Raw genomic sequence first — 57,420 nt, 5'->3', positions numbered from 1 at the left:
CATCAGTGCCCGGGGACTTCGCAAGGCGTATCGCGTCTATGAGCATGCGATCGACCCGCTCGTCGAAATCATCCGTCGCGCTCCGCGCCACACCGAGCGCGTCGCGCTTCAGTCCATCGATCTCGACCTGAAGCGCGGCGAGATTGTTGGAGTTCTCGGGCGCAACGGAGCCGGAAAATCGACGTTGCTCAAGATCATCGCCGGAACGCTGGAGCGCTCGTCGGGTGATCTGAAAGTCAACGGTCGGATCACCGCCATCCTCGAACTGGGAACTGGGTTTCACCCGGACTACACCGGCCGAGAGAACATTTTCATGGGCGGCCTGTGCCTCGGAATGTCCAAGGCGGAAATCGAGAGCAAGCTCGATTCGATCATCGACTTCAGCGAACTGCGCGACGTTATCGATCAGCCGTTCAAGACCTATTCCACCGGGATGCAGGCGCGTCTCACGTTCGCTACCGCGATCAGCGTCGAGCCGGATATCCTGATCGTCGACGAAGCTCTCTCAGTCGGCGATGCGCGTTTCCAAATGAAATGCTTCGGCTGGATCCAGCGGCTGAAGCAGAAGAATGCGACGATCTTGCTTGTTTCGCATGACACCAACACCATTACGACCTTCTGCGATCGCGCCCTGATTCTAGAAGGCGGGAGAGTCTTCGCGGAAGGCGAGGCGGGGCCGATATCGGTGGTCTATCACAATCTGCTGTTTGGCAAGACGGAGGCGAGCACGGCGACCAAGGCCGAAGAGGCATCGTCCCCCGGGCTGGAGAACGCAATCAGTCAAATAACTGTCGAGAATGCCGACGATTCCGAGCTGCCGGCGGAGGAGATCGCGCCGAAGGTTCGATATGGATCGGGTGAGGGGCGTCTGCTCGATTGGGGGGTGTTCGATGAGCACGGACGACGCTCAACCCTCCTCCAGAGTGGGAGTAATTATCGCTTTTCGATGCGGTTTCGATGCGATGCGGACATTCCGGCATTGTCCTGTGGTTTTGCAATCAAGGACCGCAGGGGCACCGTCGTTTGGGGGGCGACCAACCTGACGAGCCATGGCGTGGCGTGGCAAGCCCGGGCCGGCGACGTTCTGACGATAGCGTGCGATTGCACCATGTGGTTGGCTGCGGGCGACTTCTTTCTAACGCTCGGCGCCGCGCATCTCCATGATGGTGCAAAGATCGATTTCGTCGAAGATGCCATACAATTCCGGGTTGTTGGTACGAAAGGGGCTTTCACGACGGCCTTGGTCAACCTGGAGAGTGAAATCGTGATCTCCTCTGAACAAGAGAATGTCGCCCAGGTAAGCGGAGCTGTCGGAGGATGTTGAAGCGAATAATGGCCCCGTTGCTGGGAACGCGCGCGAAGACCGAGACCGAAGTTGCGGTGCAGCCCGCTCCGGTGCCGGTCTATAGCTCTGATGCTGCTCGGCTGGCGGCGGAGATCGAGAGCCTTGCGCCGGACAAGGCCGTTCAACTTCTCACCGTCTTGAAGCGTGGGCTGGAGTTAGAATCCTCGGAGTTCGAGCGCTATCTCTCCGCTGAGGCGCTGACGACAGCGATCTATCCGAAGTTCAAATTCTCCGAGTTCGCTCGGATATTCCTCGAGGATGAAGCATTCCTGGCCTACTACATGAGGTTCATGGATGTAGGGAATTGGCATTCGCTTGATCGCAAATACGCGATGAATGAGTTGCTGAAACTCGTCGTTAACCTGGACGGCGATGCAGCCGAATGCGGCACGTACAGGGGCGCCACCGCCTACCTGCTGTGCCAGGCCTTCAGGAAAATGCCGATGTCCATTCATCTCTTCGACAGTTTCGAGGGGTTGTCCGAGCCGGCTTCCGTCGATGGCACATACTGGCGGAAGGGCTCGCTGACCGCGGCCGAAGACGAGTTGACCCAGAGCTTGCGCGGGTTCGACAACTATCGGATCTACAAGGGCTGGATCCCCACGCGATTTGCCGAGGCGGCCGACTGCAGGTTTCGCTTTGTTCACATCGATGTCGATCTCTATCAGCCCACGCTCGACTCGCTGCAGTTCTTTTATCCCCGCATGGTTGCGGGGGGCATCATCCTGCTTGATGATCACGGGTTCAAATCATGCCCGGGTGCGAAACAAGCAGCTGACGAATTCTTCGAATCGAAGGCCGAGAACCTCGCGCTCCTGCCAACGGGGCAGGCCTTCACGATTAAGCAGTAGAATGGGGCTGAGCTGCTTCGTACAATGGTGAAAAGGCTCTGAGATGGCTGCGGAACGGTTGAAGTGGACTCCCGAACTGGTTAATCGGTTCTGGGACAATGTGGGGCAAACCCGGCTGACCGAACTCAGTTTCGCGAAGCTTGGGGGCCGTAGCGTCATTACGGCTATCGACCACATACTTCCGAAGTACGGGCGCATTCTCGATTTCGGTGCAGGCGACGGTCACTTGCTTCGCTTCATGGCGCAGCGTGGCCTCACGGTGGCGGGGTACGAGCCGTCGAAGGGGCGCGCGGCAAATCTGCAGCGTGCGCTGGAGAATTTCGACGGATTCCTGGGCGTCGTGGGCGATGATTCGACCGAGACTTTCGACGTCGTGATCATGTCCGAGGTCATCGAGCATGTCTTGGACGAAGTCCTGGACGTCACGCTCGATCGCTTGGCGCGTTTTGTGCGCCCGGGGGGCATCCTGGTCATCACCACGCCCAACAACGAAGACCTCGATCTGGACATGGCGTACTGTCCGGTCAGCAATTTGCTGTTTCACCGTTGGCAGCACGTCCGTTCGCTCGATCAGTCGTCACTGAAAGCGCTTCTCTCGCGATTCGGTGTCGATGAAGTGGTCACGCACCGAGTGGGATTCGACGACAATATCTTCGTCCCGCACGATGCCTTCTGGAGCGGAAAGCCTATCGTCGATCCTCTACCGGATTGGCTCGAGAACATACGCCAGAACAAGCCGGCTCAGGCCGGGGCGGGGAATCGACTTCTGTACATCGGACAGAAAGGGCGCGCGACCGACTACCAGAAGCAATTGTCGACGTTTCAGGCTCTTGCTGCTCAAGCAAGCGTATCGGCAGCGAAGGCGTCGCCGCATCGCAGTGGGATCTTGATGATCATTGGTTCGTTGGGCCCCGGGGGCGCCGAACGGCAAATGGTCGCCTTGGTCGAGCAGATCGTATCGAGAGGGGTGGATTCAGTTGCTGTGGCGCTCGTCCATCCGCCGGCGACGGAGCGCGAGAATTTCTTCAGAGCCAGGCTGGAAAAGGCGGGCGTCAGGATCATCGATGGCTTCTCTACCGCGAAATCTCCGCCCGCAACGGGGAAGGTCGCAAATCCTGATCCGTTTGAAGTGTTGTCGCCCGAACTCGCTGACGTGAGGGCGTATTACGATCTTCTCGCCGACGTAAATCCTGAGACGGTGTATCTCTGGATGGACGAAGTCTGCATCAAAGGCGGCATTGCGGCGACCGTACTGCAGATCCCTCGAACGTTGCTCTGCTTTCGGAATATGCCTTCCTACAATTTCCCTTACTATCACGGATATCATCGTGATTGTTATCGGTTCCTGGCACAGCAGCCGAACCTGCAGATGCTAAATAACAGCCGCGCTGGTGCGCGCGCGTATGCCGAGTGGCTGGAGCTCCCGGAGGGGGCGATCAAGGTCGTGCACAACGGACTTGACCTAGACAATGATGCTGAACCGGCGGTCCTGAGAAAGCAGTATCGAGCCGCGCTGGGGATCGACAAGAAGACGTTGATTGTTGGTGGCGTCTTCAGAATGATGACGGAGAAACGTCCATTCCTTTGGCTCGATGTCGCGGCGATGATCCGTGAGAAGATGCCGAATGTGCGCTTCTTGCTGGTGGGCAACGGTGCGCGGTTCGATGATGTTCGCGCTCACGCCGAACAGCTTGGGTTGACCGGCGCGCTGATATTTGCCGATCTGGAACTGCGCCCAGCCGCCGCAATTGCCGCGATGGACCTGTTCTTCCTGGCGTCGCGTATCGAGGGTCTTCCAAACGTCATTCTCGAAGCGCAGGCGCTTGGGGTTCCCGTAGCTACGACCTCCGCCGGAGGTGCTCCCGAGGCCGTGCTGGATGGTGCGACGGGGCAGATATTCAAGCCCGACGCAACGGCGCGAATCATGGCTGATACCATCGTTGACTTGCTGGGCAACTTGCGCTGGAGAAAAAAAGCTGCGCAACTGGCGCCGCAACACGTCAAGACTTCCTTTAGTGTGGAGCTCATGGCTGACGGGATGCTTGCCGCTCGCCATGGAATTGCCGTCCGTTCGGCAGTTGAGAGCAAGGTTGTCGAAGCTGTTCCGTCGGCTGAGCCGGTTCCGGAGAAGGTAGACCGACCGCAACGATCCTGGGCGCTGCAGTGGTTTACGGCCAAACTCCCGTCCTGGATCTATCGATCGTGAGCGAGCGAATGGGTCGACGGTCGTGCGGAACCCATCGTGCCTTTCAAGCGGGGCGGGCGAGTCCTGATCGCACAATTTGAACGGAGGCCAGCCGGGCCATTTGTCTAGGGGACGAAGAACGTGAACGAGGAGGAACAAACAACGTCATCGAAGGGCAATGCTGCGTGGCGGCCGCCGGAGCGGGCCGTCGCCATGTTTGCAGACGGTCCGAAGTTCGTGGCGAAGGCATTCGCGAAGGGGATCCGTCGCAATTTGCCACACCGCGCGATTGCATTTGTCCGGCGGTATTTGTTGCGTCAGCCTCCATCCGTCACGTTCAGGGATGCGTACTTATTCGGTTGGTCGAAGATGGCTCGCTGTCGTCCCCTGCTGGCGCGTAATCCAGCGGAACTCAGCATGGCGGAGCGTGTCGAACTTCGAATTCTCAAGCTCGTCCTGGCGATGCCTGATGGGCATCATTGTCGCGCCCTTCGGAAGTTCGACCTCCAGTTGAAGCGGCAAGATGTTTCGGGCGCAAGGAGCTCGATTGTGCGACGGCGCGGCGTGACGATGATGATTGGAACGCTTGGACCAGGCGGTGCAGAGCGCCAGTTGGTGGTCACCGCGCGGGGGCTTCGTGAGGGCAGGAAGCTGAACATCCGCGTTGCCTGCGTTTATCTATCCTCTCCTGTCAGCAGGTTCTTTCTGCCGGAGCTGGAGTCCAAGGATATTGCAGCCAGTGTCATCGGCGCTGAAGCCGACAGCGACCTCGATCCGGCGCTGCGGAGCGTCGTTGATACCTTGCCGTTGGAACTGCGCGGCGACGTGGCTCTTTATGCCAAGACATTGGCGGCGCAACACCCCGAGATTGCCCACCTCTGGCTCGACGAAGTCAACATCAAAGGGGGCATCGCAGCGGTGCTGACGGGCGTTCCCAAAATAATCATCTCGCAACGTAGTCTGCCGCCGATCAATTTCGTTTTTCATCAGCCCTACATGCGTGAAAGCTACCGGTGGCTGGCGCGCCAGCCAGGCGTCAAGATGATCAACAACAGTGCGGCTGGTGCCAGGGCCTACGAGTCGTGGCTTGGATTGGCCAAGAACTCGATCGGCGTCGTTCGCAACGGTTATGCCTTTGATGAGTCCGAGTTGGCGGAGTACAAGGCGGATTGTATCAAGCTCCGACAGCGTGTCGGGATTGAACCCGGTGCGTTGGTTGTGGGGACCGTGATGCGCTTTACCGAGGAAAAGTGCCCCATGCTGTGGCTGGAGATAGCGGCGCTCATCCGCCGAGATCTGCCCGAAGTGCGCTTTCTGATCGTTGGAGATGGACCTCTGCGTGCAGCCATGGAGGCTCGCTCGGCCGCCGAAGATTTGGCGGGGGCCGTGTTCTTCGCGGGACATCTGAAGGAGTCAATGGCCGCTATGGCCAGCATGGACCTGATGCTTCTGACGTCCCGTGCGGAGGGGCTTCCGAACGTTCTGGTCGAAGCGCAGTTCCTGGGCGTACCTGCGGTGACGACGCCGGCGGGTGGCGCCCCGGAGGCTGTTAATCACGGCAAGTCAGGCTGGGTTCTTCAGGACTGGGACGCTGCATCGGGTGCTTGCCAAATCGTGCGCCTTTTGCGAGACGGCCAGTGGCGAGAAGCTGCGGCGAAAGATGGTCCTGAGTTCGCGTTTAAGCGCTTCGGGGGTCAGCGTGCGATCGATGAAACGCTCGCGGTGTATGGTTAAACGGATTCCAGAGGACAATTTGATGGACCAGGTAGAAGAGAAGCGCTTCGAGTTCGGAAAGAATTGGCACGACTTTATTCAGAAGAATTTTGACTCGGAGAAGGTTCAGACCTCGAAGCGTCATATTCTTCAGTTCATGGGACGTCCCGATCTCAATGGCCTGACGGTTCTCGATATTGGTTGTGGCAGCGGGCTCCATTCGATTGCCATGTTGGACGCAGGCGCCGCTCGGGTGGATGGTTTTGACTATGATCCGGATTCGGTCCGGGCCAGCAAGTTTGTCCAGTCGCAAGCGGGTAATCCCGCCAATTGGACCGCGGAGCAGGGGTCGGTTCTCGACGATGCTTACGTCAGCAAATTGCCGCTCTACGATCTGGTCTATTCGTGGGGCGTGCTGCATCACACCGGTGAAGTCTGGCATGCGATCCAGAACGCGGCTAGCCGCGTGAAACCGGGGGGACTGTTCTACATCGCACTCTACTCGGCTGACGTGCAGAAGGACCCGACTCCGGAATTCTGGCTGGATGTGAAGCGTCGATACGTTGCTTCCGGTTGGTTGCAGCGCAGGCTTATGGACGGTTGGTACGTCTGGCGTTTCGAAATGTACAAGGATCCACGGAATCTGCCCGCGTTCATCCGGCGGGTGCGCGAATACAAGAAAATGCGCGGCATGAACAAATTCACCGACATCCGTGATTGGCTCGGCGGCTGGCCCATGGAGTTCGTCTACGACAAGGACGCCATCGATTTCGTCGAGAAGATGGGCTTCAAACTCGACAAGATCGCAACCGGCGAAGCAAATTCCGAATTCCTGTTTGTGCGGAATTCATAGCGAAACGGTGCGGCGTCCTCTGCCACCATGTGACCGTGACGGAACGATCGCGGTTGCGGCGAGGACGTCATTGATTTCCAGGCAATGAGCCCACTCCCCATCATATACGTGATCGGCTCCCTCGATGTCGGGGGAGCCGAGCGGCATCTGACACAGATCATCCCAAGGCTTGATCGCGCCCGATGGAAGCCGGTGGTTTGCTGCCTGACTGAAAGAGGTAAGCTCGCGGACGGTTTGGAGGCGGCTGGCTTCGAGGTGATCGTTCGTCCGGCCGTGCCACGGTCCGGCGGCAGATCGCGGATCCGGACCCTCGCGCGTCTCGCCGAGACGGTGCTTTGGCTTTGTCGCGTCATGCGCCGATTTCGCCCGGCGATCGCTCATTTCTTCTTGCCGGGTGCCTACATCCTGGGGGCGCCGGCGTCGATCCTGGCCCGCGTTCCGGTTCGCGTCATGAGCCGGCGAAGCCTCAATTACTATCAGCGGAACATGCGCTTCAGTGGCGCGATCGAAGCCAGGCTGCATCACCATATGACGGCGATTCTCGGAAACTCGAACAGCGTCGTGCGTCAACTGCATGATGACGAGAACGTCCCGGAAGATCGGCTCGGGCTGATCTATAACGGCATTGATCTCGCAGGGTATCGACAGCCTCCGATGGTACGGCAGAGCGTGCGTGCGTCGCTCGAGATCGATCAAGAGGCCCTCGTTTTCATCATCGTGGCAAACCTCATCCCTTACAAAGGACACCAGGATTTGCTCGCGGCCTTTTCGATCGCGAACGCCGACTTGCCGGTCGGCTGGAGATTGCTGGTGGTGGGGCGGGACGACGGCATCGGCACGACGCTGCGCGAGCAAGCGTCGAATTCCGGGATCGCGGATCACGTGCTGTTTCTCGGTTCAAGAAGTGAGGTGCCTGATCTCCTGTGCGCGGCGGACGTCAGCGTCCTGTCCTCGCATGAGGAGGGCTTTTCGAACGCCGTTCTCGAGAGCATGGCGGCCGGGCTTCCGGTGATCGCAACCGACGTCGGCGGAAATCCCGAAGCGAACATCAACGGGGAAACCGGGTTCATCGTGCCGCCGCGCGACCCCAAGGCGATGAGCGAGGCGATCCTTCGTCTCGCGGCGGACGGGGCATTGCGCACCCGAATGGGCGTGAAGGCGGCGGACCGCACCGAAAGGAATTTCAGCCTGGATGCGTGTGTGTCGCGCTACGAGGATCTTTACGCCGGCTTATCGCAAGGCAAGAGGCCCGGCGAGATCGCGAGCATCCGGCTGTCGAAGTGACTTATCCCCAGCGTTCGCGCCAGGCCTCGAACATCAACACGTCCCACAGCGCGTACTGCCAATTGCGCTTGCGCGACAGATGCTCGGCCCAGCGCCGGCGAATGAGGGCGACGTCGAAGAAATCGGTCTCCCGCAATCGCCTCTCGGACAGTAGATTTTCTGCCCATTGCCGCAACGGCCCGCGCAGCCATTCGTCAAGCGGCACGGCGAAGCCCATCTTCGGACGCTCGATCAGGCCTTTCGGAACATGGCGGTAAAGAACCTGACGTAACAGCCATTTGCTGACGCCGCGCCGGATCTTGACGGAATGCGGCAGCCGCCATGCCATCTCGACAACGCGGTGGTCGAGAAGCGGCACTCTGGCCTCAAGCGCGACCGCCATGCTCGCACGATCGACCTTCGTCAGGATATCGTCGGGAAGATACGTCACCGCGTCGAGGAATTGCATTCGATCGAGCAAATTCGGAAAGTCGGTTCGCACCGAGCTGTCCCACAAGACCCCACGCGTTTCTGCTACGCCCGGCGTGATGCTGCCCGGATCCCAATGGCTGATTAGCCTTCGATACAGTTCATCGGCATCGTTCAGCCCGAGCACGCTCGCGAATTTATGAATCTTGTCGCCGGGCAGTCGTGGATAGCTATGCTCCGGAAGGTAGTCGAAGATTGCGTTCCATCGTTCCGAACTGACCGAGGTCAGGCCCGCAGCCAGTGCCTTTCGCAATGGGGCCGGCACCAGCGACAGCATCCTCCAGGAGCGCCGGGTCAGCTGATATCGATTGTAGCCGGAGAAGAGTTCGTCGCCACCATCGCCCGAAAGCGCGACCGTGACGTGTTTGCGTGTCATCGCTGAAACCAGATAGGTCGGAATCTGCGACGAGTCGGCGAACGGCTCGTCGAAGATCTCGGAAAGCTTCGGTACGACATCGAGCGCTTGTTGCGACGTCACGATGAGTTCTGTGTGGTCCGTCCCGAGATGCCTGGCGATCGCGGCGGCGTGAGGTGCCTCGTTAAAGGCCTTTTGTTCGAAGCCAATCGAGAACGTCTTTACCGGTCCGACATTTGCGGCCTTCATCAACGCGACGACGGTCGATGAATCGATTCCGCCGGAAAGGAATGCCCCGAGCGGCACGTCCGCCATCGTGCGTTTGCGGACGGCATCGACAAGAAGCGTCTCGAGTTGATCGACCAGCGACAGATCGTCTCCGGTGAGCGGGTTGCTGAGCCCGTCGAGAGCGACCCGCCGGGCATCCCAGAATTTCTCGGTCTGTGGTTCGCGACCGAATTCGAGGGTCAGAATGGTTCCCGGCTCGAGCTTGTGGACATCCCGATAGATGGTGTGTGGAGCGGGGATGTAGTTGTGCCGCATGAACGAGGCGACCGCCGCCGGTTCGATCCGGGGCGTCCAGCCCGGATGCTGGCGAAGCGCCTTGAGCTCCGAGCCGAACATGAACAACCCGCCGATCCTGGCCCAATAGATAGGCTTGATACCGAGACGGTCGCGAATGAGCTTCAGGGTTCGCTGTTGCCTGTCCCAGATCGCGATCGCAAACATGCCGATCAGCCGGTCGGCGGTGGCGCGGACTCCATACCGCGCAATTGATTCGAGCAGGACCTCGGTGTCCGAATGTCCGCGAAAACGATGACCAGTCGCTTCGATCTCGGTCCGGATTGGAAGGTGGCTGTAGACTTCGCCATTATAGACGATCACGAAGCGGCCGTCGGCCGAGTGCATGGGCTGGTGTCCGGCTGGCGAAAGATCCACGATCGACAAGCGGCGGTGAACGAGGGCAACACCGGCTTCGGCGTCGACCCAGATCCCGTGATCGTCGGGTCCACGATGTTCCAGGCTGACGTCCATGGCGTCAGCAATGGATTTCAGCTGATCAACTGATGTCCGGCGGCTGGGGTCCGCGAGAAATCCGGCAATTCCGCACATTGTGCCTTACCGGAAGGCTGGCAAATCGGTCAGCGGACAGGCGCCGAACCCGGGAATTTGCCGTTCCAGCGGAGTCAGTTCATTTCGCATCTGAACCACGACAAGACAACAATCCACGGTTGATGCCCTAGCTCAGGCGCGGACCAATGGCCATGCAGGTTTTCCCAGCGCGCCGGATAGAGCGATGCCGGTATTGGGTCGACAGAGGAGCCGACGCATTCGGACCTGTCGCGGGTGCGTCAAAGAGGGGCCGGAACGGGTATTCGGCCTTGGTATTCTCTTTGGGGCACCCTGGCAATAGCGCTCGCTTTTTGCGGCAGAATCCTTGGTATCTTAAGGACTTTGGCTCTTGCGACGTCAGCTGTATGGCGGCTAAACAACCGGCGTCGATGGTACGTTTGAGCCCGGAACTTCCTTGATGTCACATTTCCGAAAGATTGCAGTTATTGGGTTGGGCTATGTCGGCCTTCCCGTTGCGGTTGCCTTCGCACGCAAGGGGATGCCCGTCGTTGGTTTTGACGTGGACGCGGGCCGTGTTGCCGAGCTCAGCGAGGGGTATGATCGGACACGCGAGGTCGACGCCGACGATCTTCGTCATGCGTCGCTGACGTTCTCGGTGGACCCGGCAGCGATCCAGGATTCGGATTTCTTCATCGTCACCGTGCCGACGCCAATCGACGATGCGAACCGACCGGATCTGGGTGCGATGATCGCCGCATCGCGCACGGTCGGAGGTGCGCTCAAGAAGGGCGACATCATCGTCTACGAATCGACGGTCTACCCCGGCGCGATCGAAGAGGAATGTATCCCCATCCTGGCGGGGGTCTCCCATTTGAAGCCGGGAGTGGACTTCGCCGTTGGGTATTCCCCCGAGCGAATTAATCCCGGTGACAAGCTGCACCGTTTCGAGACCATCATGAAGGTCGTCTCCGCTCAGGATCCCAAAACGCTCGACATTGTCGCTGACGTTTATGGGTCCGTCGTGACGGCCGGCGTCCATCGCGCACCGTCCATCAAGGTCGCCGAGGCCGCAAAGGTTATCGAGAACACGCAGCGCGATCTGAACATCGCGTTCATGAACGAGCTATCGCTGATCTTCCAGGTGCTGAATATCGACACGGGCGACGTTTTGGCGGCCGCGGGCACGAAATGGAATTTTCTGCCGTTTCAGCCCGGCCTCGTTGGTGGCCACTGCATCGGCGTCGATCCCTACTATCTGACTTTTCGTGCAGAGCGAGCGGGCTACCATCCGGAGGTCATCCTGGCCGGTCGCCGCATCAACGATGGCATGGGGCAGCGCATTGCCCGCGAATGTGTTCGAATGCTGCTTCGTGGGAAGGGAAGGGGAGGCAAAGGCACTGTCACGGTGCTTGGCCTGACCTTCAAGGAAAATGTGCCTGATACGCGCAACTCCCGCGTGGTCGACATCATCCGCGAGCTCGAGACATTCGGGATTCACGTTCAGGTGCATGATCCGCTCGCGAACGCGGAAGATGCAAAACACGAATACGGGCTGACGCTGACTGATCTGGATGCCTTGCAGCCGGCGGATGCGGTTATCCTGGCCGTGGCGCACGACAGCTATCTGGCAGGTGGATGGCCGCTGTTTCAGCGACTTTTGGATGGCGGTACGGGCCTCATTCTCGACGTCAAGGCGAAGCTCGATCGAGGCGTGACGCCGGCTGGTATCGAACTCTGGCGGCTATAGAACGATGGCTGAGAACGCGATGACATACGATACACCACTGGTCACCGGAGCCGCCGGGTTCATCGGTTTTCATGTTGCCCGGCGCCTGCTGGCGGCAGGCCGCAAGGTCGTCGGCCTGGACATCGTCAATGACTACTACGATCCTCGCCTGAAAGAAGCGCGTCTCGAAATCCTGAAGCGCGACCCGAACTTCACTTTCGTAAAGCTCGATCTGACCGATCGCGCGGGCATCAAGTCGCTCTTTGCCGAGTATCGTTTTCCTGTGGTTGTCCATCTCGCCGCCCAGGCTGGCGTGCGCTATTCGCTGGAGCATCCACACGCCTATGTGGATGCAAACCTGGAAGGCTTTATCAATATTCTTGAAGGCTGCCGCCACAACGGATGCGAACACCTGCTGTTTGCGTCGTCGTCGTCAGTTTATGGCAGCAATACAAAGCTGCCCTTCTCGGTGCATGACAATGTTGATCATCCGATCAGCCTGTATGCCGCGTCGAAGAAGGCCAACGAGCTGATGGCGCACTCCTACAGCCATCTGTACGGCATCCCCGCCACCGGACTGCGGTTCTTCACCGTCTACGGTCCATGGGGGCGTCCGGACATGGCGATGTTCATCTTCGCAAAGGCGATCTTGAGCGGCCAGCCGATCAAGCTGTTCAACAATGGCGACATGCGGCGTGACTTCACCTTTGTCGACGATATCGCCGAAGCAATTATCCGTCTCATGGGACGTCCGCCTCAGCGCAAATCAATCCCGGCCACCGCCGTGCCCGATCCTTCCAGCAGCAGGGCGCCCTGGAAGATCTACAATATCGGCAACAATAACCCCGAGGAGCTCCTGCACGTCGTTTCGGTGCTGGAGAAGGAGCTCGGCCGGACAGCAATCAAGGAACTGCTGCCGATGCAGCCCGGCGACGTGCCGGCGACGTATGCTGATATCGAAGATCTGGCGCGGGACATCGGATTTCGGCCTGCGACCAGCATCGAGGATGGGATCGCGCGATTCATCAAGTGGTACCGCGAGTACCACAAGATTTGACGGGCGGCCGACACCTTGGGATCGAGCTTGCTCCCTGCCGGCCTGTGACAAACATGGTGGGATCGGCGCGCAGTCCGCGGCCTGATCGGCGCATGGCCTTGCTTTATCCCGGGTTTTCTGGGTAATGGAACGGCATGGCGCGGCCCGCAAGGCCGCTTGTTCCCTCGGCTCTTCGGCCGGCTGCAATGGCCGGCCACGAGACAAGACAGGGCCTGTTGCATGATCAGATTTGGCCTGCTCGGATGCGGGCGCATCGCAAAGCGTCACTCCGATCTCCTGGGTGGCAATCACATCGCGGGGGCGAGCCTGGTCGCGGTCTGCGATCCGATTCGCGCGCGCGCTGATGCGGTTGCCGGAAAGTTCGGCGTCCCGGCCCATTACGACATGGACGAGTTCCTGGCCCGCAAGGATATCGACGCGGTTGCCGTACTGACGCCGAGCGGGCTGCATCCCGCGCATGTCATCGCCTGCGCCAAAGCCGGCAAGCACGTCGTGGTCGAGAAGCCGATGGCGCTGCGGCTGCAGGATGCCGACGACATGATCCGGGCCTGCGACGAGGCCGGCGTCAAGATGTTCATCGTCAAGCAGAACCGCTTCAACGTGCCGGTGGTCAAGGCGCGCGAGGCGCTCGATGCCGGCCGTTTCGGCAAGCTCATCCTGGGCACGGTCAGGGTGCGCTGGTGCCGCGACCAAGGCTATTACGACCAGGACGACTGGCGCGGGACCTGGGCCTATGATGGCGGCGTGCTGACCAATCAGGCTAGCCACCATGTCGACATGCTGGAGTGGTTCTTCGGCGATGTCGTCAGCGTGCACGCGCGCGCGGCGACGGCGCTCGCCAACATCGAAACCGAGGACACGGCGGTCGCAACGCTCAAGTTCCGCAACGGCGCGCTCGGCATCATCGAGGCAACCACCGCGGCGCGCCCGACCGATCTCGAGGGCTCGCTGTCGATCCTCGGCGAAAAGGGCACCGTCGAGATTTCCGGTTTCGCGGTCAACCAGATCCGGCACTGGCGCTTCGTCAGCGAGCTGCCGTCGGACAAGGACGTGGTGGAGAAGTTCTCGGTCAACCCGCCCAACGTCTACGGCTTCGGCCACCAAGCCTACTATCATCACGTGGTCGATTGCCTGGAGAACCAGCGCGCGGCGCTGGTCGACGGGCTCGAGGGCCGCAAGAGCCTGGAGCTGATCTCGGCGCTCTATGAATCGATCGAGACCGGCGAGGAGGTCGCGCTGCGCTTCACGCCGCGGATGAGCCGATTGGGTGTCGTTTCGTGAACCGGCCCGAGGTGCATCAGGCCGGCGTGCGCGATGTCGCATACGGCGAACGCGTCAAGATCGTCGAACCCTGCAATCTCTATGGCTGCACGCTCGGCGACGATTGCTTCGTCGGGCCGTTCACCGAAATCCAGAAGGGCGTGGTCGTGGGGGCGCGCACCCGCGTGCAGTCGCATGCCTTCGTCTGCGAACTCGTCACCATCGGCGAGGACTGCTTCGTCGGGCACGGCGTGATGTTCGTCAACGACACGTTCTCCACCGGCGGCCCGGCGCGCGGACGCAAGGAACTGTGGCGCGAGACCGTGATCGGCAACCGCGTGTCGATCGGCTCCAACGCCACGATCATGCCGGTCAGGATCGCCGACGATGTCGTCATCGGCGCCGGATCGGTCGTGACCAAGGATATCACGACGCCAGGCACATATGCCGGCAATCCGGCGCGCCGGCTGCTGGCGGGCCAATAGGGCAACAGGGGAATATCGATGGCTGTGCCGTATGCCGACCTGCAACTGCAATACCAGTCCATCAAGGCTGAGATCGATGCGGCAATCGCCGGCGTGATCCGCGACAACGCCTTCATCCGCGGCAGCTATGTCGACGCCTTCGAGCGCGAATTCGCCGCGGCTGCGGAAGTCGCGCATTGCGTCTCCTGCGCCAACGGCACCGACGCGCTTTACCTCGCAATGCGGGCGCTGAAGGTGAAGCCGGGCGACGAGGTGATTACGACGGCGCATTCCTGGATCTCGACCGCGGCGATGATCACCCATTCCGGTGCCACGGTCGTGTTCTGCGACACCGATGACGCGAAGTTCACGATCGATCCGGCCGCGATCGAGGCCGCGATCACGCCACGCACGGTCGGCATCATCCCGGTGCATCTGTACGGCCAGCCCGCGGACATGGACGCGATCATGGCGATCGCGCAGAAGCACAAGCTGTGGGTGATCGAGGATTGCGCCCAGGCCCATCTCGCGCGCTACAAGGGCCGCATGGTCGGCACGTTCGGCGAAGCCGCGACCTATTCATTCTATCCCGGCAAGAATCTCGGTGCGATGGGCGATGCCGGCGCGGTCGTCACCAACGATGCAGCGCTCGCCGAGCAGATGGCGATGCTGGCGCGCCATGGCGGGCTGGTGAAGCACCAGCACCATATCGAGGGCATCAACAGCCGGCTCGACGGCATGCAGGCCGCGATCCTCTCGGCCAAGCTGCCGCATCTCGCCAGCTGGACCGAGGCCCGGCAGGCCGCCGCCGAGGTCTATGATGCCGGCCTCAACCAGATCGAGGATGTCGTGGTGCCTGAGGTCGCGCCGGCGCGCAGCCACGTCTATCACCTCTACACGATCAGGCATCCGCGCCGTGACGCGCTCGCCGCCCACCTCAACGCCAATGGCGTGCAGACCGCGATCAACTATCCCACCGCGTTGCCGTTCCTGCCGGCCTATGCCCGGTTCGGCCACCGGCCGGAGCAATTCCCGAACGCCCATCGCGATCAGGGCCGGATTCTCTCGCTGCCGATGTTCGCCGAGATCACGCGCGAGCAGCAGGACGAGGTGATCGAGCTGGTTCGGAAGTTCTGATCGCGATCGCAGCCCCGCGCCGAGCGCGGGCTCAGCTTCGCAGCAGTGGCTTCAGGAACAGTTCCAGGTTGGGGCCTGAGAACAGGTGACCTTTCAGCCCCGCCGCGCGCGCGGCCTCGAGATCGGTCGGCTGGTCGCCGACCAGGAAGCTTCGTTCGACGTCGACCGGAAAGCGTGCCAGCAGGTCGTTGATCATGCCTGGCGCGGGCTTGCGGCGAGGGCTGACCTGCCGATACCGCTCCACGGTTCCTTCCGGATGGAACGGGCAATATTCGAAGGCGTCGATATGCGCGCCGATCTTGCCGAGCTCGGCCGCCATCCAGTCGTGAAGCTGCTGGATGTGCGCCTCCTCATAGAGGCCTCTCGCAACGCCGGACTGGTTGGTCACGACAAAGGCGTAGTAGCCCAGGTCGTTGACGGCCTTCACCGCCTCGCGCGCGCCGTCGATCCAGATCAGCCTGTGGCTCTCGAACAGATAGCCGATGTCGTGATTCAGGACGCCATCCCGGTCGAAGAAAACCGCCGGTCGTCTCGGCTGATCTCCTGAAGCGCTGCTCATGAGCTGATGATCCGTTCGTCTTCACGCGGCATGAGCCAGCTCATAGTTCACATTGCCGCGCGCGACAAATGTGAACTGGCCACGTTCCGGGGTGGTTTCGACGGTTATCGCTCGTCCGCAATCACCTTGCCGTCGTTCGGCAGTGAGCCGGTGCCGACCAGCTCGACGGCTCCGCCAAGTTTTGTCACGGCGCGCAGCGTTGCCGCAACTTCGTTCAGCAGGGCATCCGGCGCTGAAGCGCATTCGGCCCGCAGCGTCATCGCGTCGGCCTCGCCGGCGCGCGTGACCACGAGGCGCAGCCGTCCGAGTTCGGGATGGCGCTTGCCGATCTCCGCGACCTGCTCGGGGCGCACGAACATGCCCTTCACCTTGGTGGTCTGGTCGGCGCGGCCCATCCAGCCCTGGATCCGCATGTTGGTGCGGCCGCACGGGCTCGCACCGGGCAGGGCAGCGGTCAGGTCGCCGAGCGCCAAACGAATCCAGGGATGATGCGGATCGAGCGAGGTCACGACGATTTCGCCGACATCACCCGGTGCGACGGGATCACCGGTGCCTGGCTTGACGATCTCCAGGATCAAATCCTCATTGACCGTCATTCCCTCGCGCGCCGGCGTCTCGAATGCGATCAGGCCGAGGTCGGCCGTGCCGAACGCCTGATAGGCCTCGACGCCGCGCGCCTTCATCTCCTCCTGCAGTGATTTCGGAAACGCGGCGCCCGAGACCAGCGCACGCTTGATCGAGGACACGTCGCGGCCACCGGTGGCCGCGGCGTCGAGCAGGATCTTCAGGAAATCCGGTGTGCCGCTGTAGCCGACCGGGCGATAGGCCTCGATCAGCTCGAATTGCTGCTCGGTATTGCCCGGGCCCGCCGGGATCACCGCGCAGCCGAGCGCCCGCGCCGAGGCGTCGAAGATGAAGCCGCCGGGCGTGAGGTGATAGCTGAAGGTGTTCAGCACCACGTCGCCCTCGCGGAAGCCCGCCGCAAACAGCGCCCGCGCGCCGCGCCAGGGGTCGGCCTGACGGCCTTCGGGCTCGAAGATCGGTCCGGGCGAGGTGAACAGCCGGGCGAACGAGCCGGGCTTCTCGGCCACGAAGCCGCCGAATGGCGGCGCCGCCTTGTGCAGGGCCGGCAGTTCCGATTTGCGCAGTACCGGCAGCCCCGCCAGCGCCTCCCGGCTGGTGATGGAGGCGGGATCGATGCCCCTCAGCAGATTTGCGTAGGCAGGCGCCGCCATCGCCTTGCGCAGCACGTCTGGCAGGCGGGCGAACAGCGCGGCCTCGCGCGCGGCCGGATCGCGCGTTTCAAGGGCGTCGTAATGGTCGGTCATGTCAGGTCCTTTGGCAGGTCCTTGGCAGGATGTGCGCAGGTTGCGTGCCGGTCCGCCCGTGCTATCAGACGGTGACCGCTGACATTGGGACGGTTCCAGGAAGCACGATGACTGAGGCAGAGAGCGTTGTGGCGGACGGGCCCGCCGATGTCGTCGCGAGGTTGAAGCGCCGCATCATCGAGCAGGCGCTGCCGCTGTGGTCGACCACGGGCTGGGACGGCAAGGCCGGCGGCTTTGTCGACCGGTTGCATCAGGATGGGACAGCCGATCACACCGCGCCGCGCCGGACCATGGTGCAGGCCCGCCAGATCTATTGCTACGCCAAGGCGGCGCAGATGGGCTGGTACCCGGACGGGCGCGCGATCGCACTGAAGGGGCTGGACTACCTGCTGGCGAAGGCCAAGGCGCCGGACGGCCGGCCGGGCTTCGCCTACAGCCTGACGGCGGAAGGCGGTGTGCACGACCCGCTGCGCGACACCTATGGTCATGCCTTCATCCTGCTCGCGCTGGCGACCGTCTACGGCCTCGACCAGGACGCCCAGGTCCGTGCCGAGATCGATGCGCTGCTGGCGTTCCTCGACGCCCAGTTGCGCTCGCCCCACGGCGGCTTCCATGAAGGCCTGCCGCCGTCGATGCCGCGCCGGCAGAACCCGCAGATGCACCTGTTCGAGGCGATGATCGCCTGCTTCGACGCGACGCACGATCTGTCGTTCCAGAACCGCGCGGGCGATTTCTTCGCGCTGTTCCTGGCCAATCTCTACGACAAGCAGACGCGCACGCTCGGCGAATATTTCGAGGAGGACTGGTCGAAGATCCCGCCGGTCAGCGTCGAGCCCGGGCACCTCGCGGAGTGGGTCTGGCTGCTGAAGGGATTTGAGCGGATCACCGGCTGCCCCACCGGGCGCCATCGTGGCGAACTGCTGGCGTCGGCGCTGCGCTATCGCGACGGCTCCGGTTGCCTGATCGACGAGGGCGACGCCGAGGGCAACATCCGCCGCCTCACCAGACGGCTGTGGCCGCAGAGCGAGTTGGCGAAGGCCTGGATCGCGCAAGCCGAGTCGGGCGAAGCCGGCGCTGCGGACGAGGCGCGCGCGGCGCTCGTGCTGCTGGAACGGCATTATCTGAGCCATCCGGTGGCCGGCGGCTGGTACGACCAGTTCGACCGCGACGGCAATTCGCTGGTCGCCACGATCCCGGCGTCGTCGTTCTACCACGTGCTCTGCGCGGTCACCGAAGCCGAGCAGGTGCTCAGCTAGAACCGTCTTCATGGCTGGAAGCGCTTTCTGCACGCGAACTGGTCCTCAACTCCGCGCGACAACGCGCAACGGCCTCACAGCCAGCGCTTGCGCCGCTTGAAGCTCTTCAGGTTCTTGAAGCTCTTGCGCTGGTCGCCGGCGCCGCCGAGGTAGAACTCCTTGACGTCCTCGTTGTCGCGCAGCTCGTCGGCGGAGCCGTCGAGCACCACCTTGCCCTGTTCCATGATGTAGCCATGGCTCGCGACCGACAGCGCGGCGCGCGCGTTCTGCTCGACCAGCAGGATCGTGACGCCGAGATCGCGGTTGATCTCCTTGATGATCGCGAACACTTCCTTGACCAGCAGCGGCGACAACCCCATCGACGGCTCGTCCATCAGGATCATCTTCGGGCGCGCCATCAGCGCGCGGCCGATCGCGAGCATCTGCTGCTCGCCGCCGGAGAGATAGCCGGCGAGGCCGGTGCGCTCCTTCAGGCGCGGGAAATATTTGAACACCATGTCGATATCGGCAGAGACCTCACCGTCGCGGCGGGTGAAGGCGCCAAGCCGCAAATTCTCCAGCGACGTCATGTCGGCGACGATGCGGCGGCCTTCCATGACCTGGAAGATGCCGCGGCGGACGATCTTGTCAGGATCGATGCCGTTGATGCGCTGGCCCTCGAACAGGATCTCGCCGCGGGTGACTTCGCCGTCCTCGGTCTTGAGCAGGCCGGAGATCGCTTTCAGCGTGGTCGACTTGCCGGCGCCGTTGGCGCCGAGCAACGCCACGATCGCGCCCTTCGGCACCTCGAGGCTGAGGCCGCGCAGCACCAGGATGACGTCGTCATAGACGACCTCGATGTTGTTGACGCTGAGCAGCGGCGGCGGCGGCACGGCCGTCGGCGCGGGGCGGGTGGCTTCGAGGGTTTCGTTCATGGCTCTGGTTCACCCCTCGATGGATTGCCGGGCTTGACCCGGCAATCCATCGATCGGAAGACGCTTGTCTTGATGGATGCGCGGGTCGAGCCCGCGCATGACGATTCGTGTGCGGGGTCGGTTACGACCTCACCAGCCAAACCATTCCGGCTTGCGCGGCAGTTCGACGGTCTTCACCTTCTCGAGCTTGATCGTGCCCTTGCCCATCAGGTCGTTGATGTCGCCGTCGGTCGCGCCGGAAACCTTGGCGCGATAGAGGTCGACCTTGGTCGTCGGGCGATGATCCTTCTCGGTCCAGGTCGAGGGATTGCAGACGCCCTCCATGCCGGCCGGCACCCAGTCCTTCTTCTGGTAGAAGCCCTTGGCGACGTTCTCGCCGGTGGCGCCGCCGTTCTTGGCGGCCCAATCCAGCGCTTCCTTCATGTAGAGCGCGCTGCACACCGCGGCGATGTAGTGCACCGGGCGATAAACCTTGCCGGACGGATCGGACATCTTCGAGATCTCCATCACCGTCTTCATGCCGGGTGCGTTGCCGCCCCAGCCGACCGCGGTGCGCAGCGGGAAGATCACGCCGTCGGCGGCATCGCCTGCAGTCTTGGCGGCGTTCTCATCCATGCCCCAGACGTTGCTGAGGAACTGGACGTCGACGCCAGCGGTCTTGCAGGCCTTCATGACCGAGATGTTGGAGGCCGCGGTGTTGCCGAGATAGGCGTAGTTGGCGCCGGAGCTCTTCAGGCTCAGACACTGCGCCGAGTAGTCGCCGGGCGACAGTGCGAACACCAGCGGCGGCAGCACCTCGAAGCCGAGCTCGGTCGCGAGCGCTTCGCCGGCGGCCTTCGGTGCGTTCGGATAGGGATGGTTGGCGCCCATGTGGACGAATTTCGGCTTGCCCGGCTTGCCCTTGGCTTTCCAATCCTCGGCCGCCCAGGTCAGTTCGGCGCGCAGCGCGTCCGAATAGCTCGGGCCGTAGAAGAAATTGTACGGCGCGGGCTTGGCCTTGCCGCTGGTGCCTTCGGGATCGGTCAGCGCGGCGGCATAGGAGCCCGACATGTCGGGGATCTTGTCCTGCGCGAGGAAGCCGGTCAGCGCCTCGGTGTCCGCCGTGCCCCAGCCCATGATCGCCGCAACCTTGCCGTCGGACGCCGACCACTTCTTGTACAGCGCGATCGCGCGCGGCACCTGGTAGCCATAGTCGTTGCTGTCGACACTGAGCTGCTTGCCGCCGACGCCACCGTTCTTGTTGACCCAGGCAAACGTATCGGCGACGCCCTGGCCATATGGCGTACCGACGTCGGAGGTGCCGCCCGAAAGGTCCTGCAGATGGCCGATGGCAATCTGTGCCTGCGCGGTGCCGGCGGCGCTGCCGATCAGCAGCGCGAGGGAGACCGAGCTCAAAAGGGATCTAATCGTCATTTTTGTTTCCTCCTGCTTATTCGTTGAACCGAATTTGAGTTGCTCGATGCGTCAGTGCGAGAACGGATAAAGCTTCCAGTAGGCCTTGATCTGCCGCCAGCGGTGCGCAAGACCATCAGGCTCGAACATCAAAAAGCCGATGATGATCAGGCCGATCGCGATCTCGCGCAGGAAGGTGATGTTGTTGTTGAGCTGCAGCGCCTTGTCGATGGCGCCGCCCTTCAGCCAGGCGCTGAGCCATTCCATCGATTCCGGCAGCAGCACCACGAAGGCCGTGCCCATCAGCGTGCCCATCACCGAGCCGGTGCCGCCGATGATGACCATGGCGAGGAACAGCACCGAGCGCTCGATGCCGAAGCCTTCCTGCGAGACCACGAGCTGGTAGTGCGCATAGAGCGCACCGGCGATGCCGGCAAAAAAAGCGGCAAGTCCAAACGACAGCGTCCGGTACTTGGTGAGGTTGATGCCCATGATCTCGGCGGAGAGATAGTGGTCGCGGATCGCGACCAGCGCGCGGCCGTCGCGGGTGCGCATCAGATTGGTGACGAGCAGGTAGCAGATCACCATGTAGGCGAGCACGACGTAGAAGTACTGCCGGTCGCCGTGCAGCGTGTAGCCGAAGATCGAGAACGGGTTGGCGCTGGCCGGCACCGAGCCGCCCGAGAACCATTCGGCGCGCGAGAAGAAATCGAGCAGGATGTACTGCGCGGCGAGCGTCGCGATGACGAGATAGAGCCCTTTCAGCCGCGCCGCCGGCACGCCGAACACCAGGCCGACCAGCGCGGTGATCACGCCGGCGAGGGGGATCGCGAAGAACACCGGGATCGGCGCATTGTTGGAGATGTAGGCCGAAGTGAAGGCGCCGAACAGGAAGAACGCGGCGTGGCCGATCGAGATCTGGCCGGTGAAGCCGACCAGGACGTTGAGGCCCAGCGCTGCGATCGCGAAGATGCCGATCTGGATCGCGATCGAGAGCAGGTAGTTGGACAGCAGCATCGGTGCGAAACAGGCGAGCACGATGCCGAGAATCGCAAAATTGCGGCTGGTCGCGGTCGGGAAGATCGTGGTGTCGGCCGCGTAGCTGGTGCGGAAATCGCCGGAGGGGATGAGTGTGCTCGTTGCCATTGATCAGACCCGCTCAATGTCCTTGGTGCCGAACAGACCGTACGGCTTGATCATCAATATGATGATCAGGACGTAGAACGGCGCGATCTCGTAGAGATTGCCCCAGTGCAGATACTCACTGTCGACATATTGGGCGACGTTTTCCAATAGCCCGATGATGATGCCGCCGAGCACGGCGCCCCCGACCGAGTCGAGGCCGCCGAGGATCGCCGCCGGAAACACCTTGATGCCGTAGGCGGAGAGGCCGGACGACACGCCGTTGACGACCGCGACCACGACGCCGGCGACCGCCGAGACCGTGGCCGAGATCGCCCAGGCCATCGCGAATACGCTCTTCACGGAGATGCCGAGCGACTGCGCGACCTGCTGGTTGAAGGCGGTGGCGCGCATCGCCAGGCCATATTTGGAGGCGCGGAAGAACCAGGCCATGCCGACCATCATGGCGAGCGAGACCACGAGGCTCATGACGTAGACGGTCTGGATCTGCAGCCCGAACAGGCTGACCGATTGGCTCTGGAATACGCGCGGGAACGGCTGCGGGTTGACGCCGAAGATCCATTTCAGCGCGGCCTGGAACACGGTCGACAGGCCGATCGTCACCATGATCACGGAGATGATCGGCTCGCCGATCATCGGCCGCAGGATCACGACCTGGATCGCGATGCCGAAGATGAACATGAACACAAGCGTGATCGGCATGCCGATCCAGAACGGCAGCTGGTATTTCGTCAGCAGCGCCCAGCACACCCAGGCGCCGACCAGCAGCAGCTCTCCTTGTGCGAAATTCACGACCTGCGTCGCCTTGTAGATCAGCACGAACGACATCGCGACCACGCCATAGAGCGTGCCGACCACGAGGCCGTTGACGATCAGCTGGATCGGGAACTGGGTGTTCATGGAGTGTGACCAGGTTTGCAACTCGTCATCGCCGGGCTTGACCCGGCGATCCATCGAAAAGGATGGCCTTCTTTGCGAAGCCGATGGATGCGCGGGTCAAGCCCGCGCATGACGACTGAACAAGTGGTGATTGACCCCGTCATTCCGCGGCCTCCGCGATCGCGGCGCGGCCGAGATCGACCACCTCGAGCGTGGTGCGGACGCGCTGCGTGGTGCCGTCCTGGAAGCGGATCACGGTGTCGACGGGGATCTTGGCCTTGCCGCGGTAGATCGCGTCGATGATATCGGCGTATTTCTCGTTGATGACGCTGCGGCGGACCTTTCGGGTGCGGGTCAGCTCGCCGTCGTCGGCATCGAGCTCCTTGTAAAGCAGCAGGAAGCGCGAGATGCGCTGGGCCGGCGGCAAGGTGGCGTTGACCGTCTCGACTTCCTTTTTCAGCAACGCGTAGACCTCGGGCCGCGAGGACAGGTCGGTGTAGGTCGTGAACGAGAGCCGGTTCTTCTCCGCCCATTTCGAGATGATCGAGTAACGGATGCAGATCATCGCGGCGAGCGCGTCGCGGCCGGCGCCGAGCACCACCGCCTCGGCGACATAGGGCGAGAACTTCAGCTTGTTCTCGATAAATTGCGGCGAGAAGCGTTCGCCGCGCGAGGTTTCGGCGAGATCCTTGATACGGTCGATCACGACGAGCTGGCGGTTGTCGTTGTAGTAGCCGGCGTCGCCTGAATGCATCCAGCCGTCCTTGATATCGGCGACCGAGGCTTCCGGGTTCTTGTAATAGCCGTGGAACATGTTGGGGTGCCGCACCACGATCTCGCCGACGCCGTTGACATCGGCATTGTCGATGCGGATCTCGATGTTGTCGGCCATCGGCACGCCGGTCGTGTCGGGATCGACCTTGCCTTCGGGATGCAGCGTGTAGGCGCCGAGCAGCTCGGTCTGGCCGTAGAGTGTGCGCAGCGGCACGCCCATCGCCTGGAAGAACTTGAAGGTATCCGGCCCGAGCGCCGCGCCGCCGGTCGCCGCCGAGCGCAGCCGGGTGAAGCCGAGCCGGTCGCGCAGTGCGCGAAACAGCAGCTGGTCGGCGACGACAGAGCGTTTGCCCTCGGCAAGCGCCGCAAGCCCGGTCTTCATGCCGAGCTCATAGAGCCGCTGCTTGAACGGCGAGGCATCCATCACCCCGGCGCGGACGTCGGCCGCGATCGATTCCCAGACCCGCGGCGCGAACAGCACGAAGGTCGGCGCGATCTCGCGGAAGTCGTGCATCATGGTGTCCGGCTCTTCGACGAAGTTGACCTTCATCCGGGAGAGCAGCGCTTTGCCCAGCGCATAGATCTGTTCCATGATCCAGGGCAGCGGCAGCACCGAGACGTATTCGTCGTCCGGGCCCTTCGGATCGAAGGCGAGATAGGTCGCGCAGTGCCGCAGAACGCGCCCGGCCGAAAGCATCGCGAGCTTCGGGTTGGCCGTCGTGCCCGAGGTCGTGCAGAGGATCGCGACGTCGTCGCCGTTGGTGGCGTCGACCAGCCGGTCGTACAGCCCAGCTTCGCGCGCGGCGCGATCGCGGCCGAGCGCAACGAGCTTGCTCGCCTCCATCAGCCGCGGATCGTCGTACTTACGCATGCCGCGCGGGTCGGAATAGACGATGTGCCTGAGATTGGGTACCCGGTCGGCAAGGCCGAGCAGCTTGTCGACCTGCTCCTCGTCCTCCGCGAACACCAGCTTGGCCTCGCCATAGGTCAGGAGATAGGCGGCTTCCTCGTCCAGCACATCGCGGTAGAGGCCGAGGCTCATCGCGCCGATCGCGTGGGCCGCAATTTCGGCGGCGACCCAGTCCGGCCGGTTGTCGCCGATGATGCCGATCACGTCGCCGCGGCCGAGCCCGAGCTCGACCATGCCGAGCGCGAAATCACGGGTGCGGCTCTGGTAGTCGTTCCAGGTGAATTCGCGCCACAGCCCGAAATCCTTCTCGCGCAGCGCGATCTCGCCTCCGTGCTCCCTGGCGTTGAGGCGCAGCATCTTGGGAAAGGTGTCGGCCTGCGCGGCGCGACCGGCATAGTCCATCATGCCGCGCTCTCCCGCACCGCCGGCTTGTCGTCGGGGTCGACCAGCGTCTCGTCCTCTTCGCCGAGATAGGCGCGCTTGACGTGGGGATCTGCGAGCACGGTGGCCGGATCGCCCTCGGCGATCTTGCGGCCGAAATCGAGCACCATGACGCGGTGGGAGATGTCCATCACGACACCCATGTCGTGCTCGATCATCATGACGGTCATGCCGAACTCTTCGTTGAGATCGACGATGTAGCGCGCCATGTCTTCCTTCTCTTCGAAGTTCATGCCGGCCATCGGTTCGTCGAGCAGGATCAGCTGCGGCTCGAGCGCCATCGCGCGGGCGAGCTCGACGCGCTTGCGCAGGCCGTAGGGCAGGGTGCCGGCGGTCGCCTTGCGCACCGATTGCAGGTCGAGGAAGTCGATGATCTCCTCGACCTTGCGGCGGTGCTCCAGCTCCTCGCGGCGCGCGCCGGTCAGCCAGTACAGCGATCCCGTGATGAAGTTGTTCTTCAGCAGGTGATGGCGGCCGACCATGATGTTGTCGAGCACGCTCATATGGTGGAACAGCGCCAGATTCTGGAAGGTCCGGCCGATGCCGAGGCGGGGCCGCGCGTTCGGGGTGAGGCCGGTGATGTCCTGGCCGCGATAGAACAGCTGGCCTTCGGTCGGCCGGTAGCGGCCGGAGATGCAGTTGACGATCGAGGTCTTGCCGGCGCCGTTCGGGCCGATGATCGAGAACAGCTCGCCCTCGTTGACGCCGAAGCTCACTTCGGTCAGCGCGCGGACGCCGCCAAAGCGCAATGAGACTCCGCGCACCTCCAGACTATTGGCCACCCTGTTCCCTCCAGATACAGGCGCTTTGGCGCGCTCTTTATCTTTCACTTCGATCTTATACGGGCCGCCGAAGGGAGACCATCCGACTAATGAAGCCGGCGTTCGGGAGCATCGCTTGCCCGATCGCCTGCGTCATGCGCGGTAACGCCGCACCCCGCCTGTAAGCCCGTCTCTCGCGTCGTCCGCCTGTCCGCGATCCACTGAGGAGCGGCGCGCGGCGTTACGCGAGGTGGCTCTGAATACGAGAAAGCGATAGGTTGAATTGTCATGTGCCCGACAATTGGCCAGGAATTTTCGCTGGCATTCCAGGAGGCAGGGTTCCTGACGTCGCGCACGGCGTTGTTGCGGTGCAATATCGTGTCTGGATCTTTGGGGTGGGACGCCGTCGCTAGAATGATCGCTACTGATTACCTGAAGCGCATTGCGGCCTGGTCGCGCGAGCTGAGCGAGCAAGAAATCGAAATCGCGCGCGCCGGCATTTCCGAGAAATCCTACCGCGCCAACGAATTCATCTTCATGCGCGGCGATAACTTCCAATACTGGACCGGCATCGTCACCGGGCTGGCGCGGATGGGTATCGTGTCGCGCGGTGGCAAGGCCGCGAGCTTCGCAGGCCTCACCGCGGGGGCATGGTTCGGCGAGGGCACCGTGCTCAAGAACGAGACGCGGCGCTACGACGTGGTCGCGCTGCGCGATACGCGGCTCGCCATGATGGATCGCCGGACCTTCGTCTGGCTGTTCGAGAATAGCGTCGGCTTCAACCGCTTCCTGGTGGGCCAGCTCAACGAGCGGCTCGGCCAGTTCATCGCGCTGCTCGAATATGGCCGCACGCTGGACGCAACCGCGCGGCTGGCGCGCTCGATCGCCTCGCTGTTCAATCCGATCCTCTACCCCGAACTCACTTTGCACCTGGAGATCACCCAGGAGGAGATCGGGGCGCTGTCGGGAATCTCCCGCCAGAACGCCAACCAGTGTCTCAAGCGGCTCGAGCGCGAGGGGCTGCTGCGGCTCGAATATGGCGGGGTGACGATCATCGAGCTCGACCGGCTGCGCCACTACGGGGAGTGACCGGCGCCAAGCTGGGCCGCGCCATTTTCGGATGCTCTAAAGTCCTGATCTTTCAAACGATTAAGGCATTAGACTTGGAGCATGCCGGATGCTACAGACCGGCCTCGTCGGGATCGCGCGGGTTTCGCGCTCTCTGGAGATGACATGGCGGTTAAAGATTCGGCGGCTCAGGACTCAAAGCGGCGCGTTGCGCTGATCACCGGCATCACCGGGCAGGACGGCGCGTATCTCGCCGAATATCTGCTCGGGCTCGGCTATACCGTGCATGGGGTCAAGCGACGGTCCTCCTCGCTCAACACCGCGCGTGTCGATCATCTCTACCAGGACCCGCATGTCGGCAATGTGCCGTTCCTGATGCACTACGGCGACATGACCGATTCGACCAATCTGATCCGCCTGGTGCAGCAGATCCGGCCGACCGAGATCTACAACCTCGCGGCCCAGAGCCACGTCCAGGTCAGTTTCGAGAGCCCGGAATACACCGCCAATGCCGACGCGATCGGCGTGCTGCGCCTGCTGGAGGCGATCCGCATCCTCGGCATGGAAAAGGAGACCCGGTTCTACCAGGCCTCGACCTCGGAGCTTTACGGCCTCGTGCAGGAAGTGCCGCAGAAGGAAACCACGCCGTTCTATCCGCGCTCTCCCTACGGTGTCGCCAAGCTCTACGGCTACTGGATTACGGTGAACTACCGCGAGGCCTATGGCATGTTCGCCAGCAACGGCATCCTGTTCAACCATGAGAGCCCGATCCGCGGCGAGACCTTCGTGACACGCAAGATCACACGCGGCGTCGCCCGTATCGAGCTCGGACTGGACAGCAAGCTCTATCTCGGCAATCTCGATGCCAAGCGCGACTGGGGCCATGCCCGCGATTACGTCGAGGGCATGCACCGGATCCTGCAGGTGGACGAGCCCGGCGACTTCGTGCTCGCGACCGGCGAGACGCGGTCGGTCCGCGAGTTCGTCGAGCTGGCGTTTGCGGAGGTCGGTCGCAGCATCGAATGGCGCGGCAAGGGCGTCGAGGAGGTCGGTGTCGACAAGGCGTCCGGCAATACCCTGGTGCAGATCGATCCAGCCTACTTCCGTCCGACCGAGGTCGATCTCCTGATCGGCGACGCCAGCAAGGCGCGCGCCAAGCTCGGCTGGGCGCCGAAGACGTCGTTTGCGCAACTGGTGAAGGAAATGGTCGCCGGCGATCTCGTCGAGGCCAGGCAGGATGCAGCCAATGCCAAGCACGGCGTTTGAACTGAAGGACAAGACGGTTTTCGTTGCCGGCCATCGCGGCATGGTCGGCTCGGCCGTAACGCGCAGACTGGCGCGCGAACAGGTCAACCTCTTGACGGTCTCGCGCGGCGAGGTCGACCTACGTGACCAGGCCGCGGTCAACGCCTGGTTTGCTGCGAAGCGGCCGCAGGCCGTGTTCCTCGCCGCCGCCAAGGTCGGCGGCATCGTCGCCAACAACACGCTGCGGGCCGAGTTCCTCTACGACAATCTTGCGATCTCGACCAATGTGATCCAGGCGGCCCACGCCAATGGCTGCGAGAAGCTGATGTTCTTCGGCTCGTCCTGCATCTATCCGCGCCTGGCGCCGCAGCCGCTGCGCGAGGACTCGATGCTGACTGGCCCGCTGGAGCCGACCAACGAGCCCTATGCGATCGCCAAGATCGCCGGCATCAAGATGGCCGAGGCCTATCGCAGCCAGTACGGTGCCGATTTCATCAGCGTGATGCCGACCAATCTCTACGGTCCCGGCGACAATTATCATCCCGAATACAGCCACGTCGTTGCCGCGCTGATCCGCCGCTTCCACGAGGCCAAGGTCTCCGGCGCCGGCAATGTCGTGGTGTGGGGCACCGGCACGCCGCGCCGCGAATTCCTCTATGTCGACGACCTCGCCGACGCCTGCATCCATCTGATGAAGACCTATTCCTCACCGGAACTGGTCAATATCGGCACCGGCGAGGACATCACCATCGCCGAATTCGCCCGTGTGGTTGCGGCTACCGTCGGTTATCGCGGCGAGATCAGCTTCGATACCTCGCGCCCGGACGGCACGCCGCGCAAGCTGCTCGACGTCGGCCGGCTCGCCAAGCTCGGGTGGCGCGCCACCACTGCACTCGAGGCCGGCATCGCCCTCGCGTACCAGGCCTATCTGAGCGAGACCAGGCAGGCGGCGGAGTAGTTTCGACTGCCTCCACGCCGTCATTGCGAGCGGAGCGAAGCAATCCATCGCGCCGCTTGCGAAGAGGTGGATTGCTTCGTCGCTTCGCTCCTCGCAATGACGCCTGTTGCGGCTACTTGGCCGCGCGCGGCGGCGCCTTCGACAGCGCCGTCGCCATCGCCGAGATCAGCGGCTTCATGAAGAACGCATCGTTCGCCGGGTAGATGTCGGTGCCAAGGCCATAGGTCTTCAACTCGTCCGACACAACGGGCCCGACGGACGCGATTGGCGTCTGCTTCAGCCCCTCGCGCAATTGCGCCTCGCATTTATGCGCCTGTGCCACCTCGAGCAAGCGGCGAACCTGGCCGGAGCTGGTCAGCGCGATGGCGTCGATGCGGCCCTGTGCCATCTCCTCGATCGCGGTGACGATGTTGGCGTCGGCGGCCTGCGCATCATAGACATAGGGCAGCACGGTATCGACCTCGGCGCCCTGTGCCTTGATCGCGCCGATCAGGGTGGTGTGATCCTTGTCCGGATAGAGCTGCAGGCCGAGCCGATGGCCGCTCAGGTCGAGCTTCGACAGCATCTCGGCGACGCCTTCCGAGGTCGGCTTCTCGGTCGTCATCTGCGGCTCGAGACCGATCTCGCGCAGCGCGCGGCCGGGCTTGGGGCCGCGGGCGAATTTGCGCGTCTTGCCGAGGCTGCCCACAAACTCCGCCTCGACTCCGATCCGGCGGACGACCTTCATCAGCCGGCGCAGGCCTTCCCCCGTCATCAGCACCAGGTCGTCGAACGGCCGCTCGATGGCACGGCGAATCCAGGCCTCGATCGGCGCCGGATCCGGCGCATCGTGGATGGTGAACATCGGGCATTGCAGCACGTCGGCGCCCTGCTCAGTGAGCAGGCGGGAAAACTGTGCCTCCTCGCGCGTCTCGAGGATCAGGATGCGGTAGCCGTTCAGCCGGTCAGCCATGGTGGTCCTTAACTAACATTGCCGTCATTTGTTGGATTTGAACCCTGCGGCGGGATTGGCGCAAGGCCGCCGGCAGTGATAGACGAGGGCCGAAAATGACTGTTCCATGTATCTGCTCAAGCTTTGGTCAATTGGCATGCCCGACCATCAATTCGTTCTGACCCTGTCCTGTCCCGACCGGCCGGGGATTGTCTCCGCGGTGTCGACCTTCCTCGCGCATAACGGGCAGAACATCCTGGATGCCCAGCAGTTCAACGATGTTGAGACCGCCAAGTTCTTCATGCGGGTGGTGTTCACCGCGGCCGACCTCGCGGTCGGACTGTCGGCGCTGCAGACCGGGTTTGCCGCGATCGCCGAGCGTTTCGGCATGGACTGGCAGATGCGCGATCGCGCCAGCCGCCGCCGGGTCATGCTCCTGGTGTCGAAGTCCGATCACTGCCTAGTCGACATCCTCTATCGCTGGCGCACCGGCGAGCTCGAGATGATCCCGACCGCGATCGTTTCCAACCATCCGCGCGAGGCCTATGGCTCGCTCGATTTCGGCGACATCCCGTTCCATCATCTGCCGGTGACCAAGGATACCAAGCGGCAGCAGGAAGACGCGGTGTGGCAGCTCGCCCAGGACACCCAGACCGATCTCGTGGTGCTGGCCCGCTACATGCAGATCCTGTCGGATGAAATGTCGGCGCGGCTGTCGGGCCGCTGCATCAACATCCATCATTCCTTCCTGCCGGGCTTCAAGGGCGCCAAGCCCTATCACCAGGCCCATGAGCGCGGCGTCAAGCTGATCGGCGCCACTGCGCATTACGTCACCAGCGATCTCGACGAGGGGCCGATCATCGACCAGGATGTCGAGCGCATCAGCCATCGCGACACGCCCGAGGATCTCGTGCGCAAGGGTCGCGACATCGAGCGCCGCGTGCTGGCGCGCGCGATCCGCTACCATCTCGCCGACCGCGTCATCCTCAACGGGCGCAAGACCGTGGTGTTCGTTGATTAGGGCATGATCCGGAAAGGTGCGAAGCGGCTTTCCGAAACGATCATGCCTAAGCAAGAATCCAAGGCGCGATGACGGCTCAGCCTGATCTCATCGCGCTTATTGAGCCGCGTTCTGCGGTGCGGGGGCTGGCGCTGACGGCTTGGTAGCGTCGTCGCCACGCTCGGCCGCCGGCATCAGGCGCTTGCGTTCGCGCTCCTGCATGAACTTGTCGTATTCCGGTGTGCCCGCCCGCGGCGGCGCGTCGGCGGGCAGGCCGCCGGCCCAGGCCGGGATATAGTCGGCCATCCCGGCCGAAAGCTTTTGGTTCACGGTGCTGCATCCCCCGAGCGCGCAGGCTGCGAGCGCGAGGGCAGTCAGGACAGGGATCGGGCGCGTGAGGATCGGCATTGGAGGCAGAATACAGCCCTGGTCTTTATGGATGATGATCTCGGCCGTGACCGTTCGGCTGCAATTGTGCTTGTTTGTTGACATCGCAGCTTCATTTGTACGATCGTACAAATAAATCAAGCGCACGGCGGCCGCGGCGCATCGTTCGGGGCGTTGAGTTTCGGGGGATGATTCTGGTATCCTGATACTGGTTGCTGTTGCAACGATCCAATGGCTGCGCGCGACACACGTCCATCGTCCGATTGACAGAGGGCACGGGGGGACGCCTTGTCGCGTTGCGGCTTTGCCGCGACATGCTTGGGTTAAGGTAAAGCAAGAGCCGGGGACTAAGGCTCGATGCAGAAGAATGGAAGGGGGAGGGACGTCGATGTTCAATCGTCGCAAAATGTTGCTGTGGGCCGCCGCCTCGGCAGTGCTTCCGGGGCTGTGCGGCAGCGTGCCGGCGCAGGCGGAGGACGCCGTCAAGATCGGCCTGATCCTGCCGATGACCGGCGGTCAGGCCTCGACCGGCAAGCAGATCGATAACGCCATCAAGCTCTATATGCAGCAGAAGGGCGACACTGTCGCCGGCAAGAAGATCGAGATCATCCTGAAGGATGACGCCGCGGTGCCCGACAACACCAAGCGGCTGGCGCAGGAGCTGATCGTCAATGACAAGGTCAATTTCATCGCCGGCTTCGGCGTGACGCCCGCGGCACTTGCGGCGGCGCCGCTGGCGACGCAGGCCAAGATCCCGGAAGTCGTGATGGCCGCCGGCACCTCGATCATCACCGAGCGCTCGCCCTACATCGTGCGCACCAGCTTCACGCTGGCGCAGTCCTCCACCATCATCGGCGACTGGGCGGTCAAGAACGGCATCAAGAAGGTTGCAACGCTGACCTCCGACTACGCGCCGGGCAACGACGCGCTGACCTTCTTCAAGCAGCACTTCACCGCCGGCGGCGGCGAGATCGTCGAGGAGGTCAAGGTCCCGCTTGCCAATCCCGACTTCGCGCCGTTCCTGCAGCGCATGAAGGATGCCAAGCCCGACGCGATGTTCGTGTTCGTGCCGGCGGGACAGGGCGGCAACTTCATGAAGCAATATGCCGAGCGTGGGCTCGACAAGAGCGGCATCAAGGTGATCGGCCCCGGCGACGTCATGGACGATGATCTGCTCAACAACATGGGCGATGCCGCGCTCGGCGCGGTGACGGCGCATCTTTATTCCGCGGCGCATCCGTCGCAGATGAACAAGGATTTCGTCGCCGCCTACAAGAAGGCATTCGGCAACCGTCCCGGCTTCATGGCGGTCAGCGGCTATGACGGCATCCATCTGATCTACGAGGCGCTGAAGAAGACGGGTGGCGATACGAACGGCGACAAGCTGATCGAGGCGATGAAGGGCATGAAGTGGGAGAGCCCGCGCGGCCCGATCTCGATCGATCCGGAAACCCGCGACATCGTGCAGAACATCTATATCCGCAAGGTCGAGAAGGTCGACGGCGAGCTTTACAATGTCGAGTTCGCGACCTTCGAAGCCGTCAAGGATTCCGGCAAGACCAAGAAGTGACGCGCGAAGCTCCGTCTCCCTCTACGTCATGGCCGGGACTATCCGGCCATGACGGTCCAGTTGACGTGGTGTTCCTTGCGCCCTCTCGGTTAAGCTGACGTCATGGCCTCTATCCTCACCAATTTGTTCGACGGCGTCGCCTACGGCATGCTGCTGTTCGTGCTGGCCTGCGGGCTTGCGGTGACGCTCGGGCTGATGAACTTCGTCAACCTCGCGCACGGTGCCTTCGCGATGGCCGGCGGCTATATCTGCGCCGTGCTGGTCAACAATTCCGGCTGGCCGTTCTTCTTGGCGCTGCCGCTCGCCTTTGTAGGCAGCGCCGCGATCGGTATCGCGCTCGAGCGCACGCTGTACCGCCATCTCTATGCCCGCAGCCATCTCGACCAGGTGCTGTTCTCGATCGGTCTGGTGTTCATGTCGGTCGCGGCGGTCGATTACATCATGGGATCGTCGCGGGTTTTCATCAAATTGCCGGCGGAGCTGGAGGGTCAGATCGACCTGTTCGGCGTCGGCATCGGCCGTTATCGGTTGATGATCGTCGTGATCTGCGGCCTGCTCACGCTGGCGCTGCAATTGATCCTGGCGAAGACGCGGTTCGGCAGCCGGCTGCGCGCCGCGGTCGACGATCCGCGCGCGGCGATCGGGCTCGGCATCAATGTGCCGCAGGTATTCGCGTTCACCTTTGCCTTCGGTTGCGGCCTCGCCGGCCTCGGCGGCGCGCTGAGCGCGGAGATCCTCGGGCTCGATCCGTACTTCCCGCTGAAGTTCATGATCTACTTCCTGATCGTCGTCACCGTCGGCGGATCGTCCTCCATCACGGGGCCGTTCCTCGCCTCACTGCTGCTCGGCATCGCCGATGTCGCCGGCAAATATTACGTGCCCAAGGTCGGCCCCTTCGTGATCTACACCGTCATGATCGTGATCCTGCTCTGGCGCCCGAACGGCCTGTTCGGCCGCACCGCGGCGCGGTGAGGTCGTCATGACCGCGCTGTCCGACGTCTCCACTCACGCGATGGCCAGCGCGCGCTGGCGGATCAGCGAGGTCGCGTTCTGGGTGCTGGCGCTCGCTTGCGCCTTCCTGTTCCCGTCACGCTATCTGATCATGACCGACATCGTGCGGCTCGGCCTGTTCGCACTGTCACTCGACCTGATCCTCGGCTACGCCGGCATCGTCTCGCTCGGCCATGCGGCTTTCTTTGGCGTCGGCGCCTATTCGGCCGGGTTGCTGGCATTGCACGGCATCATCACTGAGCCGGTCATCGCGTTGGTCGCCGCCGGTCTCGTTGCGGCGGTGCTCGGCTTCCTGACCAGCTTCCTGGTGATCCGTGGCGTCGACCTGACACGGTTGATGGTGACGCTCGGCATCGCGCTGCTGCTGGAAGCGCTCGCTGAGCGGTTTTCTGACATCACCGGCGGCACCGACGGCCTGCAGGGTATCGAGATGCAGCCGATTCTCGGGCTGTTCGCCTTCGACATGTACGGCAAGACCGGGTTGTTCTATTCGCTGATCGTGCTGTTCATCCTGTTCCTGCTCGCTCGCCGGGTCGTGCATTCGCCGTTCGGCCTGTCGCTGCGCGCGATCCGGAATAATCCGCTGCGCGCGGCCGCGATCGGTGTGCCGGTCAACCGCCGGTTGATCGCGATCTATACGCTCGCCGCGTTCTATGCCGGGATCGCCGGCGCGCTGTTCACCCAGACCACGGCGTTGGCCTCGCTCGACGTGTTTTCCTTCGAGCGCTCCGCCGACCTGATGCTGGTGCTGGTGATCGGCGGCACCGGCTATCTCTATGGCGGGCTGATCGGCGCCGTCGTGTTCAAGATGCTGCAGGAGTTTTTTCAAAGCATCACTCCGCAGTACTGGCTGTTCTGGATCGGCCTCGTGCTGGTCGTGATCGTGATGGTCGGCCGCGCGCGCATCCACCGCTGGGTGCTGTTCGTGCCGAACCTGATCATCCGGCAGTTCGCCGGCCGCAAGGCCGTCGTCGCCGCACCCGAGAGCGACGTGTCATGACGATCGCGCTCGAAACCCGCAATCTCGAAAAATCCTTTGGCGGCCTTCGCGTCACCCGCGACCTCTCGCTGAAGGTGATGCAGGGTGCCCGCCACGCGCTGATCGGGCCGAACGGCGCCGGCAAGACCACGGTCATCAATCAGCTCACCGGCGTGCTGACGCCGAACAGCGGGCAGATCCTGCTTGAGGGCCGCGACATCACCGGCCTTTCCGTGCACAGACGGGTGCTGCGCGGGCTGTCACGCACCTTCCAGATCAACCAGCTCTATGCCGACCTGACCCCGCTCGAGACCATCGGGCTTGCGGTGTCCGAGCGAATGGGCCGTGGCGGCGACTGGTGGCGGCGGATGGGGACGCGCGCCGACGTCAACGCCGAGATTGCCGAAATCCTGGCGCGCTTTCATTTGCTCGACGTGATGACCGAACTCACCTCTACATTGCCCTACGGCAAGCAGCGCCTGCTCGAGATCGCGGTTGCGATCGCGGCGAAGCCGCGGGTGCTGCTGCTCGACGAGCCCGCGGCCGGCGTGCCCGAAAGCGAGCGCCACGACATCCTGGCCGCGGTCGCGGCATTGCCGCGCGACGTCACCGTGCTGCTGATCGAGCACGACATGGACCTCGTGTTCTCCTTTGCCGACCGCATCTCGGTGCTGGTCAATGGCGGTCTGCTCACCGAAGGCGCGCCCGACGAAGTCGCGCGCGATCAGCAGGTGAGGGCGGTCTATCTCGGCGAGGCCGCCGATGTCTGACCTGCTCTCCATCAAAAGCTTGCGTGCCGGGTACGGCGAGGCGGTGGTGCTGCCGGACATGTCGCTGGCGCTTGCCGAGGGCCAGGTGCTCGCGCTGCTCGGCCGCAATGGCACCGGCAAGACCACGCTGATCAACTCGATCGTCGGGATCGTCAGACGCTTCAGCGGCAGCGTTGCGCTCGCAGGCAATGACATCACGGCGATGCGGCCGGATCAGCGCGCGCGCGCCGGGATCGGCTGGGTGCCGCAGGAACGCAACATCTTCCGCTCGCTGACGGTGGAAGAGAACATGACCGCGGTGGCGCAACCTGGACCGTGGACGGTCGAGCAGGTGTACGAGATGTTTCCGCGGCTGAAAGAGCGGCGCGGCAATTTCGGCAACCAGCTCTCCGGCGGCGAGCAGCAGATGCTGGCGATCGGCCGCGCGCTGACCTTGAACCCGAAAGTGCTGCTGCTGGATGAGCCGACCGAAGGCCTCGCGCCGATCATCGTTGAGGAATTGTTAAAGGCGATCGGAACCATCACGCGCTCGGGCGGCATCTGCTCGATCATCGTCGAGCAGAACGCGCAAAAGATTCTGGGGCTCGCCGACCGCGTTGTGATATTGGAACGCGGCACGATCGTGCACGATGCCGCGAGCAGCGCGTTGAAGGCCGATCCGTCCGTCCTCGAGCGCCATCTCGGCGTCTCCGGGGCCAAAGCACATTAGAAACGTTCGGGAGTTGACCATGCAGCGAACCAAGCCTCCGTTCCGCGCCGATGAGGTCGGCAGCCTGTTGCGCCCGCCGAAGATCAAGGAGGCCCGCGCCAGACTGGAGAGGGGCGAGATCTCGGCCGACGAGCTGCGCAAGATCGAGGACATGGAGATCGAGAAGGTCGTGCACAAGCAGGCCTCGGTTGGCCTCAAGCTTGCGACCGACGGCGAGTTCCGCCGCTCCTGGTGGCACTTCGATTTCCTCAGCCACCTGACCGGCTGCGAGCTGTTCCACCCCGACATGGGCATCCAGTTCGCGGGCGTGCAGACCCGGCACGACGCCATCAGGGTGACCGGCAAGCTCGACTTCTCCGACCAGCACCCGATGCTCGATCATTTCAAGTTCCTGAAGAAGTATGCCGACCAGGCTCATGTCACGCCGAAGATGACGATTCCGTCGCCGGCTGTGCTGCACTTCCGCGGCGGCCGCAAGCTGATCTCGAAGGAGGTCTATCCCGATCTCGAGGAGTTCTTCCAGGACCTCGGCAAGACCTACCGCAAGGCGGTGAAGGCGTTCTACGACGCTGGCTGCCGCTATTTGCAATTCGACGACACCGTATGGGCCTATCTGTGCTCGCCGGAGGAATTGCAGAAGGCGCGCGAGCGCGGCGACAATCCGGATGGCCTGCAGGAGATCTACGCCCGGGTCATCAACTACGCGATCGCCGATCGGCCGTCCGACATGGTGATCTCCACCCACGTCTGCCGCGGCAATTTCCGCTCGACCTGGATTTCCTCCGGCGGCTACGAGCCGGTCGCCGAGACCATGCTGGCCGGCACCAATTACGATGGCTATTTCCTCGAATATGATTCCGACCGCGCCGGCGGCTTCGAGCCGCTACGCTTCCTGCCCAAGGGCAACAAGGTCGTGGTGGTCGGCGTCATCACCTCGAAGTTCGGCGAGCTCGAGAGCAAGGATGCGATCAAGCGGCGGCTGGAGGAGGCATCCAAATTTGCCCCGCTCGAGCAGCTCGCGCTGTCGCCGCAATGCGGCTTTGCCTCGACCGAGGAGGGCAACATCCTCTCCGAAGAGGAGCAGTGGGCCAAGCTGCGGCTTGCCGTCGAGGTCGCGAACGAGGTGTGGGGCAAGTGACGTCTACGCGCTCTCATTGCTCTGCCAGATAGACCTCGCCGAGCAGCGAGGAGTTCGACCACGGCACCTGCTTGCCCTTGGTCGCGGCGACGACCTCGGCGCGGACCCGTGTCAGCATCTGCTGCACTTCGAGGCCGGGCGTGCCGACATGGCGCGACAGTGCCGCCGAGAACGGGCTGTTGGCGCCTTCACCGTCGAGCGCGACCTGGCCCGGCGCGGTCGCGAACGCAATCAGCGTGCCGGCGCCGAGCGTCGAGCCTGATCCGAGCGTAGCGGGCGCGGCAAGGCCGGAGCCGCCCTCGATGCCGCGGCTTGGGCCCGTGGATGCCATCTGCGGCGCCATCGGATTGTTGCGGCACGCATCGAGGATCAGGATGTTGGTGCGGATCTGGTCGTCGAGACCGGCCATGATGGTGTCCATGTCGACCATCGCGTCGGTCATGCGGCTGCCCGCCTTGAACTCGATATCGACAGGCACGAGGTAGTTGCGGCCGTCGACCTGCACGCCGTGACCGGCATAGTAGACGACGGCGATCTGCGACCGCGCCGCCTCGCGCAGGAAATCGTGGATCGTCGTCTGCATCGCGTTGCGGTCGAGATCGAGTCCTTCCGAGACAGTGAAGCCGATGTCGCGCAGGCTCTTGGCGATGGCGCGGGCATCATTGGGCGGATTGGGTAGCGCCTTCACATGCGCATAGCCGCCGTTGCCGATCACCAGCGCGACGCGCTGGCCGGTTGCTGTAGCCTGCACGCGTGGCGCGGGCGCGGCCGGCGCCGCGGCGGACGCCGGCGGCGCCGGAGCAGGGCTGCTCTCGGCCGCAGGCGCCGCCGCCGTCTTGCGCGGTGTTGCGTCGGCCTCTTTCAGCAGTGCGAGCCGCACCTTGGCGGTGGCCTGGTTGGCCTTGCTGCCGGCATCGGAGGCCACGCCCCCGAGCACCGCGGCATAATCTTCCTTGGCGTGCGCAGTATCGCCGTTGGCCTCATAAGCGAGGCCGCGCTGGGTATAGGCTGAGATCAGCACGCTGCCCGGCGGCGTCATGATGTTGGCAGGCGCTTTCGCCTTCGCGAGCCGGATCGCTTCCGTCGTGTCTGCAATCGCCCGCGCGATGTCGCCCTTGGCGCGCCAGATCACGGCGCGGCTGATCAATGGCTGCGGTAACGAGGGATCGATGCGGACAGCCTCGTTGATGTCCGCAAGCGCGCCGTCGAGATCGCCGAGTGCCTGCTTCGAGGAGCCGCGGTTCTGATAGGAGAACGCCGATTTCGGACCGGCCTTGATCGCGGCGTCGTAGTCGGCGATCGCCTTGGCGTAGTCGCCCTTGCCGCGATAGGCGTTGCCGCGGTTGTGAAAGATGATGCCGCTCGGCGGCCCCATGCGCAGCGCGTCGTTGAAGTCGGCGATCGCGATGTCGTACTCGCCCTTGTCGTAATAGGCCGAGCCGCGCAAATTGTAGACGGCGGTGCTGGGCTTGAGGCGCAACGCCTCGGTGGCGTCAATGATCACCTGCGCATAGTTGCCCTTCTTGTTCCAGCCGACCGCGCGCCAGAAATGGATGGTCGCGAGCTTCTCGCCGGAAAACACCTTCAGCGCGATGATCTTGGTGCAGGCGTCGATCATCTGGTCGGCGGGCGTGGTGTCGGTCGTGCAGAGCGGGCCGAGCTGGGCGCGCGTCTGGGCGAAACCGGGCGCCGCCCACAGCATGGCGGCAAGCAGGCAGGGGATCAGGAGCAGGCGGCGCATCGGTCATCCCGGGGTAAGCCGTCATGGTGATCGGCGAGGGCGAGGCGGTCTTATGTCTGTTTGGTGATCGGGAAGCTGAGGGGGTTCAATTGGTGGAAACCCATATCCGCACCACCAGGGAGAGCGTTGCCCGCCTTCGCTCCCGACGATAGGGCAACATTCCTTGGTGAGCAGGTGCTGGGAGGCCGATTTACCTTACGCTGAATACCAGCAAAACATTACCGCTCTGCTGCCGGCAACGGCTCCGCCTTCGTAACGTGCAGCCAATACGGCATCCCAAAGCCGGCATGAAGCTGGCCCCATGGCTCCACGTCGAAATGCCACGCTGGGATGTCGCGACGTACAACAACCTCCGCCGGCACGATATACAAGGGCCCGCCAACGACATCCTTTTCCAAGCGTGGAGCAAACACGAAGCCAAAAGGTAGGGGTGGCATGACGGGATGGATCAAATCTTGAAAATGCTCGACCCCGCTTTGGGCGACGATGGCCGCGAAGTCCGCAAGATGAATCGACGGAATATCATTGCGAAGAGGCTGGCTGTCATCGACGACGAGGAAACCAGAAATCCGATGGCCACCGAAGACAAAGGTCTCGCCCGGCTTTGATGCTAAATTTGCGCCCTCCGGTTTCCCGGGCGAGAGGCGATGGGCTGTCCAGGGGACGCAAACAAAGAGTGTTGCCGCCACGACCAACACGATCAATCCGTTTCGCGGCAATCGAGAGCGCGCTACCGCTTCGGTCAACCCGCCGACGCGGCTGCTCAGCCCCAGCGCAAAGAACAGCGCCATCATCGGCTGACTTGCCGCGAGAGCACGTGCACCGTCGTCGAAGTAAATGAATGCGGACGATGCCACGATGCTCGTCCAGACGAGGGCCCAGAATGTGAGCTCGACAGCCTTCGCTCGTCGTATGGCGCCGTACAAAAGGCCGACGAAGCATATCGCTGTCAGCAAGTTCTGAGCTAGCCAGTCAGGTTGGACGACCCATCCGTAGCCCCTCCAAAGTGCACCTGGAAATGTCGTAGCGAATTCCTCCACGCTCTCGGCCAATCGCTGGAAGAGGACGCCGGGGTTCGCGCGGAAATGCGTCCAGGCGGCCGAGTAAAGTTGCCGGACCATGGCTTCTTCGGTGCCCACAACAGGCGTACCTTCCGCGGCGAGCCTCTTGAGGCAACCGTCCCAAGTTGTCCCCATCGAAAGGCCACAGAGCACGTAGGCAAAATTGCCCGTCGTCATTGAACCAGGGCCTGTCGCATAGGCCCGTGGCAGCACGGAATTCAATCCGAGAACACCGAGCAGAATGCAGGAAGCTGCAAGGCCAATCCTGAGCTTTGCTTTGGCCCCTTGTCCGAATTGCCAAACCAGCCAGAGCAAGAGAGCAGGAATCGTAAACATGCTCCCCATTCGCGTCATCAATGCCATGACTGTCATCGCAAACGCGATCAGCGCCGCGCTGACGCAGCGATCCTGAAAGGCCTTGAGAAAAAACGGAATCGACAGCAGCGCCCAGAACAATCCTAGTGGCTCGGTAAGCGTTGTCGGCACGAAATACCGGCTGTAGATATAGCTCAACGCAAAGAAGGTTATTCCGGCCCAGACTCCGCGCCACTTCATGATCGCATGCGTCGCAAAACAAGTTGCTCCCGCTAGGACGCAGGCCTGCAGGATCAGCATATTCTGCAAAGAGAGGTTGCCAAAGATCAGCAGTATGGATCTGAAGGCCGCGGCCAAAGGCCGCCGAAGCGCGAACCAGCTCCACGTCCCATTCGTCACCTGACCGAAGGCGGACACCAGGTGATCGTTCGCGTCTGAAAACGGAATCAGGCCACCAAGACTCGTGGTGTTAGGGTCGTTGGGCCTGACGATTCCTGCCCACATGGAGCTAATACAGAAAACAAGAGCACACACGACGATCGGAAGCCCACACCAGGTGAGCAGCCGTCGCGCGAATTGTTCGTATGATCTGACGAGCGACTGATCCGACACGTTCGAGCCGATCGACCATGTCGTTACAGCTCCGAGCCCAGCCAGCATCAAGAGCGGGTACCCAAGATATGGCTCGTTGTTGGCTGCCCACTTGGCGATTGGCGACCAGCGGATGAGCGCGGTGGTTGGCAGCGCGTAGCCCATCATCCAGGCATACAGGCTGGTGAGCGCGAACACTGCCGAGGCAGCCAATGCCGCCATGCAGAACCCAGTCAGGATCCAGTAAGGGGCTCTTAATGCAACGGCCTTTGCTTGCTTTCCAAATCGCTTCGCTAGTGATCCAAGCGGACCGGAATATGCGAAGCAGCCGAGCAGCGCAGTCAAGATGGCAAGCGCCGCGGTCACCCAGGTTCTCGGCCGAACGCTGTACCGAAGCGTCACGATCGCGGTAGCGTCGTTGTTCACACCAGGCGGGAGCGCGAAGATCAGTTGCTCCCCCCAGTGGCTGAAACCGGACGTCGTGCCTGACCGAATTATCTCGTGCAGGGTGTGCGCGGGGCCCATCTTGCGGCCGTTGATGCGCAGCTCGAGGAAGGACTGAAGCGGTTTCTCGCCGGTGTCTCCAAGCAGTGGCTGGCGCCACCACGGAGCGGGCGGCTCTTGCGGAACGCCCAAGATGAGGGAGGCTTGCGGCGAAGCCGTCTCCGCTCCGAATGGGCCGGTAAAGTTGAATTCCTTCTGCTTGATACCGAGCTGGAGCGTGAGCGCCACCAGCGTCAAGATGACGAGTGGCCAGAGTATCAATCTTGCGCCGATGACCTTCCAGTCGCTGACATGGTGTATCGAAGCCGGCCCGGTTGCAGCTCCGCTCCTCCTCAGCAGGTACTGCATCCTATACTCGCTCCAGCACGACGATCATTCGGAACGCGATGTGCTTGCGAAGAAACACCGGTACCATCTTTTCAAACTGCAGCGTCGGGCTTACCAGGGCCGCCGGAATCAAAGACCATCTCTGCAGTCCGCCGCTCATCGGATAGGCGAACAGGCTGTGCCAGTCCACATTGCGCACGCGGAACGATGGCACGGTCTGTTCGACGCGCCGCCGAGCCGGTTCCGTGGCAAACAGCAGCGAGGGAATTGCTTGGTTTGCGTCGAACGGGTCACGATTGGGATCGATCGGCACCGGGGCAAATGGATCGGCAGTCATATCCACCGGCTCCTCGTGAAAGTGGTCGTAGAACCTGCGTGCAACCGTCGTCATCGCCGGCTCGATCATCACGAGCCGTCCGCCTGGCTTCAGCACGCGTGACGCTTCGTTGAGGAATTCGATCGGGCGCTCTAAGTGGTGCAAGACGTCGAGCATCACCACGCCACCAAACACGCCATTCTGGAATGGCAACCGATGAGCGTCGGCCACGACATCGATGCCGGGAAAGCGCAGGATGTCGATGGAGACGACATCCGGGCGAGTTTGCTTGATGTGGGCGGTGCCCCCACCGATGTCGAGAATTGCGCCCTCTGGACAGTTCTCAAAAAGCTGCCGGTGATAATCTTGGTAAAGGAGGCGGATTGCCTCCTTCGTTTCCCACACTTCGCGGTGGACGATCTGGCGCTGGTTCAAGCCGTCTGGATTGTTTGTCACGGCTCACCGATCATATAGCTTTGAGCTTGCGATAGGCGAATACGACCATCCTAAGCAGCAGCCAGCCGTCGCGAAATCGCGAAATCTGAGTTTCGCCGAACGTGCGGGCCTTGTAGTGAATGGGCGTTTCGATCAGCTTCAGGTTTTGCTTCACCGCGCCGAAGATCAGGTCGAAGTCACCGAACGGATCGAAATTGCCGAAATAGGATCGCTCGCGTGCCAGCACCTCGTAGTCCTTTCGCAGCAGGACCTTGGTGCCACACAATGTGTCGGTCAATCGCGTGTTGGTCAGATAGCTGAAAATGTACGCAAAGCATCGATTGGCAATTAGATTGAGCGGCCGCATCGCTTCGTTTTCCATCGGATAGATAAGGCGGCTGCCATTGACGAATTCAGCCTTTCCGCTTTCGATCACGGCGTGATATTTTGGTAGCGCCTCGGGTGGCATGGTCAGGTCCGCATCGAGGATCATCAGCACGTCTTGCTTGGCCGCCGCAAAGCCTTTTCGTACGGCGTCGCCTTTACCCTTGCCGTCCTGCTTGAGCACCGTGATGTCCCAAACGCCCCGATAGGCGTCGCGAACCCGCTCGCACTCCTCGAAGGTGCCGTCACTCGAGTTGCCCTCGACGAAGATGATCTCCTGCGCGCTGCCGAACCTGGGCATGCGCTTGATGGCGCTTTCGATGTTGCCCCGTTCGTTGCGACAAGGAATGAGGATGCTCGCCGAGAGCTTCCGATCGGCAAACTGCCGTATTGGGCGCCCGACAAGATATGTCCGCAAGCATAAATTGCGGATGCCCGGCAGCGGCGCGATGAACCGATTGATGAATGGTCCCAACCCGAACCATCGCCGCGGCAGCAATTGCCGTTGCTCGTGCCTGATGACCTCAAGATCGGCAAGATCCATCAGGTTAAGAAAATCCGAAGTTGCGATATAGTTGATCTTCGGCTGCAAGCTCTTCAGCTTGAGCATTTCTCCAATCTTGAGGATCGGTTCCCAAAGCGGAGAGTAGTAGGAGATCACCAGTCGCGTCGATGGTGAGCAGATCCTCTGGATCAGTCCCAGCGTTCCGTCGATGTCGTCGAACATCCCGATCGTATCCGCGATGACGACGTAGTCGAATGGACCTTCGATCGCGTCAAACGTTTGCGGGTCTTCCACGTCGCCTTCATGAAATTGCAGATTTGGAAATCGTTCGCGCGCGCGTGTGATCGCCGCTCGGCTGAAGTCGATGCCCACTCCATAGGAGGGCTCAAGCGCAGCAAGCAGCTCGCCACGGCCGCAACCCAGTTCGAGCACCCGCTTCCCGGGAGGAATCAGGAAGCGCATGTATTGAAGGTCTTCGGCATAGTAAGCCGAATTGATCTTCCGCCAGCGCTCCTGTTCCTCGAGCGTGGCCTCGATGCGCTCTAGGAATTCGCGCTTACGTTTGCTGAGCGGCTGCGGCTCATTGGGCAACGTCGCCGCTGCATTCGTCTGGGATGAATAAGGGGCCAATGCTATCTCCGACAGTCACACTATTGCGCACGGGCAATTGCATTGATGCAGGCGCCGTCCGAAACCATTCGGCCTAGTTCAGCGGCCGAGGAGGGTAGGGCCTTGCTGTGCTTCTCATCGAAAAAACGGTACCCGTTTGGAATGAAATACGAAAAGAGTTCTTCCAGCGAGGTGCCGCGTTCCTCTAGCACGTAGGGCGCCAGTTCCATGACGAAAATCGGCTTGACGTCCTTCATGAGCTTTGGCGCTCCACGGAGGACATCGCACTCGTAACCATCCACATCGAGCTTCACGAGCTGCACCCGAAGGTCGGGGAACTGGGCCAGAACATCGTCGAGCCTGCGTGCTTGCGCCGCTTCTGTGCGCATTTCACGCCCAAGATGCTTTGCGTGCAAACCGGATTCGTTGGTCAGAGGCCAGCTCGAATAGATGGCTGACGGAACCGGCTCGGCGTCCTTGCCGGTCAGGAAACAGTGAAAAGGAATCACCCGCTTCTGCAACTCGGGATTCAATTCGAGATTTCGGTTAAGCTTGCGAAAGGCAAAGTCGGTCGGCTCGAAGGCGAGAACGCGTCCTTGCGGGCCAACGAGGTGAGCCAGATGGAGAGTATGTGCTCCTACGTTGGCCCCGATGTCGAGGACCAGCGATCCGGGCTTCACAAGTGTGCGTAGCTTGGCCCGCGTTTGGCGCTCGTAGATGTTGCCGAGATAAATCGCGAAATCTATTCCCTGCGCCAGGTCCAGATCGTAGTTGATGCCGTTTCTGACGGCGATCTGGCGATCAGATCTTCCCAGCAGCGACCGTCCTGCGCGAACGGCGCGGTACATCAAGCGAGCGGCGCCGATCTTGTGCGTGGTTTTCATTGGCGGATTTAGTGTTCCTTAAAGCGGGCACTCTTAACGAACGTTGGCGTGGTTGTAAAACGTGGGGAATGGTCGCTCGTCGCGCTCAGCGAAGCGAAGGGCTGTGGAACTTTTGTTTGAAAATCGGTGGTTGTGACAATTTTGCGCGCAATGCTTGGCGCGAGAGCGCGACCGCTTGTGCGGATCAATTGAGGCGGCCAGGCAGAGATGGTGATCTGCGTCACCCCTTGGTTCTCCCTACGACAATCGCGCGCCGGCCTTCCCTTGGTGGGCATATGATGATATGGGTCCACTGCTCGTTGCCGCTGCCCACTCTTGTCCCACTCACCGCTGCCCACTCCACCGTCTGCTCGGCGCCATGAAGAACGACGAAATCCTCAGCCAGATCACGGATTTCTGCCGCCGTTCCGATATGGCGGAGACGACGTTCGGCCGCCGTGCCGTCAACGACGGCAAGCTGGTGCACCGGCTGCGCGAGGGCAAGCGCATCACCATCGATACGCTCGATCGCATCAACGGCTTCATCGCCACCTCGACGCCGGGCGGCGTGGCGCCGCCGCGCGGCTTGGTGGTTCCGCCGGAAAAGCGCGATCCGCGGGGCAATTTCCGCTTCTTCGAGAATCGCCAGCGCTATCTGCTGTTCGTGCACACCTGCAGCGAGAAGCGGGTGATTGCCGACCGGGTGGCGCTGGAACTGGCCGCGATCCACCCGCGGCCGCCGGCGCTGCGGGTGTTCGATGCCGGGATGGGCGACGGCACCGTGCTGGCGCGGGTCCTGCGTGCCATGCATGGCCGCTTCCCACATATGCCGTTCTATGTCGCCGGCAAGGAACTGAGCCTCGAGGACGTCCGCCTCACCCTGGACAAGGTCCCCGATCGCCTGTTCGAGCATCCGGCCAGCGTCTTCGTGTTCACGAACATGTATTACGCCGAGGCGCCCTGGCTGACGCCGAAGAACTCCGCGGCGGCCGCCAGCATGATCTGGCATGAGGTCGCCCTGCGCGGGGCCTCATCGGGTGACTTCGAAGCCCAGATCGCGGAACTCGGCCCATTCCTTGAGCAGAACTGGCGAGCCAATCTCAGCTCCGGAAATGCGATGCCGATCTATGAGCGGCCGGTGGCGCTGGTGCTGTATCGGGACGACCACCGCTTCCTGCTCGATTCCATCATTCCGCGGGCCGGCCGCACCGAGGCCAATTTCGATCTCGTGATCGCCTCGCAGCCCTACCGCGCCAAATCCTCGGTGAACTTCCGCGCCAAGCGGATCATCGCGCCGCTCGCCCGCGCGCTGCGCGGCGGCGGACGTCTGATAGGAATCCACTCCCACGGCGGCGATCCCGGGCTTGAAATGATTCAAGCCGTGTGGCCCGGAGAAAATCCTTTCGCGGTCAGCCGCCATGAGATACTGCGCGCAGTGAAGTACGAGTTGGGCTCCGCCGGGCGCGAGCTGAACTTCAACGCCTACGCCGATAACCGTTCGATCTTTCGATATGATATGGAAGCGCTGCCCAACGAGGTGACCGGCTCGATCGGAACCTCGACGGCCTTTGCAGCATGGAATGCGGCGGTGTATGTCGCGCAGATCGAAGACGAGCGGTTGACCGAAACGACCGAAAACGGACGAGCTCTCGAGGCCACACGCGAAGTTCTCCGCAAACACAACGGGCTGTGGTTCTACGACGAATCCTACGTCATCTCGCGGCGACGAGACTGACATTCCGGGGACATATTCACCAACCAACGTCGGACTTCGACGAAACAAGGGGTTTGCTTGATGCGCGCGTCTTATCTCTTCACCAGCGAGTCGGTCTCCGAAGGCCATCCGGACAAGGTCTGCGATCGTATCTCCGATGAGATCGTCGACCTGTTCTACCGCGAGGGACCGAAAGCGGGCATCGACCCGTGGCAGATCCGCGCCGCCTGCGAAACGCTCGCGACCACCAACAAGGTGGTGATCGCCGGCGAAACCCGCGGACCGGCCTCGGTCACCAACGAGCAGATCGAGAGCGTCGTTCGCGGTGCGATCAAGGACATCGGCTACGAGCAGGACGGCTTCCACTGGAAGACCTGCGACATCGACATCCTGCTGCATCCGCAGTCGGCCGACATCGCGCAGGGCGTCGACGCGCTGCAGCCGGGCGAAGTCAAGGAAGAGGGTGCCGGCGACCAGGGCATCATGTTCGGTTACGCCACCAACGAGACGCCCGACCTGATGCCGGCGCCGATCTTCTACGCTCACAAGATCCTGCGGCTGATCTCCGAAGCGCGCCACTCCGGCAAGGAGAAGGTGCTGGGTCCGGACTCCAAGAGCCAGGTCACCGTGCAGTACGAGAACGGCAAGCCGGTCGGCGTCCGCGAGATCGTCGTCTCGCATCAGCATCTGGTCGAGGACCTTACCTCCAAGCAGATCCGCGAGATCGTCGAGCCCTATGTCCGCGAGGCGCTGCCGAAGGAGTGGATCAACAACAAGACGATCTGGCACATCAATCCGACCGGCAAGTTCTTCATCGGCGGTCCCGATGGCGACTCCGGCCTGACCGGCCGCAAGATCATCGTCGACACCTATGGCGGCGCGGCTCCGCATGGCGGCGGCGCGTTCTCCGGCAAGGATCCGACCAAGGTCGACCGCTCGGCTGCTTACGCCGCCCGCTATGTCGCCAAGAACATCGTCGCGGCCGGTCTCGCCGACCGCTGCACGCTGCAGCTCGCTTACGCGATCGGTGTGGCGCGCCCGCTGTCGATCTACATCGACACCCACGGCACCGGTAAGGTGTCGGAGGACGAGCTCGAGAAGGCGGCGGCGAAGGCGATGGATCTGACGCCGCGCGGCATCCGCACCCATCTCGACCTCAACCGCCCGATCTACGCGCGCACCTCGGCCTACGGCCATTTCGGCCGCACGCCGGACAATGAGGGCGGCTTCTCCTGGGAGAAAACCGATCTCGTCGAGCCGCTGAAGCGCGCGCTCTAACGCCTGCGTCATTCCGGGGCGCGCGCGTGAGCGTGCGAACCCGGAATCCTATTCCATCAATTCAAGATTCCGGGTTCGCCTCTTCGAGGCGCCCCGGAATGACCAGTTCAACAACAGGACGCTCAAATGAACGCCCCCACGAAGCCCGGCTTCACCGACTACATCGTCAAGGACATTGCGCTCGCCGACTTCGGCCGCAAGGAGCTCTCGCTGGCCGAGACCGAAATGCCCGGCCTGATGGCCACCCGCGAGGAGTACGGCCCCAAGCAGCCGCTGAAGGGCGCGCGCATTGCGGGCTCGCTGCACATGACGATCCAGACCGGCGTGCTGATCGAGACGCTGGCCGCTCTCGGCGCCGACATTCGCTGGGTCTCCTGCAACATCTATTCGACGCAGGATCACGCGGCGGCGGCGATCGCAGCCGCCGGCATTCCGGTGTTCGCCGTCAAGGGTGAGACGCTCACCGAATATTGGGACTACACCGCAAAGCTGTTCGATTGGCACGGCGGCGGTCATCCGAACATGATCCTCGACGACGGCGGCGACGCCACCATGTACGTCCATCTCGGCCTGCGGGCCGAGAACGGCGACACCGCGTTCCTCGACAAGCCAGGTTCGGAAGAAGAGGAAGTCTTCTTCGCGCTCTTGAAGAAGCAGCTCAAGGAAAAGCCGAAGGGCTATTTCGCCGAGATTGCCAAAAGCATCAAGGGCGTTTCCGAAGAGACCACCACGGGCGTGCATCGTCTCTATGACATGCAGAAGGCCGGCACGCTGTTGTGGCCGGCGATCAACGTCAACGACAGTGTCACCAAGTCGAAGTTCGACAACCTCTATGGCTGCCGTGAATCGCTGGTCGACGGCATCCGCCGCGGCACCGACGTGATGCTGTCGGGCAAGGTCGCGATGGTCGCGGGCTTCGGCGACGTCGGCAAGGGCTCGGCGGCTTCGCTGCGCCAGGCCGGCTGCCGCGTCATGGTCTCCGAAGTCGATCCGATCTGCGCGCTGCAGGCGGCGATGGAAGGCTATGAGGTCGTGACGATGGAAGACGCCGCGCCGCGCGCCGACATCTTCGTCACCGCCACCGGCAACAAGGACATCATCACCATCGAGCACATGCGCGCGATGAAGGATCGCGCCATCGTCTGCAACATCGGCCACTTCGACAACGAGATCCAGATCGCGAGCCTTCGCAATCTGAAGTGGACCAACATCAAGCCGCAGGTCGACGAGATCGAGTTCCCCGACAAGCACCGCATCATCATGCTGTCGGAAGGCCGCCTCGTGAACCTCGGCAATGCGATGGGCCACCCGTCCTTCGTGATGTCGGCCTCCTTCACCAACCAGACGCTGGCGCAAATCGAGCTGTTCGCCAACAACAAGGACAGCAAGTACAAGAAGGAAGTCTACGTGCTGCCGAAGTCGCTCGACGAGAAGGTGGCCCGTCTGCATCTTGCCAAGATCGGGGTCAAGCTGACCGAGCTGCGCAAGGATCAGGCCGACTACATCGGCGTCAAGCAGGAAGGTCCGTACAAGTCGGATCACTACCGCTACTGATCCGCGGTCTCTGCGACCGATCAAGCGAGAAGCCCCGGCATCGTCCGGGGCTTTTTGCTGAGTGGAGGAACCGGCCGCCGCATGCGTTGTTTCGCGTATACGCGAGAGGGCTGGAATCGGAGATCATGGGCAGAGGTTAATGCCGGATTAACCGGCAGCACCTAGGCTCCCGGGTTCGAGGCTGCAGCGGAGGACTTGTTCCCATGGAAGCCCAGAAGATTGCGGTCGACGCCGTGGTTGCGTTGACCGATTGCGACCGTGACGCAGTCGTCGCCTTCATCCGAAAGCTCTATCTCGCCGGTGTCCGCGACCCCAAGCGCCTGACCTTCAAGAGCCTGCAAGCGCTGCGGGCTTAAGCGTTCGTTGCGCGCGTTTCACTACCCAAACAGCCTAGCTTTCGGTGCCAGCACCCGCGCATGCGGGTGCCGCACACACGATCGTCGTCCTGGCGAAAGCCAGGACCCATAACGACCGAATTCAGTGATGAACGCGATCGTTGCCCTGACGTCCCGCAACAATAGAGATTTGGGGTAATGGGTCCTGGCTTTCGCCGGGACGACACCGAGTGTGTGGCGCGGCCGTGAGTCGAACGTCCGCATTCTCGCGACATCTCTTGCCCGGGCTTTGCTCTTCAGTCCGCCCTCGCTCTTGAAGAGGGCGCAGGGAAAGCCGGGTGCCGTTCGCACCGATGAGCCACACCTCAGCCCGACGCGCGCACCGTGCCGTGCCCGAGTTGCCGCGAGATGTCGCCTGCACAGCCGCGCAGCGCGGCTGCGATCGCGCTGTTCCAGCTGGCATCGAAGGTGCCCTCCGGTCCCATCGCGGTGATGACCAGTGCGACGTGGCCGGCATGATCGAACACCGGAGCAGCGAAGGCGTTGACGCCGGGCAGGGGATCGCCGATCGCGCGCGCAAGACCGCGGCTCCGAACCTCGGCAAGCATCTCCGTCATTTTCGCGCTGGCGGTCTCTCGCTTCGGGTTGTAGCCGACGCCGAGTCGGTCGAGGCCGCTGTCGAGCGCCGTCCTGATCGCGTTCGGCGGCATGAAGGCGGCGAAGGCGCGGCCGGTCGCGGTTTCCAGCAGCGCCACCACCGACCCGACGCGCATCGCGATATGCACGGGATGGCTCGGTTCCTCGAGCCGCACCACGGTGGCGCCGTGGGTGCCCCAGACCGACAGCGACACCGCGTGATTGATGCTGTCGGCGAGCGCGGCGATCTTGGGCGTCGCGATCCGCACCGCGGACTGTCGGCGCAGGCTGATCAGGCCGAGCTCGAGCGCCAGCGCGCCGATCTCGTAACGGCCGGTGGTCTCGTCCTGCTCGATCAGGCCGATGCGGGAAAAGCTGACAAGATAGGGATGCGCCTTGGCCGGCGGCATGCCGGCCTCGCGGGCGAGATCACGCAGCATCATCGGCTCGCCGCTGCGGGCGAGCGCGCGGAGCAATTCTCCGCCGACCTCGATCGATTGTATGCCGCGGCTTTCTCTCGTCATCTCGCTCTGCCAGCTCTTTCGACAACGTCCTTATACGGCGAGAAAGCCTCCGTCGACCGGCATGGTCACGCCGTTCACATAGGACGCCAGCTCCGACGCCAGGAACACCACCGGGCCGACCAGCTCCTCCGGTTGCCCGACGCGGCCAAGCGGCGTGCGGCCCAGAAATCCGGCGAGCCGGGTAGGGTCACTGCGGGTTGCTTCGGTCATCGCGGTTTCGATCACGCCGGGCGCGATCGCGTTGACGCGGATGCCGTCAGCGGCAAGCTCACGGGCGAGTGCCTGGGTGAGGAGCTTCACGCCACCCTTGGACGGTGCGTAGCCGAGCGTATCGGCGACGCCGAGGAAGGAGGCAATCGAGCCGATGTTGATGATCGCGCCGCGCGTCTCGCGCAGCGCCGGCAGGAAGGCGTGGGTGACGTTGAAGGTGCCGGTCAGGTTGACGTCGAGTACCCGCCGCCAATTGTCATGCGCGCGCGGCGAAGTGATGCCTTCGCGGATGATGATGCCGGCATTGTTGACCAGGATCGCGATCGGCCCGATCTCGCGCGCCACGTTCCGCGCCAGCGCGGCACAGGCCTCCGCATCGGTCACGTCGAGCGCGAACGACCACGCCGCGCGGCCGCGCTCGCGAATCTCGGCGGAAGTCTGCTCGGCGCCGGTGAGATCGATGTCGGACACCACGACGTCAGCGCCATGCGCAGCGAGGCCAAGGGCGATCGCGCGTCCGTTGCCGTGCGCGGCGCCGGTGACCAGCGCGCGCTTGCCTGCGAGCAGGCTCGGCATCGTGCTCATGCCGCGCTTCTCTCTGCTGCGGCACCCGCCAGATGCTTGCCCGCGATATAGCCGAAGATCAGCGCGGGGCCGAGCGTGATGCCGGCGCCGGGATAGTTGCCGCCCATGATGCTCGCCATGTCGTTGCCGGCGGCATAGAGGCCTTCGATCGGCTGGCCGTCGGCGTCGAGCGCGCGGGCGTTGGCGTCGGTCCGGATGCCGGCATAGGTGCCGAGATCGCCGATCACCATCTTGATGGCGTAGAACGGCCCGTGCTGGATCGGCGCGATGCACGGATTGGGCCCGTGCAACGCGTCGCCCTGGTAGCGGTTATAGGCGCGCGAGCCCTTGCCGAAGGCGGGATCGCGACCCTCGGCGGCGGTTGCGTTGAACGCAGCGACCGTGGCCTCGAGCGCTTTCGCATCAATGCCGGCTTGCGTGGCAAGCTCGGCCAGCGTCGCGCCGCGTTTGAGATAGCCGGTCTTCAGATGATGACCCAGCGGCATCGGGCGCGGCGGTACGCAGCCGAGGCCGTAGTTGCGCAGCGTCTCGTGATCGCACAGCAGGAAGGCCGCGATCTCCTCGCCGGGCTTCGCTGCCTTGATCATCGCCTGCACGAAGTCGTGGTAGGAATTGCCTTCATTGGCAAAGCGCTTGCCGTCGCGCATGACAGCGATCACGCCCGGCTTGGCGCGATCGATGAAATGCGGCATCACGCCCTTCGAGCCGTCCTTGCGCGTCGTGACCGAGACCGGCACCCAGGCCGCAGCATTCGGCAGCGAGTCGTCGACGCGGCCGCCGACGGATTCCGCAAGGCGCAGGCCATCGCCGGTGTTGCCGGTCGGGCCCGGCGAGTAATGCTCTTTTCCAGTTGGCGCATGCGGAAACATCTTCTGCCGCCGTGCGACGTCGTGCGGGAAGCCGCCGCAGGCGAGCACCACGCCGCGTTTGGCATTGACGCGGATGGTGCGGCCATCGCGCACGACGACCGCGCCGCGCACCACGCCGTTCTCGACGATCAATTCGCGCACCGGCGAGTTGAGCCAGAGCGGGATCTTGAGGTCGAAGGCGGATTTAGCCAGCCGTCCGGCAAGCGCGTTGCCGTTGGTCAAGGTCATGCCGCGGCCATTACGCATCACGTCGATGGCGTGTTTCGACAGCCGCTTGGCGACATAGACGGCCGAGGTCAGCGACCGCGTCGCGCGCATGAAGTGCACGATCTCCTTGCCGGAGCCGAGCATCATGCCGAACACGGTGAGCTCGGGCAGGGGACTGCCGAGATCCTTGAGGGCCGGCCCAAGCTCGTGGGCGTCGAACGGCCGCGTCACCATCGAGCGGCCGCCCTGCGCGCCGCCGGGCGCTTCGGCGTGATAGTCCGGGAAGGTCAGCGGCATGTCGAAACGAACCGCGGTGCTGGTCGTGAAGAAGTCGACCGCCTTCGGCCCTTCGGTCAGGAACGCATCGACGCGCGCGGCGTCGAAGCTGTTGCCGGCCTCGTGGCGCAGATAGGTTTTTGCTTGGTCGGGGCTTTCCTCGATGCCCCAGGCCTTGGCCAGTGAGGTGCCGGGAATCCACAGCCAGCCGCCGGAGCGCGCGGTGGTGCCGCCGAAGCGCGGCTCCTTCTCAACGACGAGGACCTTCAGCCCGTGATGACCGGCGGTGACCGCGGCCGACAGCCCGGCGCAGCCGGAGCCGACGACCAGCGCGTCGCATTCATAAGTTTCTTCGTTGGCCACGCGATCGATCCTATTTCTTGAGCAGTGGGCACTTCGACTCGGAGACCGGGCGGAACGCGTCCTCGCCCTTCACCGTCTTGATGATGTCGAGATAGTCCCATGGCTCCTTGGATTCGGAGGGCTTCTTCACCTTGGCCAGATACATGTCGCGGATGACGCGGCCGTCCTCGCGCAGTCTGCCGCCATGCACGAAGGTGTCCTCGATCGGCAGCTCGCGCATCTTGGCCATCACTTTCTGCGGATCGTCGGTGCCGGCGGCCTTGATCGCCTTCAGATAATGCAGCACCGAGCCGTAGACGCCGGTCTGGATCATGGTCGGCATCACATTGGTGCGGGCGAAGAATTTCTTCGACCAGGCACGGGTCTTGTCGTCCATGTTCCAGTACGATGCTGTCGTCATGTAGGTGCCCTGCGCGGCATTGAGGCCGATCGCATGCACGTCGGTGTCGAACATCAGGAGGCCGACCAGCTTCTGGCCGCCTTGGACGAGGCCGAACTCGCCGGATTGCTTGATCGAATTGTCGGTGTCCTGGCCGGCATTGGCGAATGCCACCACGTCGGCCTTCGAGCTTTGCGCCTGCAGCGCGAAGGAGGAGAAGTCTGCCGTGTTGGTCGGATGCTTGACGCTGCCGAGCACCTTGCCGCCCATCTCGTTGACGAAGCGCGTCGCATCCTTCTCGAGCTGCTGGCCGAAAGCGTAGTCCGCGGTGATGAAGTACCAGGACTTGCCGCCTTCCGCGATCACGGCCGACGCCGTCACCTTGGACAGCGCGTAGGTGTCGTAGGTGAAATGCACGGTGTTGGGGCTGCACAGTTCGTCGGTCAGCGAGCTCGCGCCTGGGCCGGACAGCAGCGCGATCTTGTTGCGCTCGCGCACCATGTTGTGCACGGCGATGGCGATGCCCGAGTTGGGAATATCGACGACGGCGTCGACCTTGCTGTTGTCGAACCAGCCGCGCACGATCTGGACGCCGACATCGGTCTTCATCTGGTGGTCGGCCGAGATGATCTCGATCGGCTTGCCGAGCACGGTCGGGCCGAATTCCTCCACCGCCATCTTGGCTGCCTCGACCGAGCCCGGACCGGAATTATCGCGTCCCCAGCTCGACAGGTCGGTCAGCACGCCGATGCGCACGACGTCATCGGAAATCTGGGCGTGCGCGGCCGTGGTCATTGCCGCGAGAATGGCTGCCGCCAGAAAATGTCTCATCGTTCCTCCTCCTGGGTGTCCCGCGTTCTTTCGGCGGGTCATCTCAGGATTAGTAATTATCTAATCTGTTTGTCAATGGCGAACGATGTGTGGTGATGATGTCACAAAGCTGACACGCGAATGAGGCGATGCTTCACAATTGGTGAGTAAGCGCTTACATGCGTCGTCCGGGATGACATTGCGGCAAGGCTTCTGGCCCGCGCCGTTGTGCCAAGTCACTATGGAACAGGGGAATTTTCGTGGACGGCGATGTGCTTCGCCGCCCGGGCTGGGCCGCCCGTGACGGGCGTTGGCTGCTGCGGGCGGTGCGTGAGGGGCGTCGGCGGGCTGCGATCATAGACGGATCATGTTGAGACAGCTCTTCGCGCCGCAGCTCGTCATTCTCTACGTGCTGGTGGCCTCCACACTCTACGTTCACTTCCGCGGCAAGCAGCGGCTCCGCTTCGCCCGCCAGCTCGGCGATCACTCGACCTATCTCGCGCCCTACAACGTGCTGATGTATGCGGGCTCCGCGGTGCCCAACACGCCGGTGATCCCGGTCGAGCAGTTTCCCGAGCTGAAGAAGCTCTCGGACAACTGGCAGACGATCCGCGACGAGGCCACGCGACTGTTCGACGAAGGCTTCATCCGCGCCGCCGCCAAAAACAACGACTGGGGCTTCTATTCGTTCTTCAAGAGCGGCTGGAAGCGCTTTTACCTGAAATGGTACGACGACTTCCTGCCGTCGGCGCGGACGCTGTGCCCACAGACGGTGGAGCTCTTGAATTCGATCCCGAACGTGCATGGCGCGATGTTCGCGATGCTGCCGCCCGGCGGCAAGCTCGGGGCGCATCGCGATCCCTTTGCCGGCTCGCTGCGCTATCACCTCGGCCTCGTCACGCCGAACTCGAATGAGTGCCGCATTCTCGTCGACGGCGTCGAATGCGTCTGGCGCGACGGCGAGGCCTTCATGTTCGACGAGACTTTCATCCACAGCGCCGAAAACAAGACCGACGTCAACCGCATCATCCTGTTCTGCGACGTCGAGCGTCCGATGAAGTACGGCTTCATGACCCGGATCAACCGCTGGGTCAGCCACAACATCGTCAAGGCGTCGGCCACCCAGAATGTCGACGGCGAGCATGTCGGCGCGCTGAACAAGGTGTTCGGCAAGCTCTACGAGATCCATCTCGCCAGCCGCAAGGTCAAGGAGTGGAACCGGAACGTGTACTACACGCTGAAATATTCCATGACCGCGCTGATCCTCGGCCTGATCGTGATGTCGGCGCTGCGTTGATCGCGGCGGCGTTGCCACGTTGAAAGCAAAAGCCCCGGAGCATGCTCCGGGGCTTTTTGTCTGGGGCGTTGGAGACAGCGCGGCAGCAGTGTCAGTCGCGCTCGAAAACCTTGGCGCCGGGGTAGACGCGCCGGGCGTACGCGACCACCCACTCCCGGTCCTGGGTCTCCAGGAACGGGGTTCGAATCTTGCAGGAGCCGACGATGAGGTGCCACAGGCCGTCCAGCTTCTGAATGTTGACGATCATCTGAGTATTCCTCGCAGAACCCGCGTTCCAGGTGGCATTGCTTCTCGCGATCGTCTCGCGACTCACGCTTCGGAGCAGTGATCCCGATCACGGAACTCGGGTGCGTCCGTGAGCGTACTGCGAGTTTAAGAATCGCTCGTCATCTCTCAACTGTACGCGCGTCAGCACAGCCCATCACAAGGAATGAGAGCCGCATACCAAGGTATGCTGTGGACGCGCCGATTTTCAGCCTGACCGTGATCTCCGCGCTACGGATTTCTCCGCTGTCTCGTTCCGGCTTACGGTTCCCGGTTGGCGCCGACGCCGAGTGAGCCGATGGCATCGGACGCGGCATCCATGTCGGCCGCCGTGATCGGCTGGTCGACGATGAACAGATAGCATCCGGCCGAGACGACGCCGATCAGGGCGCCGACGACCAGTGCCGGCACGAACGAACCCGTCTTCTGCACGATCAGGCCGGTCACGGTCGGCGCCAGCGCGCCGCCGAGATAGCCGCCGAAATTCTGCACCGAACCGATCGAGGCGGTGCAATTGGTCGGGACCGCGACCGAACTCAAGGCCCAGGCGCAGGTGCTGGTCACGTAGACCAG

At 62.7% G+C, this 57,420-nt stretch carries 49 protein-coding genes (2 of these 49 running past the window's edge); 27 read left to right on the top strand and 22 right to left on the bottom strand.

Annotation, left to right across the window (positions count from 1 at the left end; all coding sequences use genetic code 11):
• The 6 genes from JQ616_RS16155 to JQ616_RS16130 form a co-directional block, all read left to right on the top strand.
• Positions 1–1,324: the 3' portion of an ABC transporter ATP-binding protein gene (locus JQ616_RS16155; protein ID WP_212015809.1), read on the top strand. Its footprint begins 20 nt before the window's first position; 1,324 of the gene's 1,344 nt are visible here — the last part of the coding sequence; its start codon lies beyond the left edge, outside the window; its stop codon occupies positions 1,322–1,324.
• An 8-nt stretch (positions 1,325–1,332) separates the two neighbouring features.
• The gene (locus tag JQ616_RS16150; RefSeq protein WP_212015807.1) at positions 1,333–2,196 is read left to right on the top strand and encodes a TylF/MycF/NovP-related O-methyltransferase; all 864 of its coding nucleotides are present in this window, start codon (positions 1,333–1,335) and stop codon (positions 2,194–2,196) included.
• Between the two features lie 43 nt (positions 2,197–2,239).
• Positions 2,240–4,402: a methyltransferase domain-containing protein gene (locus JQ616_RS16145; protein WP_212015805.1), complete on the top strand. Its 2,163-nt coding sequence runs from the start codon at positions 2,240–2,242 to the stop codon at positions 4,400–4,402.
• Between the two features lie 120 nt (positions 4,403–4,522).
• Positions 4,523–6,115: a glycosyltransferase gene (locus JQ616_RS39790; RefSeq protein WP_212015803.1), complete on the top strand. Its 1,593-nt coding sequence runs from the start codon at positions 4,523–4,525 to the stop codon at positions 6,113–6,115.
• A gap of 22 nt (positions 6,116–6,137) precedes the next feature.
• Positions 6,138–6,947 carry a class I SAM-dependent methyltransferase gene (locus tag JQ616_RS16135; protein WP_212015801.1) on the top strand — a complete coding sequence of 270 codons (810 nt, stop codon included), beginning with the start codon at positions 6,138–6,140 and terminating at the stop codon, positions 6,945–6,947.
• Positions 6,948–7,055: 108 nt separating this feature from the next.
• Positions 7,056–8,231 carry a glycosyltransferase gene (locus JQ616_RS16130; RefSeq protein WP_212015798.1) on the top strand — a complete coding sequence of 392 codons (1,176 nt, stop codon included), beginning with the start codon at positions 7,056–7,058 and terminating at the stop codon, positions 8,229–8,231.
• A 1-nt stretch (position 8,232) separates the two neighbouring features.
• On the opposite strand, the gene asnB is transcribed toward JQ616_RS16130, so the two are convergent.
• Positions 8,233–10,167 (bottom strand): asparagine synthase (glutamine-hydrolyzing), encoded by a 1,935-nt coding sequence (gene asnB, locus JQ616_RS16125; RefSeq protein WP_212015796.1) that lies wholly within the window; start codon positions 10,165–10,167, stop codon positions 8,233–8,235.
• A gap of 418 nt (positions 10,168–10,585) precedes the next feature.
• Here asnB and JQ616_RS16120 point away from each other — a divergent pair, with 418 nt between their 5' ends.
• The 5 genes from JQ616_RS16120 (at position 10,586) to JQ616_RS16100 (ending at position 15,772) form a co-directional block, all read left to right on the top strand.
• Positions 10,586–11,875 (top strand): nucleotide sugar dehydrogenase, encoded by a 1,290-nt coding sequence (locus JQ616_RS16120; RefSeq protein ID WP_212015794.1) that lies wholly within the window; start codon positions 10,586–10,588, stop codon positions 11,873–11,875.
• 19 nt (positions 11,876–11,894) lie between these two features.
• Positions 11,895–12,911, top strand: coding sequence for an NAD-dependent epimerase (locus JQ616_RS16115; protein ID WP_212016330.1), 1,017 nt, complete (start codon positions 11,895–11,897; stop codon positions 12,909–12,911).
• 219 nt (positions 12,912–13,130) lie between these two features.
• Positions 13,131–14,192 (top strand): Gfo/Idh/MocA family protein, encoded by a 1,062-nt coding sequence (locus tag JQ616_RS16110; RefSeq protein WP_212015792.1) that lies wholly within the window; start codon positions 13,131–13,133, stop codon positions 14,190–14,192.
• Positions 14,189–14,656 carry an acyltransferase gene (locus tag JQ616_RS16105; protein ID WP_212015790.1) on the top strand — a complete coding sequence of 156 codons (468 nt, stop codon included), beginning with the start codon at positions 14,189–14,191 and terminating at the stop codon, positions 14,654–14,656. Before JQ616_RS16110 ends, JQ616_RS16105 begins: the two co-directional genes overlap by 4 nt.
• Positions 14,657–14,674: 18 nt before the next feature.
• Positions 14,675–15,772, top strand: coding sequence for a DegT/DnrJ/EryC1/StrS family aminotransferase (locus JQ616_RS16100; RefSeq protein WP_212015788.1), 1,098 nt, complete (start codon positions 14,675–14,677; stop codon positions 15,770–15,772).
• 31 nt (positions 15,773–15,803) lie between these two features.
• Here JQ616_RS16100 and JQ616_RS16095 read toward each other — a convergent pair whose 3' ends face one another.
• Together JQ616_RS16095 and JQ616_RS16090 are read right to left on the bottom strand one after the other, a co-directional pair.
• Positions 15,804–16,331 carry an HAD family hydrolase gene (locus JQ616_RS16095; protein WP_212015787.1) on the bottom strand — a complete coding sequence of 176 codons (528 nt, stop codon included), beginning with the start codon at positions 16,329–16,331 and terminating at the stop codon, positions 15,804–15,806.
• Positions 16,332–16,435: 104 nt separating this feature from the next.
• On the bottom strand, positions 16,436–17,659 hold the full coding sequence (locus tag JQ616_RS16090; RefSeq protein ID WP_212015786.1) for a phenylacetate--CoA ligase family protein: 1,224 nt from the start codon (positions 17,657–17,659) through the stop codon (positions 16,436–16,438).
• A 107-nt stretch (positions 17,660–17,766) separates the two neighbouring features.
• Here JQ616_RS16090 and JQ616_RS16085 point away from each other — a divergent pair, with 107 nt between their 5' ends.
• Entirely contained in the window at positions 17,767–18,915 is a 1,149-nt protein-coding gene (locus tag JQ616_RS16085) for an AGE family epimerase/isomerase (protein ID WP_212015785.1), read from the top strand.
• A gap of 74 nt (positions 18,916–18,989) precedes the next feature.
• On the opposite strand, the gene JQ616_RS16080 is transcribed toward JQ616_RS16085, so the two are convergent.
• From JQ616_RS16080 to JQ616_RS16055, 6 genes are all read right to left on the bottom strand, one after another.
• Positions 18,990–19,829, bottom strand: a complete 840-nt coding sequence (locus tag JQ616_RS16080) for an ABC transporter ATP-binding protein (protein WP_212015784.1) — start codon at positions 19,827–19,829, stop codon at positions 18,990–18,992.
• Positions 19,830–19,958: 129 nt separating this feature from the next.
• Positions 19,959–21,242, bottom strand: coding sequence for an ABC transporter substrate-binding protein (locus JQ616_RS16075; protein WP_212015783.1), 1,284 nt, complete (start codon positions 21,240–21,242; stop codon positions 19,959–19,961).
• Between the two features lie 51 nt (positions 21,243–21,293).
• Complete coding sequence (locus JQ616_RS16070; protein WP_212015782.1) at positions 21,294–22,367, bottom strand: branched-chain amino acid ABC transporter permease; 1,074 nt, start codon at positions 22,365–22,367, stop codon at positions 21,294–21,296.
• A 3-nt stretch (positions 22,368–22,370) separates the two neighbouring features.
• A complete protein-coding gene (locus tag JQ616_RS16065; protein ID WP_212015780.1) occupies positions 22,371–23,264 on the bottom strand; it encodes a branched-chain amino acid ABC transporter permease in 894 nt (297 codons plus the stop codon).
• Between the two features lie 139 nt (positions 23,265–23,403).
• A complete protein-coding gene (locus JQ616_RS16060) occupies positions 23,404–25,332 on the bottom strand; it encodes a long-chain fatty acid--CoA ligase (RefSeq protein WP_212015779.1) in 1,929 nt (642 codons plus the stop codon).
• Positions 25,329–26,150 carry an ABC transporter ATP-binding protein gene (locus tag JQ616_RS16055; RefSeq protein WP_212015778.1) on the bottom strand — a complete coding sequence of 274 codons (822 nt, stop codon included), beginning with the start codon at positions 26,148–26,150 and terminating at the stop codon, positions 25,329–25,331. Before JQ616_RS16055 ends, JQ616_RS16060 begins: the two co-directional genes overlap by 4 nt.
• Before the next feature lie 393 nt (positions 26,151–26,543).
• On the opposite strand from JQ616_RS16055, the gene JQ616_RS16050 reads away from it, so the two are divergent.
• The 3 genes from JQ616_RS16050 (at position 26,544) to fcl (ending at position 29,400) form a co-directional block, all read left to right on the top strand.
• Entirely contained in the window at positions 26,544–27,218 is a 675-nt protein-coding gene (locus JQ616_RS16050; RefSeq protein WP_212015777.1) for a Crp/Fnr family transcriptional regulator, read from the top strand.
• A 144-nt stretch (positions 27,219–27,362) separates the two neighbouring features.
• Positions 27,363–28,463, top strand: a complete 1,101-nt coding sequence (gene gmd, locus JQ616_RS16045) for a GDP-mannose 4,6-dehydratase (protein WP_212015776.1) — start codon at positions 27,363–27,365, stop codon at positions 28,461–28,463.
• Positions 28,444–29,400: a GDP-L-fucose synthase gene (gene fcl, locus JQ616_RS16040; RefSeq protein ID WP_433995974.1), complete on the top strand. Its 957-nt coding sequence runs from the start codon at positions 28,444–28,446 to the stop codon at positions 29,398–29,400. Before gmd ends, fcl begins: the two co-directional genes overlap by 20 nt.
• 112 nt (positions 29,401–29,512) lie before the next feature.
• Here the strand turns inward: fcl and JQ616_RS16035 are convergent, their stop codons facing one another.
• Positions 29,513–30,352 (bottom strand): uroporphyrinogen-III synthase, encoded by an 840-nt coding sequence (locus JQ616_RS16035; RefSeq protein WP_212015775.1) that lies wholly within the window; start codon positions 30,350–30,352, stop codon positions 29,513–29,515.
• A gap of 136 nt (positions 30,353–30,488) precedes the next feature.
• Between JQ616_RS16035 and purU the strand changes: the two genes are divergently transcribed.
• A complete protein-coding gene (purU, locus tag JQ616_RS16030) occupies positions 30,489–31,352 on the top strand; it encodes a formyltetrahydrofolate deformylase (RefSeq protein ID WP_212015774.1) in 864 nt (287 codons plus the stop codon).
• 96 nt (positions 31,353–31,448) lie between these two features.
• On the opposite strand, the gene JQ616_RS16025 is transcribed toward purU, so the two are convergent.
• Positions 31,449–31,739 carry a hypothetical protein gene (locus JQ616_RS16025; protein WP_212016326.1) on the bottom strand — a complete coding sequence of 97 codons (291 nt, stop codon included), beginning with the start codon at positions 31,737–31,739 and terminating at the stop codon, positions 31,449–31,451.
• 367 nt (positions 31,740–32,106) lie between these two features.
• On the opposite strand from JQ616_RS16025, the gene JQ616_RS16020 reads away from it, so the two are divergent.
• From JQ616_RS16020 to JQ616_RS15995, 6 genes are all read left to right on the top strand, one after another.
• Positions 32,107–33,288, top strand: coding sequence for an ABC transporter substrate-binding protein (locus JQ616_RS16020; RefSeq protein WP_212015772.1), 1,182 nt, complete (start codon positions 32,107–32,109; stop codon positions 33,286–33,288).
• 102 nt (positions 33,289–33,390) lie between these two features.
• Complete coding sequence (locus JQ616_RS16015; RefSeq protein ID WP_212015770.1) at positions 33,391–34,260, top strand: branched-chain amino acid ABC transporter permease; 870 nt, start codon at positions 33,391–33,393, stop codon at positions 34,258–34,260.
• Between the two features lie 7 nt (positions 34,261–34,267).
• Complete coding sequence (locus tag JQ616_RS16010; RefSeq protein ID WP_212015768.1) at positions 34,268–35,299, top strand: branched-chain amino acid ABC transporter permease; 1,032 nt, start codon at positions 34,268–34,270, stop codon at positions 35,297–35,299.
• Positions 35,296–36,048, top strand: coding sequence for an ABC transporter ATP-binding protein (locus tag JQ616_RS16005; protein WP_212015766.1), 753 nt, complete (start codon positions 35,296–35,298; stop codon positions 36,046–36,048). Before JQ616_RS16010 ends, JQ616_RS16005 begins: the two co-directional genes overlap by 4 nt.
• The gene (locus JQ616_RS16000) at positions 36,041–36,757 is read left to right on the top strand and encodes an ABC transporter ATP-binding protein (RefSeq protein WP_212015764.1); all 717 of its coding nucleotides are present in this window, start codon (positions 36,041–36,043) and stop codon (positions 36,755–36,757) included. Before JQ616_RS16005 ends, JQ616_RS16000 begins: the two co-directional genes overlap by 8 nt.
• Positions 36,758–36,776: 19 nt before the next feature.
• A complete protein-coding gene (locus tag JQ616_RS15995; RefSeq protein ID WP_212015763.1) occupies positions 36,777–37,895 on the top strand; it encodes a cobalamin-independent methionine synthase II family protein in 1,119 nt (372 codons plus the stop codon).
• A gap of 13 nt (positions 37,896–37,908) precedes the next feature.
• Here the strand turns inward: JQ616_RS15995 and JQ616_RS15990 are convergent, their stop codons facing one another.
• From JQ616_RS15990 to JQ616_RS15970, 5 genes are all read right to left on the bottom strand, one after another.
• The gene (locus JQ616_RS15990; protein ID WP_212015762.1) at positions 37,909–39,636 is read right to left on the bottom strand and encodes a caspase family protein; all 1,728 of its coding nucleotides are present in this window, start codon (positions 39,634–39,636) and stop codon (positions 37,909–37,911) included.
• Positions 39,637–39,854: 218 nt separating this feature from the next.
• On the bottom strand, positions 39,855–42,455 hold the full coding sequence (locus JQ616_RS15985; RefSeq protein WP_212015761.1) for a hypothetical protein: 2,601 nt from the start codon (positions 42,453–42,455) through the stop codon (positions 39,855–39,857).
• Position 42,456: 1 nt separating this feature from the next.
• The gene (locus JQ616_RS15980) at positions 42,457–43,206 is read right to left on the bottom strand and encodes a class I SAM-dependent methyltransferase (protein ID WP_212015760.1); all 750 of its coding nucleotides are present in this window, start codon (positions 43,204–43,206) and stop codon (positions 42,457–42,459) included.
• Positions 43,207–43,216: 10 nt separating this feature from the next.
• Positions 43,217–44,704 (bottom strand): glycosyltransferase, encoded by a 1,488-nt coding sequence (locus tag JQ616_RS15975; RefSeq protein WP_212015759.1) that lies wholly within the window; start codon positions 44,702–44,704, stop codon positions 43,217–43,219.
• A 20-nt stretch (positions 44,705–44,724) separates the two neighbouring features.
• Positions 44,725–45,567: an FkbM family methyltransferase gene (locus JQ616_RS15970; RefSeq protein ID WP_212015758.1), complete on the bottom strand. Its 843-nt coding sequence runs from the start codon at positions 45,565–45,567 to the stop codon at positions 44,725–44,727.
• 358 nt (positions 45,568–45,925) lie between these two features.
• Between JQ616_RS15970 and JQ616_RS15965 the strand changes: the two genes are divergently transcribed.
• The 4 genes from JQ616_RS15965 to JQ616_RS15950 all read left to right on the top strand — a co-directional run bounded on the left by JQ616_RS15965 (position 45,926) and on the right by JQ616_RS15950 (position 50,448).
• The gene (locus JQ616_RS15965) at positions 45,926–47,281 is read left to right on the top strand and encodes a hypothetical protein (RefSeq protein ID WP_212015757.1); all 1,356 of its coding nucleotides are present in this window, start codon (positions 45,926–45,928) and stop codon (positions 47,279–47,281) included.
• A gap of 60 nt (positions 47,282–47,341) precedes the next feature.
• Complete coding sequence (metK, locus tag JQ616_RS15960; RefSeq protein ID WP_212015756.1) at positions 47,342–48,538, top strand: methionine adenosyltransferase; 1,197 nt, start codon at positions 47,342–47,344, stop codon at positions 48,536–48,538.
• Between the two features lie 126 nt (positions 48,539–48,664).
• Positions 48,665–50,092: an adenosylhomocysteinase gene (gene ahcY / locus JQ616_RS15955; protein WP_212015754.1), complete on the top strand. Its 1,428-nt coding sequence runs from the start codon at positions 48,665–48,667 to the stop codon at positions 50,090–50,092.
• A 203-nt stretch (positions 50,093–50,295) separates the two neighbouring features.
• Positions 50,296–50,448, top strand: coding sequence for a hypothetical protein (locus JQ616_RS15950; RefSeq protein WP_212015752.1), 153 nt, complete (start codon positions 50,296–50,298; stop codon positions 50,446–50,448).
• Positions 50,449–50,792: 344 nt separating this feature from the next.
• Here JQ616_RS15950 and JQ616_RS15945 read toward each other — a convergent pair whose 3' ends face one another.
• Genes JQ616_RS15945 through JQ616_RS15930 form a run of 4 tightly spaced genes read right to left on the bottom strand, consistent with a single transcriptional unit; the run spans position 50,793 to position 55,307 of the window.
• Positions 50,793–51,587, bottom strand: a complete 795-nt coding sequence (locus JQ616_RS15945; protein ID WP_212015750.1) for an IclR family transcriptional regulator — start codon at positions 51,585–51,587, stop codon at positions 50,793–50,795.
• A gap of 30 nt (positions 51,588–51,617) precedes the next feature.
• Positions 51,618–52,382, bottom strand: a complete 765-nt coding sequence (locus JQ616_RS15940; RefSeq protein WP_249136807.1) for an SDR family NAD(P)-dependent oxidoreductase — start codon at positions 52,380–52,382, stop codon at positions 51,618–51,620.
• Positions 52,379–54,097, bottom strand: a complete 1,719-nt coding sequence (locus tag JQ616_RS15935; protein WP_212015748.1) for an FAD-dependent oxidoreductase — start codon at positions 54,095–54,097, stop codon at positions 52,379–52,381. The genes JQ616_RS15940 and JQ616_RS15935 overlap by 4 nt, the downstream gene beginning before the upstream one ends.
• 10 nt (positions 54,098–54,107) lie before the next feature.
• The gene (locus JQ616_RS15930; RefSeq protein ID WP_212015746.1) at positions 54,108–55,307 is read right to left on the bottom strand and encodes an ABC transporter substrate-binding protein; all 1,200 of its coding nucleotides are present in this window, start codon (positions 55,305–55,307) and stop codon (positions 54,108–54,110) included.
• Between the two features lie 346 nt (positions 55,308–55,653).
• On the opposite strand from JQ616_RS15930, the gene JQ616_RS15925 reads away from it, so the two are divergent.
• Positions 55,654–56,583, top strand: coding sequence for an aspartyl/asparaginyl beta-hydroxylase domain-containing protein (locus tag JQ616_RS15925; protein ID WP_212015744.1), 930 nt, complete (start codon positions 55,654–55,656; stop codon positions 56,581–56,583).
• Positions 56,584–56,674: 91 nt separating this feature from the next.
• Here the strand turns inward: JQ616_RS15925 and JQ616_RS15920 are convergent, their stop codons facing one another.
• Together JQ616_RS15920 and JQ616_RS15915 are read right to left on the bottom strand one after the other, a co-directional pair.
• Positions 56,675–56,830: a hypothetical protein gene (locus JQ616_RS15920; RefSeq protein ID WP_167350189.1), complete on the bottom strand. Its 156-nt coding sequence runs from the start codon at positions 56,828–56,830 to the stop codon at positions 56,675–56,677.
• Between the two features lie 278 nt (positions 56,831–57,108).
• Positions 57,109–57,420 carry the end of an MFS transporter gene (locus tag JQ616_RS15915; protein ID WP_212015742.1) on the bottom strand. Its footprint extends 1,026 nt past the window's final position, so 312 of the gene's 1,338 nt are visible here — the last part of the coding sequence; its start codon lies beyond the right edge, outside the window; it ends in the stop codon at positions 57,109–57,111.

The organism is Bradyrhizobium tropiciagri, from assembly GCF_018130545.1.
GTDB classification, from domain to species: Bacteria; Pseudomonadota; Alphaproteobacteria; order Rhizobiales; family Xanthobacteraceae; genus Bradyrhizobium; species Bradyrhizobium tropiciagri_A.
Note: the sequence above shows the minus strand (reverse complement) of the source record. Positions and strands in the feature narration are given on the sequence as shown.

Coding starts and splice junctions, on each gene's coding strand:
- JQ616_RS16150 (WP_212015807.1), top strand. CDS start 1,333: ATGGCCCCGTTGCTGGGAACGCGCGCGAAGACCGAGACCGAAGTTGCG.
- JQ616_RS15985 (WP_212015761.1), bottom strand. CDS start 42,455: ATGCAGTACCTGCTGAGGAGGAGCGGAGCTGCAACCGGGCCGGCTTCG.
- JQ616_RS16080 (WP_212015784.1), bottom strand. CDS start 19,829: ATGAACGAAACCCTCGAAGCCACCCGCCCCGCGCCGACGGCCGTGCCG.
- JQ616_RS15920 (WP_167350189.1), bottom strand. CDS start 56,830: ATGATCGTCAACATTCAGAAGCTGGACGGCCTGTGGCACCTCATCGTC.
- JQ616_RS15990 (WP_212015762.1), bottom strand. CDS start 39,636: ATGCGCCGCCTGCTCCTGATCCCCTGCCTGCTTGCCGCCATGCTGTGG.
- JQ616_RS16110 (WP_212015792.1), top strand. CDS start 13,131: ATGATCAGATTTGGCCTGCTCGGATGCGGGCGCATCGCAAAGCGTCAC.
- JQ616_RS16100 (WP_212015788.1), top strand. CDS start 14,675: ATGGCTGTGCCGTATGCCGACCTGCAACTGCAATACCAGTCCATCAAG.
- JQ616_RS16070 (WP_212015782.1), bottom strand. CDS start 22,367: ATGGCAACGAGCACACTCATCCCCTCCGGCGATTTCCGCACCAGCTAC.
- JQ616_RS16025 (WP_212016326.1), bottom strand. CDS start 31,739: ATGCCGATCCTCACGCGCCCGATCCCTGTCCTGACTGCCCTCGCGCTC.
- JQ616_RS15970 (WP_212015758.1), bottom strand. CDS start 45,567: ATGAAAACCACGCACAAGATCGGCGCCGCTCGCTTGATGTACCGCGCC.
- fcl (WP_433995974.1), top strand. CDS start 28,444: ATGCCAAGCACGGCGTTTGAACTGAAGGACAAGACGGTTTTCGTTGCC.
- asnB (WP_212015796.1), bottom strand. CDS start 10,167: ATGTGCGGAATTGCCGGATTTCTCGCGGACCCCAGCCGCCGGACATCA.
- JQ616_RS16005 (WP_212015766.1), top strand. CDS start 35,296: ATGACGATCGCGCTCGAAACCCGCAATCTCGAAAAATCCTTTGGCGGC.
- JQ616_RS15995 (WP_212015763.1), top strand. CDS start 36,777: ATGCAGCGAACCAAGCCTCCGTTCCGCGCCGATGAGGTCGGCAGCCTG.
- JQ616_RS15925 (WP_212015744.1), top strand. CDS start 55,654: ATGTTGAGACAGCTCTTCGCGCCGCAGCTCGTCATTCTCTACGTGCTG.
- JQ616_RS16015 (WP_212015770.1), top strand. CDS start 33,391: ATGGCCTCTATCCTCACCAATTTGTTCGACGGCGTCGCCTACGGCATG.
- JQ616_RS16065 (WP_212015780.1), bottom strand. CDS start 23,264: ATGAACACCCAGTTCCCGATCCAGCTGATCGTCAACGGCCTCGTGGTC.
- JQ616_RS15930 (WP_212015746.1), bottom strand. CDS start 55,307: ATGAGACATTTTCTGGCGGCAGCCATTCTCGCGGCAATGACCACGGCC.
- JQ616_RS16145 (WP_212015805.1), top strand. CDS start 2,240: ATGGCTGCGGAACGGTTGAAGTGGACTCCCGAACTGGTTAATCGGTTC.
- JQ616_RS16115 (WP_212016330.1), top strand. CDS start 11,895: ATGACATACGATACACCACTGGTCACCGGAGCCGCCGGGTTCATCGGT.
- JQ616_RS16090 (WP_212015786.1), bottom strand. CDS start 17,659: ATGACCGACCATTACGACGCCCTTGAAACGCGCGATCCGGCCGCGCGC.
- JQ616_RS16035 (WP_212015775.1), bottom strand. CDS start 30,352: ATGGCTGACCGGCTGAACGGCTACCGCATCCTGATCCTCGAGACGCGC.
- JQ616_RS16135 (WP_212015801.1), top strand. CDS start 6,138: ATGGACCAGGTAGAAGAGAAGCGCTTCGAGTTCGGAAAGAATTGGCAC.
- JQ616_RS16050 (WP_212015777.1), top strand. CDS start 26,544: ATGATCGCTACTGATTACCTGAAGCGCATTGCGGCCTGGTCGCGCGAG.
- JQ616_RS16095 (WP_212015787.1), bottom strand. CDS start 16,331: ATGAGCAGCGCTTCAGGAGATCAGCCGAGACGACCGGCGGTTTTCTTC.
- JQ616_RS15950 (WP_212015752.1), top strand. CDS start 50,296: ATGGAAGCCCAGAAGATTGCGGTCGACGCCGTGGTTGCGTTGACCGAT.
- JQ616_RS16060 (WP_212015779.1), bottom strand. CDS start 25,332: ATGATGGACTATGCCGGTCGCGCCGCGCAGGCCGACACCTTTCCCAAG.
- JQ616_RS16010 (WP_212015768.1), top strand. CDS start 34,268: ATGACCGCGCTGTCCGACGTCTCCACTCACGCGATGGCCAGCGCGCGC.
- ahcY (WP_212015754.1), top strand. CDS start 48,665: ATGAACGCCCCCACGAAGCCCGGCTTCACCGACTACATCGTCAAGGAC.
- JQ616_RS16020 (WP_212015772.1), top strand. CDS start 32,107: ATGTTCAATCGTCGCAAAATGTTGCTGTGGGCCGCCGCCTCGGCAGTG.
- JQ616_RS15965 (WP_212015757.1), top strand. CDS start 45,926: ATGAAGAACGACGAAATCCTCAGCCAGATCACGGATTTCTGCCGCCGT.
- purU (WP_212015774.1), top strand. CDS start 30,489: ATGCCCGACCATCAATTCGTTCTGACCCTGTCCTGTCCCGACCGGCCG.
- JQ616_RS16120 (WP_212015794.1), top strand. CDS start 10,586: ATGTCACATTTCCGAAAGATTGCAGTTATTGGGTTGGGCTATGTCGGC.
- metK (WP_212015756.1), top strand. CDS start 47,342: ATGCGCGCGTCTTATCTCTTCACCAGCGAGTCGGTCTCCGAAGGCCAT.
- JQ616_RS16000 (WP_212015764.1), top strand. CDS start 36,041: ATGTCTGACCTGCTCTCCATCAAAAGCTTGCGTGCCGGGTACGGCGAG.
- gmd (WP_212015776.1), top strand. CDS start 27,363: ATGGCGGTTAAAGATTCGGCGGCTCAGGACTCAAAGCGGCGCGTTGCG.
- JQ616_RS16085 (WP_212015785.1), top strand. CDS start 17,767: ATGACTGAGGCAGAGAGCGTTGTGGCGGACGGGCCCGCCGATGTCGTC.
- JQ616_RS15940 (WP_249136807.1), bottom strand. CDS start 52,382: ATGAGCACGATGCCGAGCCTGCTCGCAGGCAAGCGCGCGCTGGTCACC.
- JQ616_RS15945 (WP_212015750.1), bottom strand. CDS start 51,587: ATGACGAGAGAAAGCCGCGGCATACAATCGATCGAGGTCGGCGGAGAA.
- JQ616_RS16075 (WP_212015783.1), bottom strand. CDS start 21,242: ATGACGATTAGATCCCTTTTGAGCTCGGTCTCCCTCGCGCTGCTGATC.